The sequence below is a fragment of the Psychrobacter sp. Ps3 genome (assembly GCF_022129275.1).
GTDB lineage: Bacteria > Pseudomonadota > Gammaproteobacteria > Pseudomonadales > Moraxellaceae > Psychrobacter > Psychrobacter submarinus.
The window spans coordinates 57,672-115,342 of sequence record NZ_JADQAL010000005.1 but is presented as its reverse complement, the minus strand read 5'-3'; the positions used below and the strand labels follow the sequence as shown (position 1 = coordinate 115,342).

The 57,671-nt window shown below is 45.0% G+C and carries 43 protein-coding genes and 1 pseudogene (2 of these 44 cut by a window edge); 25 read left to right on the top strand and 19 right to left on the bottom strand.

What is annotated here, in order from left to right; genetic code table 11:
* A pseudogene (locus I3248_RS03055) lies at positions 1 to 255 on the top strand (DNA polymerase III subunit gamma/tau) (its annotated part extends 439 nt beyond the left edge of the window); the annotation flags it as partial.
* Positions 256 to 477: 222 nt separating this feature from the next.
* The gene (locus I3248_RS03050) at positions 478 to 1,377 is read left to right on the top strand and encodes a LysR family transcriptional regulator (protein ID WP_238062507.1); all 900 of its coding nucleotides are present in this window, start codon (positions 478 to 480) and stop codon (positions 1,375 to 1,377) included.
* A gap of 417 nt (positions 1,378 to 1,794) precedes the next feature.
* Here I3248_RS03050 and I3248_RS03045 read toward each other — a convergent pair whose 3' ends face one another.
* Entirely contained in the window at positions 1,795 to 2,976 is a 1,182-nt protein-coding gene (locus I3248_RS03045; RefSeq protein WP_201602678.1) for an aspartate aminotransferase family protein, read from the bottom strand.
* Between the two features lie 108 nt (positions 2,977 to 3,084).
* Entirely contained in the window at positions 3,085 to 3,276 is a 192-nt protein-coding gene (locus tag I3248_RS03040) for a DNA gyrase inhibitor YacG (protein ID WP_025644288.1), read from the bottom strand.
* A gap of 214 nt (positions 3,277 to 3,490) precedes the next feature.
* Between I3248_RS03040 and I3248_RS03035 the strand changes: the two genes are divergently transcribed.
* A complete protein-coding gene (locus I3248_RS03035; RefSeq protein ID WP_238062506.1) occupies positions 3,491 to 4,153 on the top strand; it encodes a DUF938 domain-containing protein in 663 nt (220 codons plus the stop codon).
* Between the two features lie 156 nt (positions 4,154 to 4,309).
* Here the strand turns inward: I3248_RS03035 and I3248_RS03030 are convergent, their stop codons facing one another.
* Both I3248_RS03030 and purD read right to left on the bottom strand, forming a co-directional pair.
* Positions 4,310 to 5,704 carry an AarF/ABC1/UbiB kinase family protein gene (locus I3248_RS03030; RefSeq protein ID WP_238062505.1) on the bottom strand — a complete coding sequence of 465 codons (1,395 nt, stop codon included), beginning with the start codon at positions 5,702 to 5,704 and terminating at the stop codon, positions 4,310 to 4,312.
* A gap of 166 nt (positions 5,705 to 5,870) precedes the next feature.
* On the bottom strand, positions 5,871 to 7,229 hold the full coding sequence (gene purD / locus I3248_RS03025) for a phosphoribosylamine--glycine ligase (protein WP_238062516.1): 1,359 nt from the start codon (positions 7,227 to 7,229) through the stop codon (positions 5,871 to 5,873).
* Between the two features lie 497 nt (positions 7,230 to 7,726).
* Here purD and I3248_RS03020 point away from each other — a divergent pair, with 497 nt between their 5' ends.
* A complete protein-coding gene (locus tag I3248_RS03020; protein ID WP_238062504.1) occupies positions 7,727 to 12,562 on the top strand; it encodes an NAD-glutamate dehydrogenase in 4,836 nt (1,611 codons plus the stop codon).
* A gap of 252 nt (positions 12,563 to 12,814) precedes the next feature.
* On the opposite strand, the gene I3248_RS03015 is transcribed toward I3248_RS03020, so the two are convergent.
* From I3248_RS03015 to cysG, 3 genes are all read right to left on the bottom strand, one after another.
* Complete coding sequence (locus I3248_RS03015) at positions 12,815 to 16,735, bottom strand: AAA family ATPase (RefSeq protein ID WP_238062503.1); 3,921 nt, start codon at positions 16,733 to 16,735, stop codon at positions 12,815 to 12,817.
* 70 nt (positions 16,736 to 16,805) lie between these two features.
* Positions 16,806 to 18,344 (bottom strand): exonuclease SbcCD subunit D C-terminal domain-containing protein, encoded by a 1,539-nt coding sequence (locus I3248_RS03010; protein WP_238062502.1) that lies wholly within the window; start codon positions 18,342 to 18,344, stop codon positions 16,806 to 16,808.
* A gap of 195 nt (positions 18,345 to 18,539) precedes the next feature.
* Positions 18,540 to 20,192 (bottom strand): siroheme synthase CysG, encoded by a 1,653-nt coding sequence (gene cysG, locus I3248_RS03005; RefSeq protein ID WP_238062501.1) that lies wholly within the window; start codon positions 20,190 to 20,192, stop codon positions 18,540 to 18,542.
* 244 nt (positions 20,193 to 20,436) lie between these two features.
* Here cysG and I3248_RS03000 point away from each other — a divergent pair, with 244 nt between their 5' ends.
* Complete coding sequence (locus I3248_RS03000; protein ID WP_238062500.1) at positions 20,437 to 20,634, top strand: SDR family oxidoreductase; 198 nt, start codon at positions 20,437 to 20,439, stop codon at positions 20,632 to 20,634.
* 110 nt (positions 20,635 to 20,744) lie between these two features.
* On the opposite strand, the gene I3248_RS02995 is transcribed toward I3248_RS03000, so the two are convergent.
* From I3248_RS02995 to I3248_RS02985, 3 genes are read right to left on the bottom strand one after another with little or no spacing between them, the layout of a single operon-like run.
* A complete protein-coding gene (locus I3248_RS02995) occupies positions 20,745 to 21,383 on the bottom strand; it encodes a phosphoadenosine phosphosulfate reductase family protein (protein WP_238062499.1) in 639 nt (212 codons plus the stop codon).
* Between the two features lie 54 nt (positions 21,384 to 21,437).
* Positions 21,438 to 22,040 (bottom strand): DUF934 domain-containing protein, encoded by a 603-nt coding sequence (locus I3248_RS02990; protein ID WP_238062498.1) that lies wholly within the window; start codon positions 22,038 to 22,040, stop codon positions 21,438 to 21,440.
* Positions 22,033 to 23,724 (bottom strand): nitrite/sulfite reductase, encoded by a 1,692-nt coding sequence (locus I3248_RS02985; RefSeq protein ID WP_238062497.1) that lies wholly within the window; start codon positions 23,722 to 23,724, stop codon positions 22,033 to 22,035. Before I3248_RS02985 ends, I3248_RS02990 begins: the two co-directional genes overlap by 8 nt.
* A 258-nt stretch (positions 23,725 to 23,982) precedes the next feature.
* Here I3248_RS02985 and sat point away from each other — a divergent pair, with 258 nt between their 5' ends.
* Positions 23,983 to 25,251 carry a sulfate adenylyltransferase gene (gene sat, locus I3248_RS02980; protein WP_238062496.1) on the top strand — a complete coding sequence of 423 codons (1,269 nt, stop codon included), beginning with the start codon at positions 23,983 to 23,985 and terminating at the stop codon, positions 25,249 to 25,251.
* Positions 25,252 to 25,351: 100 nt separating this feature from the next.
* On the opposite strand, the gene I3248_RS02975 is transcribed toward sat, so the two are convergent.
* Positions 25,352 to 25,888, bottom strand: coding sequence for a hypothetical protein (locus tag I3248_RS02975; protein ID WP_238062495.1), 537 nt, complete (start codon positions 25,886 to 25,888; stop codon positions 25,352 to 25,354).
* Between the two features lie 291 nt (positions 25,889 to 26,179).
* Between I3248_RS02975 and I3248_RS02970 the strand changes: the two genes are divergently transcribed.
* From I3248_RS02970 to cysA, 4 genes are all read left to right on the top strand, one after another.
* A complete protein-coding gene (locus I3248_RS02970; protein WP_238062494.1) occupies positions 26,180 to 27,289 on the top strand; it encodes a sulfate ABC transporter substrate-binding protein in 1,110 nt (369 codons plus the stop codon).
* Between the two features lie 237 nt (positions 27,290 to 27,526).
* Entirely contained in the window at positions 27,527 to 28,417 is an 891-nt protein-coding gene (cysT, locus tag I3248_RS02965) for a sulfate ABC transporter permease subunit CysT (RefSeq protein ID WP_238062493.1), read from the top strand.
* A 1-nt stretch (position 28,418) separates the two neighbouring features.
* The gene (gene cysW, locus I3248_RS02960) at positions 28,419 to 29,348 is read left to right on the top strand and encodes a sulfate ABC transporter permease subunit CysW (protein ID WP_201609859.1); all 930 of its coding nucleotides are present in this window, start codon (positions 28,419 to 28,421) and stop codon (positions 29,346 to 29,348) included.
* Between the two features lie 47 nt (positions 29,349 to 29,395).
* Positions 29,396 to 30,118 carry a sulfate ABC transporter ATP-binding protein gene (cysA, locus tag I3248_RS02955; RefSeq protein ID WP_238062492.1) on the top strand — a complete coding sequence of 241 codons (723 nt, stop codon included), beginning with the start codon at positions 29,396 to 29,398 and terminating at the stop codon, positions 30,116 to 30,118.
* A 125-nt stretch (positions 30,119 to 30,243) separates the two neighbouring features.
* Here the strand turns inward: cysA and I3248_RS02950 are convergent, their stop codons facing one another.
* Positions 30,244 to 30,588: a metalloregulator ArsR/SmtB family transcription factor gene (locus I3248_RS02950; RefSeq protein ID WP_238062491.1), complete on the bottom strand. Its 345-nt coding sequence runs from the start codon at positions 30,586 to 30,588 to the stop codon at positions 30,244 to 30,246.
* Between the two features lie 587 nt (positions 30,589 to 31,175).
* On the opposite strand from I3248_RS02950, the gene I3248_RS02945 reads away from it, so the two are divergent.
* The 3 genes from I3248_RS02945 (at position 31,176) to bfr (I3248_RS02935) (ending at position 32,781) form a co-directional block, all read left to right on the top strand.
* Complete coding sequence (locus tag I3248_RS02945; RefSeq protein ID WP_238062490.1) at positions 31,176 to 31,367, top strand: (2Fe-2S)-binding protein; 192 nt, start codon at positions 31,176 to 31,178, stop codon at positions 31,365 to 31,367.
* 369 nt (positions 31,368 to 31,736) lie between these two features.
* On the top strand, positions 31,737 to 32,231 hold the full coding sequence (gene bfr / locus I3248_RS02940) for a bacterioferritin (protein WP_201602709.1): 495 nt from the start codon (positions 31,737 to 31,739) through the stop codon (positions 32,229 to 32,231).
* Positions 32,232 to 32,298: 67 nt separating this feature from the next.
* Complete coding sequence (gene bfr / locus I3248_RS02935; protein WP_025645194.1) at positions 32,299 to 32,781, top strand: bacterioferritin; 483 nt, start codon at positions 32,299 to 32,301, stop codon at positions 32,779 to 32,781.
* Positions 32,782 to 33,096: 315 nt separating this feature from the next.
* Here bfr (I3248_RS02935) and I3248_RS02930 read toward each other — a convergent pair whose 3' ends face one another.
* On the bottom strand, positions 33,097 to 34,473 hold the full coding sequence (locus I3248_RS02930) for a DHA2 family efflux MFS transporter permease subunit (protein WP_238062489.1): 1,377 nt from the start codon (positions 34,471 to 34,473) through the stop codon (positions 33,097 to 33,099).
* Between the two features lie 467 nt (positions 34,474 to 34,940).
* Here I3248_RS02930 and yghU point away from each other — a divergent pair, with 467 nt between their 5' ends.
* The 4 genes from yghU (at position 34,941) to I3248_RS02910 (ending at position 41,000) form a co-directional block, all read left to right on the top strand.
* Complete coding sequence (yghU, locus tag I3248_RS02925) at positions 34,941 to 35,771, top strand: glutathione-dependent disulfide-bond oxidoreductase (RefSeq protein ID WP_025645187.1); 831 nt, start codon at positions 34,941 to 34,943, stop codon at positions 35,769 to 35,771.
* 339 nt (positions 35,772 to 36,110) lie between these two features.
* Positions 36,111 to 37,274: a DUF1176 domain-containing protein gene (locus I3248_RS02920; RefSeq protein ID WP_238062488.1), complete on the top strand. Its 1,164-nt coding sequence runs from the start codon at positions 36,111 to 36,113 to the stop codon at positions 37,272 to 37,274.
* A 615-nt stretch (positions 37,275 to 37,889) separates the two neighbouring features.
* Positions 37,890 to 39,542 carry a DEAD/DEAH box helicase gene (locus I3248_RS02915; protein ID WP_238062487.1) on the top strand — a complete coding sequence of 551 codons (1,653 nt, stop codon included), beginning with the start codon at positions 37,890 to 37,892 and terminating at the stop codon, positions 39,540 to 39,542.
* Positions 39,543 to 39,755: 213 nt separating this feature from the next.
* Complete coding sequence (locus I3248_RS02910; RefSeq protein ID WP_238062486.1) at positions 39,756 to 41,000, top strand: DUF819 family protein; 1,245 nt, start codon at positions 39,756 to 39,758, stop codon at positions 40,998 to 41,000.
* 116 nt (positions 41,001 to 41,116) lie between these two features.
* Here the strand turns inward: I3248_RS02910 and I3248_RS02905 are convergent, their stop codons facing one another.
* A complete protein-coding gene (locus I3248_RS02905) occupies positions 41,117 to 42,262 on the bottom strand; it encodes an S-(hydroxymethyl)glutathione dehydrogenase/class III alcohol dehydrogenase (RefSeq protein WP_238062485.1) in 1,146 nt (381 codons plus the stop codon).
* Between the two features lie 123 nt (positions 42,263 to 42,385).
* Between I3248_RS02905 and I3248_RS02900 the strand changes: the two genes are divergently transcribed.
* Entirely contained in the window at positions 42,386 to 43,255 is an 870-nt protein-coding gene (locus I3248_RS02900) for a LysR family transcriptional regulator (RefSeq protein ID WP_238062484.1), read from the top strand.
* On the opposite strand, the gene I3248_RS02895 is transcribed toward I3248_RS02900, so the two are convergent.
* Positions 43,228 to 44,640, bottom strand: coding sequence for a PLP-dependent aminotransferase family protein (locus I3248_RS02895; protein WP_238062483.1), 1,413 nt, complete (start codon positions 44,638 to 44,640; stop codon positions 43,228 to 43,230). The genes I3248_RS02900 and I3248_RS02895 overlap by 28 nt on opposite strands.
* A 206-nt stretch (positions 44,641 to 44,846) precedes the next feature.
* On the opposite strand from I3248_RS02895, the gene I3248_RS02890 reads away from it, so the two are divergent.
* The 4 genes from I3248_RS02890 (at position 44,847) to I3248_RS02875 (ending at position 50,201) form a co-directional block, all read left to right on the top strand.
* Positions 44,847 to 45,521, top strand: a complete 675-nt coding sequence (locus I3248_RS02890) for a LysE family translocator (protein WP_238062482.1) — start codon at positions 44,847 to 44,849, stop codon at positions 45,519 to 45,521.
* A gap of 75 nt (positions 45,522 to 45,596) precedes the next feature.
* Positions 45,597 to 46,565: an EamA family transporter gene (locus I3248_RS02885; protein ID WP_238062481.1), complete on the top strand. Its 969-nt coding sequence runs from the start codon at positions 45,597 to 45,599 to the stop codon at positions 46,563 to 46,565.
* Between the two features lie 171 nt (positions 46,566 to 46,736).
* Positions 46,737 to 49,292, top strand: a complete 2,556-nt coding sequence (uvrA, locus tag I3248_RS02880; protein ID WP_238062480.1) for an excinuclease ABC subunit UvrA — start codon at positions 46,737 to 46,739, stop codon at positions 49,290 to 49,292.
* Positions 49,293 to 49,457: 165 nt separating this feature from the next.
* Positions 49,458 to 50,201: a M90 family metallopeptidase gene (locus I3248_RS02875; RefSeq protein WP_238062479.1), complete on the top strand. Its 744-nt coding sequence runs from the start codon at positions 49,458 to 49,460 to the stop codon at positions 50,199 to 50,201.
* A 120-nt stretch (positions 50,202 to 50,321) separates the two neighbouring features.
* Here I3248_RS02875 and I3248_RS02870 read toward each other — a convergent pair whose 3' ends face one another.
* The 4 genes from I3248_RS02870 to I3248_RS02855 all read right to left on the bottom strand — a co-directional run bounded on the left by I3248_RS02870 (position 50,322) and on the right by I3248_RS02855 (position 54,152).
* Positions 50,322 to 50,990 carry a hypothetical protein gene (locus I3248_RS02870; protein WP_238062478.1) on the bottom strand — a complete coding sequence of 223 codons (669 nt, stop codon included), beginning with the start codon at positions 50,988 to 50,990 and terminating at the stop codon, positions 50,322 to 50,324.
* 478 nt (positions 50,991 to 51,468) lie between these two features.
* Positions 51,469 to 52,500 carry a virulence protein RhuM/Fic/DOC family protein gene (locus I3248_RS02865; protein ID WP_238062477.1) on the bottom strand — a complete coding sequence of 344 codons (1,032 nt, stop codon included), beginning with the start codon at positions 52,498 to 52,500 and terminating at the stop codon, positions 51,469 to 51,471.
* Between the two features lie 307 nt (positions 52,501 to 52,807).
* Complete coding sequence (locus tag I3248_RS02860) at positions 52,808 to 53,230, bottom strand: hypothetical protein (RefSeq protein WP_238062476.1); 423 nt, start codon at positions 53,228 to 53,230, stop codon at positions 52,808 to 52,810.
* A 232-nt stretch (positions 53,231 to 53,462) separates the two neighbouring features.
* Entirely contained in the window at positions 53,463 to 54,152 is a 690-nt protein-coding gene (locus tag I3248_RS02855; RefSeq protein ID WP_238062475.1) for a hypothetical protein, read from the bottom strand.
* Between the two features lie 244 nt (positions 54,153 to 54,396).
* Here I3248_RS02855 and I3248_RS02850 point away from each other — a divergent pair, with 244 nt between their 5' ends.
* The 3 genes from I3248_RS02850 to prpB all read left to right on the top strand — a co-directional run.
* Positions 54,397 to 55,413: a LysR family transcriptional regulator gene (locus I3248_RS02850; protein WP_238062474.1), complete on the top strand. Its 1,017-nt coding sequence runs from the start codon at positions 54,397 to 54,399 to the stop codon at positions 55,411 to 55,413.
* A 176-nt stretch (positions 55,414 to 55,589) separates the two neighbouring features.
* Positions 55,590 to 56,876 (top strand): divalent metal cation transporter, encoded by a 1,287-nt coding sequence (locus tag I3248_RS02845; RefSeq protein ID WP_238062473.1) that lies wholly within the window; start codon positions 55,590 to 55,592, stop codon positions 56,874 to 56,876.
* A 470-nt stretch (positions 56,877 to 57,346) separates the two neighbouring features.
* Positions 57,347 to 57,671, top strand: the start of a protein-coding gene (prpB, locus tag I3248_RS02840) for a methylisocitrate lyase (RefSeq protein ID WP_025646999.1). It continues 566 nt past the right edge of the window; only the first 325 of its 891 coding nucleotides appear in the window; its start codon is at positions 57,347 to 57,349; its stop codon lies beyond the right edge, outside the window.

The following is a 57,671-nucleotide window of genomic DNA, read 5'->3' as shown; positions in this document are numbered from 1 at the left end:
ATTGATAGTAAGCATTTGCAAGCTACTTTTCAGCAGCTGGCGGCGACGTTGAAACAACAGTTTACGCAAGCAGATATCAGTTTAGAGATAGACGATAGTGCCCAGAAAACTGCAGACAAGACGCCTGAAAGTCGCCAGAAGTTACGACTGGAGCAAGCAGCACAAAGCGCACAAGAGCTACTATTAGCGTCGCCAGTGATGCGCTATTTGACTGAGCGCGGCGAGGGCAAAATGGGTAAGGTGAAGCTCACCTAAGTTTGAAGATACACTGATATGATACTCATCAAGAGACAAGCTCAATAAATAAAGATAACTTAGTCAATGTGCTAAATGCTATTTTATCGATATATAGCATATTATCAAAATATGCGACTCATTAAGTGTACGCTTTAGATATATTAAAGATAGGTAAAGTTTTTTTAATTAGTTATAATGGTTAAGTTATATTAAAAATTAAAAAAGAGTTTAGGTGACAATATGTTAGATAATTTGCGCGGTATGGCTGTGTTCGCGAGTGTGGTCGAGCACGGCTCTTTTAGTGGTTCAGCTCGGGAGCTTGGGATTACCACTAGTGCCGTCAGCCAACAGATACGTTCTTTGGAAAATGATCTGGGCGTAGTGCTACTACATCGATCTACTCGTAAGCTGAGCTTAACGGAGGCGGGCGAGAGCTTTTACGAGTCAGCAAAAGATGTCGTGAGTGCCGCTGAGCAAGGCCGTATCAAGGTCAATCAATTACGTGATGAGCTGGCTGGTAGCTTGCGTATTGCGACCACGCCTGAGCTTGGCGTGCACCATATATTGCCGGCGTTATCGACTTGGATGGCAGCTCACGATGATTTGAGTATTACCTATCTAGCAGATAACCGCTATGTGGATATGATTGATGAGCGCATCGATATCGCTGTGCGTATGAGCCCAAGTATCGATAACTCTGCGCTGAGCAGTCACCCTTTATCAGATGTGCGTCAGCTACTAGTGGCCTCACCGCAATACTTGCGTCAGCACAAAAAAATAGAGAGCCCAAAAGATTTAGCCGATCATCAGCTCATCTGTATCGATATTATGCAAGATGCAAGCTATGTTGAGCTATCAAAAACGGAAACCAGTAAAAAAACGCGTATCAAAATGGACTCGCGTATTCATACCAATAACGTTTTTATGGCACTAACTTTGGCAAAAGAGGGTCATGGTATCATCAGAATTATGGAGATGGATGTTAAGCGTGAGCTTGAAAACGGTACCTTAGTAGAAGTATTAACTGGCTATCAATTACCAAGTTTTGTACTGTACGCGGTGACCTTGAATCGCGAACAGCAGCCTGCCAAAATTACTCGCTGCTTAGAGGTATTAAAAAAGTACTTTCATGCGAGTTAATAGGCTTTGAATGGCTTATCATTTTGACTATGCCATCTCGATTAATTAGGGCGTGTTGAACATTCACAAGAAGGCACTGCTGATAGCTAAAATCGTTCTAGTCTAAGGGAAAATTGCAGGTAATGCAGATGCCTTAGCTAAATTTTTACAACGACTAGGGCGATTTTAGCATCAGCCCTCACTCTAACAACAGGGACAGGACTCTTTTTTGCCGCTTTATTGATAAAAACTGACGTATAGAATGACTATACTTACAATTTTTATCTGCAAATCGTCTAAAAAATAGTCTCTGTCAGTGCCACGGTCGAATGTTCAACACGCCCTAGTACGCTTATAGAGTTAAAAAGCCTTTAGAGCTATGTCATCTAAAGGCTTTTTTTTAATTCTGTTTTTTGAGGTTTCAATAAAAGCTTAGCGTTAAAGTCGCGGTTTTAATAAATTATGCAGACGCTCAACCACTTGCGTGCTTTCATAACGGCTGATATTGAGTGGCGGCAGTAAACGAATGACATGACCGCCAGTGACGTTGATGATAAGCTGCTGCTCATCGCGAGCAAGATTAACCAGTTGACTACAATCCGTATCTTCTGGCAAAACGATACCGATCATCGTGCCGGCGCCGCGCGTGGTAACACCGTATTGCTGCAACTCACTAGCTAAGCTGTCGCGAATAAACTGACCTTCAAACACAGCGTTGTCCATTACGCCGCTATCAGATAACACCTCGTACACGCTATGGACGACGCGGCTTGCTAGCGGAGTACCGCCGTAAGTAGAGCCATGGCTGCCTGCACCGAATAAGTCTTTAGCTCGGCCACGTACCAAGCAAGCACCTACCGGAAAACCATTGCCTAAGCCTTTCGCTGTGGTTAATACGTCAGGACGCGCTTTACTGTGCTGATAAGCAAAATATTTGCCAGTACGGCCATTACCTGTTTGTACTTCGTCGAGCATAAAGAGCCAATCGTGAGCGTCACATACCGCTTGCAGCTCTTCTAGATAAGTAAAGCCGTTAGCCGCAGTATTAAGGCCGCCTTCACCTTGAATGGGCTCTACCAAGATAGCGCAAATCTCGTCATTGTCGCTAGCGGCTTGTCTGATAGCTTCGATATCACCAAACGGCAACCGGATGAAGTCCTCATCTAAAGTAAAGAAGCCTTCACGTGCCTTTGGATTAGCTGTGGCAGACAAAGATAGTAAGGTACGACCATGAAAGGAGTGTTCCATGACGATAACTTTAGGGCGTTTAAAGCCTTTATTATGTGCATAAAGTCGTGCCATTTTCAGCGCCGCTTCATTAGCCTCAGCGCCACTATTAGCAAAGAACACGCTATCCATCTGCGCCGCTGTACATAGCGCTTCACCCGCGCGCTCTTGCCAATCGATACCGAATAGGTTACTGGTATGCATCAAAGTGGCGGCTTGCTGCTGAATGGCTTCGGTGACTTTTGGGTGACAATGGCCTAAACCACAAACGGCAATACCGGTCAGCGCATCTAAATAAGGGGTATCGTCCTTTGTATAGAGCCAACTGCCTGAGCCGCGCATAAAGCTTATCGGTTGACGATTATAGGTAGGCATCAGATAAGTCGCTGACATACGGACATCCTTAAAATATAAATGTGAGAGGGTAGGTTCTGGGGTGATTTGTTATAATAATGGGCTCAATTGTTAGGTGCTACCATACTGACCACAAAAACGTTAGCGTTATAATTCATCAGAAAATGGAGTGGACTCAGCGGGTAAAGTGTATTCTTCACTGGCCCAAGCGCCTAAGTCAATGAGCTTACAGCGCTCACTACAAAAGGGCTTGGATTTATTATCTTGCCAAGCTGTGAGGGTGCCGCAGCGCGGGCAAGGATAGCTTTTTGGTGGGGTAGTGTCAGTCGTGTCAGTCATAAGCACAGGGCAACTTTTTATATTTTAATAAATAACAGCCGTTATAATAGCATGTGCTTTATAAAAGACAACGCAGACTAAGGCGCAAATGCCAAAAATAGAGGCAAAAAACCTAAAGAGAAATCAAGCAAGAAATAACATAATACAGCGAACTCAAATAGCTTAAGCAAAAAATAAATTATGAAAAATATACAACACGCACAAAGAGAAAATAATGACTAACGAAAGACATTTATCACATAAACAAAGCAGACCCTTCCAGCCTACAAAATTATCAAAACCGCGTAACTTTGTTATACCTGAGATACTAACCAACAAGCAAAAGAATAGCCCACCTATCGTTATCGAAATCGGGGCAGGGAAGGGTATGCACGCGCTAAGCTTTGCTAAGCAAAACCCTGATAAACATTTGATTGCCATTGAACGTACGCGTAATAAGTTTGAGGCTTTCTCTAAAATAGCTGAGACGCAGCAGTTAGCGAACCTTATTCCTGTCCACGCCGACGCAATCGCTTGGATAGTGCAAGCAATAGCCCCTAACAGTATCAGTCAAATATACTTACTCTATCCCAATCCTGAGCAGCATAACCCTAATCAGCAGTGGTTAAATATGCCGTTCTTTGAGTTCTTACTATCACGCTTACAAACCGATGGCAAGATCGTGTTAGCAACTAATATAGAGCAGTACATGGCCAATGCACGAGAGCAGGCCGGCACGCTATGGTGTCTACCCAACACAAGAGCAGAGGTTCCGGCAAACAGTCAGCGTACGCATTTTGAGATCAAATATCTAGCTCGTAAAGAGACGTGCTGGCAGTTGACTATGGTTAAGCCTAAGGGTTATCAAACTAGGTTCGATACTTGGCAAGTGAGCTAACTTTATTAGCACAAAGGGGGCGAAAAAAGCAGAGATAGCGTCAATGGAGAGGCTATCGCTTATAGTTTATAAATATAAAATAGCCTAAGCAAATAAAAATAAATATCAAAAAACCGCCCCAAAAAAGAGCGGTCAAAAATTTGGCTTATTTTTGTACTATAAAAATGGCTTAACCAGTTTATCAGAATCAGTATGAGCATCCAAAACCGTTAAAAAAGTATAAGCACCAATAAACTTACGGCTAATAAACATAAACTCTTTGGGTGGCAAATTAAACTCAAAAGACTGCATAGCAGTAGTAGCGGCGGCAGAGATACGCGAGTGTAGCTTACTGTTGGACCAAATATAGCGCTGATTATCATCTAAGACTTCAGTAGGGATGTCTGGATTACTTGCCGTATCGCTAAAGGGCTCGGTAGCTAATAAAAATATATTAGCAATATCAGAGCTGACTTTTTGGCTCATGGTATCAAAGAACTCATAGCCTGTCATAGCGTTCATCATCGCTTGGTGATCATGATAATAACCCGCCTTTAGTAAGCCATGAGCAATCGTTAATAGCTCATAATCGAACTGGCGAATGGCTCCAAAGTCGAGCAGTACCAACTTATCAGGCTCATCCATGCTATCGCTAATGCGTACTAGATAATTGCCAAAGTTGGGGTCGGTTTGCATCTCGCCCCATACAAATATCTCTTGCATCATAATCTCGATAGCTGCTTGGCCTATAGCATTACGCCGCTCAGCAGATAACTCTTTTAGTCGTGCAGAAGTCACTGGAACGCCGGATTCATAAGACATACATAATAAGCGCTGACTTGAGAAGTCGCGGTATATCTTAGGCACAGCATAACGCGGGTCATCTTGTAGACGCCCATAAAAACGCTCAGTGGTCGCCGCTTCGATATTATAATCAACCTCAACGTGCAGTAGATCTCGAATCTCTTCAAACCAAGTATCTAAAGCACGAGTTTGCGGTACGGCATTACTCACTTTTAGCAAGCGTTTGAATAGCGCTAAGTCTGAGTCGATAGCATCGGCAACGCCTGGATACTGAATCTTTAATACCACCTCTTCGCCAGTCGCTTTTATGGTAGCGCGATGTACTTGGGCGAGGGAAGCGGTACCAATAGGTACTTGATCGATATCAAGCTCATTGAACTTTTCGCCTAAAGTACGGCGTAACGTCTGCTCAATTCCTGGCCATGCTAAGGTTGCCGTATCGTCATTTAAGGTTTGTAGCGCGCGAGTAATCTCAGGAGGTAAGATATGCTCACCATACAAAGCTAGCATCTGTCCGATCTTGACTACTGAACCCTTAAGCTTACCAAGCTCTTCTGCCACATAGTTAGCTTGTGCCTCCATAAACACTTGGTTGCGCGCCGAGCGAGCTTCTTTACCCAAAAACATGCCAGACACACTATTACCTGCCCAGCGGCGGCCAATATTCAAAGAAGTCTTAGCAATAGACATCCGACGCTCAAACCCAGAGGTTTTTAGGTTATCAATTGACTGCTTATTATTAGTAGGTTTATACACATCATTTGCCATAAATATAATCATTCACTAGGTTAATAATGATTTGTGGGTGCGCCGCTATGAATGCAAGTCAAAAACCTTACGAGTGCACAAAATTGTATCACAGCAGCACAACCTTACCGACAATAAGGGTGTGGCCACTTCCCAGCAAGCATTTATTGTTTATTTTGAGCTAGCTTTAGTCTTCGCGAGCAATCGCTTGATAACCAATATCGCGGCGATAATGTGCACCCTCAAAGCTGATAGCGCCTGCAACGCTTAATGCTGCTTGTTGTGCATTTAAGATGCTATCAGCGAGCGCAGTCACACAAACAACACGACCGCCATTCGTGACAATTTCTTTATCGCTATCGTTTTGAGCATTGGCACTTTGAGTATTGATATTGATATCTAAATTTTCTACTTCTTTAGTAAAACCCGTACCCGCATGAAATACTTTTACAGACTGCTGATCGTCAAGCTCAGGTAGGCCTGATATTACATCGCCTTTGGATGACGTTTCTGGATAGCCTTTTGAGGCGATAACGATACCTAGAGCAGGGCGCTCATCCCAATTCGCCTCTTTTGGTAGCTGACCTGCTAGCCCTGCTGTCACTAAATCTACTATTGATGATTGCAAGCGCATCAGGATAGGCTGCGTCTCTGGATCGCCAAAACGGCAGTTGAATTCAATGACGTAAGGGTCGCCTGCATCATCAATCATTAAACCTGCATATAAAAAACCAGTATAAGGGTGGCCAGCGGCATTCATCGCATCAACGACCGGCTGAATGACCTGCGTCATAACTTTGTTATGGACCTCATTGGTGACGACCGGTGCAGGAGAGTAAGCGCCCATACCACCAGTGTTCGGGCCGGTATCACCTTCAAAGGCACGTTTATGATCTTGGCTAGTGGCCATCGGCAAAATGTTGTCGCCATCAATCATACAAATAAAGCTGGCTTCTTCGCCTTGCAAAAATTGCTCAATAACCACGCGGCTACCGGCATCGCCAAACTTATTATCAGCTAGCATATCATCAATAGCTACATGGGCCTGCTCAGTAGTCTCAGCGACGATAACGCCTTTACCTGCGGCAAGGCCATCGGCTTTGATAACGATAGGCGCGCCTTGTTCGTCGACATAAGCTTTGGCACTGGCTGTATCCGTGAAGCCTTGGTAAGCTGCCGTCGGGATATTGTTGTTTTGCATAAACTCTTTGGCAAAGGTCTTTGAGCCCTCTAGCTGCGCGCAATAAGCAGTCGGCCCCCAAGCTTGCACGCCTGCCTTGCGGCAAGCATCGATTATACCAGTCACTAAAGGCGCCTCAGGGCCAACGATGACGATATCGATATCATTATATTGACAAAACTCTATAACGGCGCTGTGCTCATTATCAGTGTCTTTATTATCCAAAACGATATTTTGGCATTTAGGCTCCAGCGCCGTGCCTGCATTACCTGGTGCGACATAAACGGTCTCAACATTGTTATCTTTGGCACACTGCCAAGCCAATGCATGCTCACGTCCACCGGCACCTATTACCAAAACCTTCATCATACGTTTCACCTTTGTATCGATTTAATCGACTATGTTGTTTATTGAATGCATTTATTGAGTGTTGTTATTGTCAGTTCTTAATGACGATCAAGCATCATGGCTTATGTATAACTCTGCAAGCCCGCCTCATTTACTATGGCGTATTCTAACAAATAATTTGTATGAATTGTTATGAGTATAAAACCCACCGCGCACGCAAAAATAAACTCTGCTGAGCGCTAATAGTAAGTAGTGACTGGCTCATCTTTCGGTCTTGACTTTAAGCTCAGTGGTCTCATTAGCAAAGGTTATTAACGACTGCTTAATGCATGAAATAATGTTGAACGCTACAGCTGAGCGCATAGGTGCGTTACACTTCACTAAATAAGCGCTTTAATAAAGACAGTAACGTCATTACTCATTCTGAGTCGTTAGCCGTATTCAACCATACTGGCTCAAAATACATAAAACCGAAAAACATCGTGATAAACAAAATCTATAATAAGGAAAACGCTATGCCAAACTCTTTGAGTATCAGTAAAGAGGATATTAGCCAAATCAGTGACATTGCCACAAGTTATGTGCAAAAGGATAAGTCACTGGTAGAGCCGTTTATGCAAAGCTACTATCGCACTTTGCATCACGAAATCGCTGATCAGATTGACAATGTCGATCTAGCCGGCATGGCACTACACCACTTTATCTTGTTGAAGGCTTATAAAGGTGACAAACCGCAATTAAAAATACTAAACCCTATTGCCGAAGAGCAGCATTTTCATAGCTCCCATACCATCATTCAGATGGTTGCCTATGATCGCCCCTTTCTGGTGGATACTATCTTGATGAGTCTTGAGGCTCAAGGCATAAACGTACACCGTACCTACAATACGATCATAAGTGTAGAGCGCGATGACGACGGTCATATTACTCAAATCGATAGCGCCACTGAGAGCGCAACCTCGCATCTATCACTGATCCAATGCGAAATTGCTTATCAAGACGATAGCGAATTGGCGGATCTACAACAAATGCTGCTAGAGAAGGTGGATACACTAGATACGGTAGTTGGCGACTGGCAGCAAATGCATGAGCGCCTAACGCAGATAAAAAACGAGCTATCAAAACAGACTTTGCCTGAGGTGTTTTACTCGCAGCAAGAGATTCAAGCCTTTTTGGATTGGATATTAGATGATAATTTTATATTTTTAGGCTACCGAGAGTATCGCTTAGAAAAAGAGGGGATGAATGAGGTTAATAATGAGGATTTGAATCTATACTCTATTGGTAACAGCGGCCTTGGCTTATTACGCGGCAGTAGTGAAGATAGCTTGTCGGAGAGTTTTAGCCAATTGCCAACAGAGCTCAAAAAGCTGCTAACAGGCCCGCGGGTACTAATGCTATCAAAATCAAGCCACGTCTCACCTGTTCATCGTCCGGTCTATATGGATTTTTTGGGTATTCATAAGTTCGATAGTCAAGGCAAACTCATTGGTGAGTACCGCTTCATCGGCCTATTGACCTCACAAGCGTATCAACTAACAGTCAGCAACATTCCACTACTGCGCGAAAAAGCCAATAAAATCATGGCAATGACCTCCATTCCTAAAGACGGTCACGCCTATCATAAGATGACTCATATCATCAACACCTTACCGCGCGACGACTTGTTTCAAGCCAGCGTCGAAGAGCTGTATCCGATGGTGACAGGCATCTCACAACTGCAAGATAAAAAGAGCCTACGTCTATTTAGCCGCGTCGATCACTATCAGCGCTTTGTCTCTTGCCTAGTCTATATTCCAAGAGACAAGTTCAATACTGAGCTACGGATTAAAGTACAAAATGTGCTAAAAGAAGCTTATGGTGGCACCTCATCTGGGTTTACCACTGAGTTTAATGAATCCGATCATGCCCGCGTTCATGTGCATGTTCGCACAATCCCAGGACAAGTTAATGAGGTTAATACTAGCGATTTAGAAGCAGAGCTCACCGGATTGATGCAGTCATGGAGCGATCATTATCAAAAAATGCTACTCGATAACGTCGGTGAGCAACAAGCCAATGCGCTCATGCGCCAATTTCTAGCGTTTATACCAGCTGCTTATCAAGAGCGTTTTGATGCGCGTACCGCGGTTGAGGACACCAAACGCTTGCAGCGTCTGATCAGCATGACAGATGATGAGCCAATGATTTGGCATTTATATCAGTCTACTGGCGATGCCAGCAATCAGCTGCATCTAAAACTTTATGGCCATCAGCAGCCTGTTATTTTATCAAAGGTATTACCCGTACTAGAGAATTTTGGTGTATCGGTAGTCTCCGCTCAAACTTATGAGTTTGATCTACCTGAGCAGCCAATCTGGATGCAAGAGTATGAGCTGACGCTCGAGCATGTCGATACCGTCGATATGCGCGTAGTCCGCGATCAGTTTGAAGATAGCCTGCAGCAAATATGGACGGGGAGAGTGGAGAGCGATCCCTTTAATGAGCTCGTGCTCATTACCGAGTTAGATACCTATGATGTCGTTGTTTTACGGGCGCTTTCAAGTTACATGCGTCAGGCGAAAGCGCCATTCTCGAGCAGCTATATTCAGCAGACCGTCGTCAAATATAACGCTATCAGTGTCGCTTTAGTTAAGCTCTTTGATGCGCGTATGAATCCTAGGTACAGTGAGGACAGCCGCAAGGAAAAAACCGCGCAAATTCAGCAAAACATCCTTGAAGACTTGGCTGCAGTTGATAGATTGGATGAAGATCGCATCCTGCGTTGGTACTTAGACTTAATCAACGCTATGGTTCGTACGAACTTTTATCAGGTCGATAGCGAGGGCGGACGCAAAGATAGAGTGTCGTTCAAGTTTTTCGCGGCAGATATCCCTAATCTGCCGAAGCCGAAGCCGATGTATGAGATATTCGTCTATTCACCAAGAGTCGAGGCGGTACATCTACGCGGCGGCAAAGTTGCCCGCGGCGGTCTACGTTGGTCGGATCGCATGGAGGATTTTCGTACTGAAGTGCTTGGACTGGTCAAAGCCCAAATGGTCAAAAACGCAGTTATCGTACCAGTAGGCTCGAAAGGCGGCTTTATCGTTAAGACCAAAACGATGGCAGATGGCCGCGAAGCTTTTCAAGCTGAGGGTATCGCTTGCTACCAGACCTTTTTGCGCGGGATGTTAGACGTCACTGATAACATCGTTGATGGGCAAATTGTCCCGCCAGCCAACACCGTGCGTCATGATGACGATGATCCGTATTTAGTAGTGGCAGCTGATAAAGGTACCGCCAGCTTCTCTGATATCGCCAACGCGCTATCTAGCGAATATAACTTTTGGCTTGATGATGCTTTTGCTTCAGGCGGCTCAGTCGGTTACGATCACAAGGCAATGGGCATTACGGCACGCGGCGGCTGGGAGTCGGTCAAACGCCACTTCCGTATGCTAGGTCAAGACATCCAAAACCGCGACGACTTTACGGTAGTTGGTATCGGTGATATGAGTGGTGACGTCTTCGGTAACGGTATGCTGCAATCAAAACATACTAAGCTTGTCGCCGCCTTTAACCACTTGCATATCTTTGTTGATCCAAGCCCTGATCCCCAAAGCTCTTATGCCGAGCGAGAGCGTTTATTTAATACGCCGCGCTCGACTTGGGATGACTACGACAAGTCGCTCATAAGTGCCGGCGGCGGGGTGTTTGCGCGTACCGATAAAACCATAGCCATCACCCCTGAGATGAAAGCGATATTCGCTATTGAAGACGATAGCTTAGCGCCTAATGACTTTATCAGTGCCTTACTACGAGCACCAGTTGATCTCATTTGGAACGGCGGTATCGGCACTTATGTCAAAAGCGCTAATGAGAGTCATGCCGATGTCGGCGACCGCGCTAATGATGCCGTGCGAGTCGATGGCGGAGAGCTGCGCGCTGCAGTAGTCGGTGAAGGCGGTAACTTAGGCTTCACTCAGCAAGGACGTATCGAATACGCGCAGACGGGCGGGCGCATCTATACTGACGCTATCGACAACTCAGGCGGCGTCAACTGCTCGGATCATGAAGTCAATATCAAGATCTTGCTCGGTAAAGTGGTTGAGCAAGGCGATATGACCTTAAAGCAGCGCAACGAGCTGTTAGAGTCGATGACTGATACCGTAGCGCAGTTGGTATTGCGTCAAAACTATCTTCAGCCACAAGCGCTTGAGCTCAGTCAAATACGCGCCGCTGATAATCTGAGTGATCACCAACGCTTCATTCAGCTGCTAGAGTCTGAAGGTCGCCTTGATAGAGCGATTGAATATCTACCCTCCGATGAAGAGATTGCCAAACGGCAAAAAGCCAATACCGGTCTGACCAATCCTGAACTAGCAGTGGTTATGGCTTATGGCAAAATGTGGGTCTATGATCATCTGCTATTATCGGACTTGCCTGATGCGCCATATTTCGTCAATGAGCTGCGTAAGTACTTCCCTGATGAGCTGGTCGGACGTTTCTTTGATGAGATGACAGAGCATCGTCTAAACCGCGAGATTATCAGCACTTATCTGACCAACAGCGTGGTCAATCGTTTGGGTATCGAGGCACTGTTCCGTCTCTTCGAAGAAACAGGGCAGACGCTCGCCACTATCATTCGTGCTTATGCGATTACTCGTGAAGTGTTCGAGGTAAAAGCAGTATGGCAACTGCTTGAATCGCTTGATAATAAAGTCGATGCCAAGCTATTATTAAAGCTTGAGCTGCGCTTACGTGATGCCTTAGAGGGCGGCGTAGTGTGGTTTATCAATGCCTTTGGACAAGATCTGCAAGTGGCTGATATGATCGAGCGTTTTGGCAATAGCGTCGCACAGCTCACCAAATCAAACGGCTTTATTGAGCAGCAGTTTGCTCAGTATCTACAAGACGATACGGAAAGCCTCACCGCTGATGGCCTTGAGGACAATGATGCGGCGTTATTTGCTATCTTGCCTTATCATGTTGATGCCTTAGATACTGCCTTACTCGCTGAAAAATATGAGCGTTCAGTAGAAGATATCGCATCCTTGTACTTTGAAGCTTATCAAGTGCTACAGTTTGATTGGATGATGGATCATATCGCCACTCTGCCGCAGCAAGACTACTGGGATCGCCGTGCCCGCCACGCGCTCGTCAATGAGCTGACACGTAGTTTGCGTCTGCTTATGAATGCGCTGCTGTCAGAGCCTGATGCCAAAGGCGCTTTTGACGAGTGGATGTCACGTCATGAGAATGCACTCAGCGCTGTCACAACTGAGATGCAAAAGCTAGATAACAATGATAGCGTTATTAGTCTGTCCACGCTGTCAGTGCTGATGAGCGAGCTGAGCAGTCTAGTCAGTAAATAAACAATCAAATCATCAATGGTATAGAAAAAAGCCACCGCTTATGAGCGGTGGCTTTTTAATAAATAGTGTTTGGTTATTTAACGAGAACTACAACCAGATGCTTATAAAGAGATAAAAATCAGCATCGTTGCTATCGCAGCTATTACAAAAACTGTGACCGGTAGCAAATGGCGAGGTTTCGTTATTGGCGATATTGGTCTAGACACCTGAGCAATTTTGTTAATAACCATAGCCATTTTATTCTCTTTTTTATTAGGAGCTTGCAATATGATAACAGCCTTGGCCAGTAATTTGGCTAAAACCGCCGGATAGTTTTTTGACTTGAATCTGCGTCAAAATCCTTTCTTTTAGCGCTTGTACATGAGAGATGACGCCGATCAACTTGCCTTCTTGTTGCAAGCTTGTTAGCGTATCTAGCGCAATGTCAAGCGACTCTTCATCTAGCGTACCAAAACCTTCATCCAAAAACAATGAATCGACGCGGATATTCTGACTGGCCATCTTCGATAGACCTAAGGCTAGAGCAAGACTGATAATAAAGCCTTCTCCGCCTGAGAGATTCTTGGTACTGCGAATCTCGCCACCTTGATAGTTGTCTATTACATTGAGCTCAAGCGGACTGTTATCATCACGCGCCAGCAAATAACGATCACTCATCTTGTGTAGTTGGGTGTTGGCGTGATTGACCATAATATCAAAGGTCAGGCCCTGCGCGAACGCCCGGAACTTTTTACCGCTACTCGAGCCTATCAGTTCATTTAACTGACGCCAAACTTGTAGATTCTGTTTTTGCTCAGCGATGGCTTTGAGCTGGGATTGCTGACTGCCTTTTTTATCTTCGTTATCTTTGAGCTTTTGCGTCATCGCGCCGATCGACTCTATTAGTCGATTAGACTCGCTTTGTGCTTGCTGCTGCTCATCTAACAGACTGTCTTTTCTCTTTAAGGTGAGCGGATTAGCTTGTTTGTCTGCAAGTGCTTGTTCGGTCTGCTGCAGTAGGGATTTTGCTTGCTTTAACTGATAGTCGATTTGCTGCTGCTGCTCGCTTAAGTGGCTGCGCTCATGCTGCGATAGGCGCGCGCTGACAAAGTCCGTCTCAATAGCAAAGTCAGAGCTCGCTAGCGCCTCTTGAAAGATGTCTTCTTGATCCTCTAAGGTGTTTTTTGCAGCCAACAACTCACTTGAAAGTCGTGTCTGCTGCTGCTTGGCTATTTGCAATAGCTGCTGAGCACTATCGATGTGCCTTTGTACCGAGGACTGCGCGGTTTTGGCTTGTTCAAAGTCTAAACGTAACCGATCTTCCTCTGCATCGACATTTTTATCAGCAAATAGGGTTTGTCTGTCTTGCTGTAATTCGGCGATAGCTTTGGTCTGCTCGGCAATAGACTGGCTTAAATCGTCAAGCTCAGTGCTCTCTTTATCTAACTGTGATTGTTTGGTCTCAATCTGAGTAGTTAAGCGACTCAGCTCAGTCGTTAGGGTTTGCTGCCGCTGCTTTTCTTGATTGTATTTCTGTTTTAACTCCAGCATATGAGTGCGATGCTGACGCAGAACCGTTAACTGCTGCTCGATCTGTGCGCTATTTAATACGGTTTGCTCATCGATACTCGATCGTAACAGCTGAATCTCAAGGCCTGTTTGCTGAGTTTGCTCAGACGCCCAGTGGCTAGCAATGTATTTATTAATAATACTGATCACATCCGCGATAAGTGTTTGTAGCTCAGTAAAATGAGCTTTAGTATTGTCTTGCAAGCCATCGAGCCTTTGCTGATTGAGCTTATTATCATTATCGAGCAAGCTGATTTCGCTTGCCAGCTGATACTGCTGTTTCTCAAAAAGCGCTAATTCTTTTTCAACCTTCGCTATGGAGTCGTTCAGAAACTCGTAATCGGTTACAGACTTTTTTACTCTCTCTTTATATTCAAGCAATTGCTGTTTGGCTTGATGGCATAGCTCAGTGATCGTATTAATGAGTTCAGCGTTTACCGTTTTAGAATGTAGACTCTGTTTCAGCGTTTCAATAAGCGGACTAATCTCATTAAGCGCTTCGATGTTAGTTAACGTGGCATGACTATAGTTTTCATTGTCAGTCGTTATGCTATTGCTCATCTCTTGAATATCGCCGCTAAGCTTAGTGGCTTGAGCAATCAAGGCTACTATATGCCGTTGCTCCTCCTTCGACTGATTGACCGTAGTCGCGAAGGCAATTTTATACTGTGACAGCTCACTCTCTAAATCTTCTATTACTGAGTTACTGTCAGTGAGCTGCTGCTCAGTGATTGAAATTTGCGAAGGCCCATCTGTCGTTGTACGATTCGCATTCGGATGTTCTAAAGCGCCACAAAGCGGGCAGGGCTGACCGTTTTCTAACTCATCAATGTAGTGCTCAAGGCTCGCAACTTTTTGGAGTAGCGTCAACTGCGTCTGCTTTTCTAGGCGCTTATCCTTGGCTACTTTAATCGCTTCTTCAGTATCAGCGATGGATGCTTTGAGAGTCGCTAAGGTGTCACTGATACTAGGCTGCGATGATTGCAGGTTTTTGATTTGAGAGGTGAGCGTGATTAGCTGCTGATTGCTATATAGCAGTGGCTCAATTTGACTGATGATATGTTCAATCTGCTGCTGTTCAGCTCGCTGATCCGCCAATGATGTGGTCGCAAGCACTTGCTGCTGTTGCTGTTGTAACTCATTAAATTGTTTTTGAGTCGCTGCAATTGAGGTCTCTTGCGCCTCTTGCTGTGATATAAGCTTGGCTTTGTCTAGCTGGTACTGCTGGGTTTGCTCCGCTAGAGCCTTTTTTTGCTCCGCTAGAGTCATATTATCTTGCAGTAACGTCTTAAGCCTGCGACCGCTATTCTCAAAAGTGGCTATGTCAGTATCGATATCATTAAGCTCGCTATGCGTCTCTAGATACTCTACCGTACTCGCCAGCTGCGACTCACTTTGCGCAGCTAGGGTTTGATGCGATATTATGTCTTGCGTTAAGCGCTGCACATTAGCGGATAGCGACTCTTGACGTTGGCGGCTATCATTTAGACTATAGCTTTGCTGCTTGATACTTGCATCCAGCTCGCGGGTTTTAGCGATTTTAGGCAAGCCCTCTTGTAGTGCTTGTTGGGCCTGCTTATAGTTTTGATCAATGCTTTCAAGCTGAATTTGTAGTTGCTGTAAGTCAGACTGTTGCGTAGGTAGTTTTGCTGCTACTGTTTGCTGCTCGTCGGACAAGCGCTGCACAGTGTCACGACTGCGACTGAGTTGACCGAACTGACTCTCTAACTCCAGCGCTTTTATCGCAGCCTCTAAGCGCTTCGCATCAGAGGTGAAGTCTTGTTTTGCTTGTTCAGCTTGAGTTAAGTCGCTTTGGTAAGCGGCAAGCCTACCTTGCAGCTCGTCAACCGCCTCTAACCACTGAATCTGCTCACTTATTTGCTGATACTGTTGTTGCTGTTTGGCTTGTGCTGCTTGAGACGTTGTTAACTCCTCATAAATGTGCGCTTCTTCTTCAGTAGTCAATAAAATCAAGCCATCCAAGCCATACTGTAGTTTGCTTAAAACCTCTTCCTCAGAGCGCTTCTTTTCAAAGACATGAGTCGATATCGTCGCGTAAATATCCGTGCCTGTAATCTTTTCTAAAATATCGGCGCGCGCGTCCGCTTTGGCCTTTAAGAAAGCGGAAAAACTGCCTTGCGCGAGCAAAATGGAGCGCGTGAACTGCTCAAAATCCATGCGCGTAAGCGCTACGATCTTCTCTTTAGTACGTGATAGCTTACTCTCTAAAATCTCATCGTCACTATTCTCATTGTCAGTTTGAGTATTAACCAAGGCTATCTCGTGAGTTGCGTCCTGCAAATTACCATCAGGCTTACCATAAGCGCGGCGCTGACCCCAGCGGCAGCGGTATTGGACACCATTGAGATCAATGACTACCTCGGCAAAGCACTCTGCTGTTTGCCGAGTCATCACCTCATTACTGCTTTTACTAATGCTATTAATCCTTGGCGTTTCGCCATAAAGCGCTAAACAAATCGCATCTAAAATCGTGGTTTTGCCCGCACCGGTCTGTCCGGTGATGGCAAAGATGCCTTCGTTAATAAAAGCAGAATCAGCGAAATCGATGTGCCATTCGCCTTTGAGTGAGTTGAGGTTTTTGAGTCGCAGTTCGATGAGGCGCATGAGCAAGTCTTATGATTTGGATGGTTCAAAATTTTAAAATATGGATGATGTTTTTTAGAAATTTAGCTATTTATTCAGCCCGACTATCATCATGATAAATCGTATGCAAAATTTGCTGATAAGCGTCTAATAATGATTCTTTTTGCTCCTCTGGCACGTCATTAACCGTAAGGCAGCGCTCAAATACATCTTGCTCATTTAGGTCTTGCAGCGTCTCAGTGCTTTGTTCTTGGTTCAGTACTTTATTATAAGTGCGTGTATTTCTTATCTTTAATACTTCACAAGATAACCCTTCTATCATAGCAGCGACTTCTTCACGCAGCTCAGTGACAATGTCCTCACCATCATAAATAATCTCAAGCCATATCGACTCCGTTGGGTTTAAGTCTTTGATGGTATTAGCAATAGTGGCCAAATCGCCTGATATTTGCGCGAGTTTTTGAAAGCAAGGAATAGCTAGCGAGACGACTTGCATATGACTGTTGTCATCTGAATATAGGACTTTATAATCATTAGGTGGGGATTGGTTTGCATTTATTTCATTATTTTCTGATGAAATAGGAGCATCTTTTTTATTGTCCGTAATGTCTGTATCCTCAAAACCAAAAAGATCATCGGCAAACAAATCATGGTTAAGTGTGGACGCTTTTTTAGTGACTTTTTGAACCGGTTCTACTGTGACCTCTGCTAACAAATGAGTTGGTTCTTGTGTTTGCGGCTCTATAATAGATCTATCCAACCCTGCGCCAAACTGTACGAGTAGCACTTGCTTTTGCTGACGGGCTTCACCAAAGCCCATGGCGATAGGCGAGCCTGAATAGCGAATATGCTCTTGTCCGCCAACGCGCTGCGGCACATGCAAATGCCCAAGCGCGACATAATCGAAGCTCTCATCGAACATCTCAGCTGATATTTGACCGAGGTTACCGACATAAAGATCGCGGACGCCATCATCTTCAGTGGTTTTGCTACCAGCTGCGAACAGATGACCGGTTGCGATGATAGGAATATGGCGCTGATGTCTCTCGCACAATGATTGTTGTGCGGCATTGGCTAAGCTTGCGACTTCATCGTAGTGCGCGCGGATACCTTTAATAACATTAGTATCTTTGCTATCAGCTGACTCGCCAGCACTGCTGCTACGCACATCACGATCGCGCAGATAAGGCACGGCGGCGATAATGCAATGCGGATTACCGTCGTTATCATCTAATATTAACACCTCATCGTTTAAGTCTTCACAAGCAGTGCCGATGACATGCACGTTTAAGAATTTGAGCACTTGGCTTGGCGCATCGAGAAAGGTTGGGGAATCGTGATTGCCGGCGACGATGACAATATGCTCACAGCATAAAGTTGAGACTTTGCCCAAAAATTCATAATACAGGGCTTGCGCCCGATTGCTTGGCGTCATGGTGTCAAAGATATCACCGGCAACGATAAGCACATCGACATTTTGCGCGTTGATGGTCGTCTCAAGCCAAGCTAGAAAAGCTTCAAACTCTTCATAACGCATACGACCATACAGTCTGCGCCCCAAATGCCAGTCTGAGGTATGCAGGATTGTGAGCGGCTTAACGGGGTTTTTAACAATATCAGCTGCGGACATAGGTAGGCTTAATAGCAATAAATAAAAAGGGTTTTATTCTAGCAAGAATTGCTGAGGTTTGCTGTGCTTGAATGATTAGAAGGGTCTAATATGAACTAAAATAACCGTCTATTAAGACTAAGAGAATTAGGAAAACGAAAAAGCCACCTTAATAAATGATTAAAGTGGCTCCGTTCAATAATGACAATAAAGTGTTTATCCAATAATCAACTGCTCTAAACTATCCTCTTTTGATTCAGAAAGAGTAGCAATCATCGATAACGCATGAGCTTGTTGGTCAACAGCTTGACCCTTTGGTGTTGTTGCTGTCCCGCCACGCAGCCAATTACTTTCAGTATTAGCTAGACTTTGCTCATGCTGCTGCAGATGTAGATTGTACCAAGCTAAATCATGATGCAGCGCCACTACATCACCCATAATGAGTAAGGCAGGCGTTGGCAACTGCGCTTGTTCTTGTCGCTCTACGATACTAGCCAGTGTACCGGTCAGCACTTGCTGATTAGGCATACTAGCGTTGGAGACGATAGCGATAGGCGTCTCACTGCTACGGCCTGCCTCGATTAAACCTTCAGTCAAACGCTCTAGCGAATGCAAGCCCATATAGAAGACCACCGTCTCATTGGTATCGAGCAGATTCTCAAACTTTTCATTAGGCACACCAGCCTTTAAAAACCCTGTGACAAAACGCACCGACTGAGAATGATCGCGGTGGGTGAGTGGAATACCAGCGTAGCTCGCGGCAGCATTAGCAGCAGTGATACCTGGTACTACTTGATAAGGCACACCGTGCGCGCGCAGGCTCTCAATCTCTTCACCGCCGCGTCCAAATATAAACGGATCGCCGCCTTTGAGACGCACGACTCGGCGACCTTCTTTAGCCTCGTTGATTAACAACTCATTGATACCCAATTGCGCGACCGCGTGATTGCTACGTTTTTTGCCAACATAGACTTTGTCCGCATCACGGCGGCACAAATCTAATACTTGCGGGGAGACGAGCGCATCATAAAAGACGATATCGGCTTGCTGCATGAGACGTAGCGCTTTAAAGGTTAATAATTCCGGATCGCCTGGGCCTGCGCCTACGATATAGACTTCGCCAACAGGATTTTTGCCTTTATTGCTGATATCTGAATCTGTATCTTGATTGTCTAAGTTTGCTGCAGAGTTTGTGACCACTTCTGTATCATCGCTATGTTGATTGGCAATCTTTTTAGCAGTCTCAGCTAAGTCTTTTTGCAATTGCGCAGTCGCCTCAGTCTCGTTGCCGGCAAAGATGAGCTCACTGACCTTACCTTCAAAGGCGCGCTCCCAAAACTGACGACGACCCGTAAGCGTTGGGATTTTACTTTTAACCTCTGCGCGAAACTCGCCTGCCAGTTTTGCCAATTTACCATAACCTTGCGGGATCAGCGTCTCAAGTCGTGCCCGAAGCAAACGCGCCAGCACGGGCGCTTTACCATTCGATGAGATACCAATAACAATCGGATTGCGATCAACGATCGCGGGAAAAATAAAGTCACATAAATGCGGTGTGTCAACGACGTTGACCGGAATATTGAGCGCGGTTGCATCGGCATGAATTTGATGGTTCAACGCCTCATCATCAGTGCCAGCGATGATAACGCGCGCGCCTTGCATGTACTTTTTATTATAATTTTCATAAATAAGAGTATGCTTCTCATCACTTAATAACGCGTGCAGCTCATCACAGATACTAGGGGCAACAATAGTAATAGCAGCACCGGCACGGCTAAGCAAATCCGCCTTTCGCAGTGCCACATCGCCGCCACCCACGATCAATACTTTGCGGTTATCGAGTTTAAAGAATAAGGGAAAGGTATTCATAGGAGCACCAAAGATTATGCAAATTTATGTATGGCGTCATTATGAAGTATCGCGCGCGCTATCTCACCTAATGGATTGGCATTAGTATAGTTATATTTTTCATAAGAAAAGCGATTTTTGTTTAATATAGGAATGAGTGAGGCGAGTTCTTTACGTATTCAAAGTTAAGCAAACATACCCTAACATCGATATTCGTTTAACTGTGTTAGCATATTTTCAATAAATCAATAATCAAAGCGCAAACATGCTCTCGCCAGGCTTTATCGAAACGCCAATGACTGACGGTATCGATGATGAGCGTTTAGATCGTATCCCTGCTCAGCGTGCTGACAAGCCAGAAGAGATCGCTGCATTGGTAGTATTCTTAGCATCTGATGACTCAAGCTATATGCATGGCGCTAATATCTTTATGGATGGCGGCTGGGTGCTTGGCCGTAAATAGCAATTCCTCTTTTTAGCAGTCATAGATACAATCAAATAGATACAATCAAAAAGCCCTCTCACCTTGAGAGGGCTTTTTGATTTTTACAAATTATAGATGAGTACTAAAACCTACAGCTGGGTGTGTAGTCCGCACTCGCGGTGCTCTTCAACCTTAGTCGGATCAAAATAATCAAACTCGTTAGGCAAGTTGTGCTCATCTAAGTACTTATCTAAATCACTATCGGTTTTTTCAAACAGCGGCGCAACTTTTAGCACACCGTCTTTTGAGAGGCTTAGAACATCGAGACCTTGGCGGAATTCGGTTTGATCTTTTCGGATAGCGTTGAACCAAACGTCAGGCTTTAGCTCATCAAGGGCGCGGCGAAACGGCTCAAGTTTGACTTGCTCAGTAAATTTGTCGTGTAGCTCGTCATTGACGCCTGGGATACCACCCAGAGTGACGTCACGGTGGGCCGCCGTCTGCTTAGGAATATAAGTAATGACGTTTAGGTCTAAGTCGTTGATCACTTTATTAGCGAAACGATAAGTGGCATCGGTGTTGTAGCCTGAATCTACCCATAATACGGTGATGTCAGGGCGCAGTGAAGCGACTAAGTGCAAAATGGCAGACTCATAAGGGCGAAAGTTAGTGGTGATAATAGGGTTTTTGGCTTGCGATAGCGCCCACTCAACGATCTCTTCAGGCGATTTGCCTTGCAAGTCTTTATTAGCTTGGTCGATGTCTAGGCTTGGATGTAGTTGGCTCATGGTTATGTCCTTAAATTAGAAAATTAATGTAATTGTTAAATAGAAAAGTAAAAACTAAGTGCCTGCAAACATAGGTAGTGCGGAGGCATCACGGCCCCCATAACTACTTGCAAGCGCGGTAAAGGCCTGTTCGATATGAAACTTGGAGTCCGGATGTACATCATGTTCGCTCAGTACAAAGCTATCGACGCCGACGCGCAAAAGATAAGCGATTTGGTCACGGCCAAACTCGCCTGCGACTCGAATCTCTTTTTTGTAGCCCAATTGACGTAAGGTTTGTACAAAGCTAAAGGCGCGACCATCAGCAAACTTGGGCACATGAATGACAATCAGCGTTTGCTTCAATAACAGCTCGCTAAGTTTGCTTAGGACATCGGCATCAGTATCGGCAGTAATCCACACGCCAAGATGACTGCTGTGCTGAACGATAAGCTCATACACCTCGTTCATCAGCCCGCCTGCAAGCGCGCCTTCAGTATTCAGCAGATCGGCTAGCGGCACGATAACCTCAGGCTTTTCTTGACGGTGTAGCAGCTCAAGCAAAGTGATCTCACTCAAAGCAATACCGCCGGGTAGAGTATCAGTGCTTAGTGCCAGCCAGTTATCTTGCGCGCTAATATCACCGCCTTGACTATCTAAGATATGATGATTAGCCATAGACCTTCTCCTTAAACGGATCAATACCGACGCGCTCTACCAATTCGCCAAAGCTTTCGACATCGTTATCCGTAGTTGCGCGTAGATCGACATAGACATCAACGATCTGTTGAATGGTATCCGCCACCGCTTCGGTTGGGACAGAGCGGCCAAGTATTTTGCCAAGTTTGGCGTCGTTACTTGAGTTACCGCCAAGGCTGATCTGATACCAGTTCTCGCCCTTTTTATCGACGCCGAGAATGCCGATATCGCCAGTATGATGATGCGCACAGGCATTGATACAGCCCGACATATTGAGTCGAATATCACCCAAGTCATACAAGTAGTCCAGATCGCTAAACTGCTTCTCGATTTGCTCGGCGATGTTATGCGTCGTGGCATTAGCGAGCGAGCAGTAATCCCAACCGGGACAGACGATCATGTCGGTTAAGGTATTAATATTAGGACGCGCTAAGTGCAGATCTGATAATTGCTGCCACAGCTCGTATAGCTTATTGGCTTCCACATCAGCAAAAACCAGGTTCTGCTGATAGGTACCACGCAGCTCGCCAAAACTGTACTCATCTGCAAGATCGGCTAGCGCATCCATTTGTGAGTCGGTAACGTCGCCTGAAGGCACGTATTTACCGTCAACCAGTCCTGCTTTTAAGGAGATGACCACCGCGCGGTAACCTGCAATTTTATGCGCGACGGTGTTTTGCTGATACCAATTGGCAAAGTCTTTATTATCCGCAAGCTGCTGCTGCAGCTCAGACTGCACTTGTAGCCCATCAAATGTCTTGTAATCAGGTACGCTAAAATAACTGGTAGCCGTCGCAAAATTGTCATCAGTTAAGGTGAGCGGACCATCTTTGGTATTCGCCTCCCACTCGGCATCAACGAGCTTAGCAAACTCGCGCCCGCCTAAAGTATCGACCAAGATTTTGATGCGAGATCTATACTTGCTACCTTTGTCACGGCGACCATGCAAGTTATAGACCCGTAAAATAGCATCTAAATAGCTGAGCAGATGTTGGCGCGGCAGAAACTCATTAATGACTTTACCCAGTACAGGGATACGACCAAGACCGCCGCCCACTAGCACCTCAAAGCCAAGCTCGCCGGCGTCATTTTTCTTAACATGAAGGCCAACATCGTGGACTTGCGTGGCTGCGCGATCGGTCTCTGTACCGATAACCGCAATCTTAAATTTACGCGGCAAAAAAGCAAATTCGGGATGAAAGGTTGACCACTGACGAATAATCTCACAGTAAGGACGCGGATCGGCGATCTCAGCCTGATGAATACCAGCATAAGGGTCAGTGGTGGTATTACGAATACAGTTGCCAGAGGTTTGGATGGCGTGCATCTGCACGGAGGCCAGCTCCGCTAAGATATCAGGAACCTCTTCTAATTTTGGCCAGTTGAGCTGAATATTGGTACGCGTGGTAAAGTGCCCGTAGCCTTTATCGTATTTACGGGTAATCTCGGCAAGTTTACGCAGCTGATAGCTGGCAAGTAGGCCATAAGGGATAGCAATCCGTAGCATCGGCGCATAGCGCTGAATGTAGAGACCGTTTTGCAGTCGTAGCGGTAGATACTGATCCTCTGGCAGCTCGCCTGCCAAAAAGCGTTCGGTCTGATCGCGGAACTGCGCGACGCGTTCTTCTACCAGCGTTTGATCGGCGTAGTTATATTTATACATGACGTAATCTCAATAGTGATTTGCGTGTGTAATAATTCTAGAGCGTGCTTCGGCGCTAATCTAGGGTGTGCTTCGACACTGAGCTGTTCAAAAATGGGCTTAAAGCAATATAGGCTGACATCATATAACTGTGCGCGGATAAATATAAATTCCTATAAGTTATATCCATATCCAAAGTCAGCATAAATTTTCATAACCAAAATTGGGTAGCCTAGGCGTCATCCATTAATTGCTCACAACCTAAGGGTATAAAACACTATGACTTCTATTCCTGCCCAATCAACATCAGATGATCAATCACAGTCCAAGCTAGTACCGCCGCATGGTAGCGAGACTCTAAAGCCGCTGCTATTAAAAGATAGCGCGCGCGAAGAGGCGCTGAAGCTTGCCAGCACCCTGCCGACCATTACCTTAAGCTCACGCGAGCGCGGTGATTTAATTATGCTAGGTATTGGCGGTTTTACACCACTAAATGGCTTTATGAATCAGGCGGACTGGCAAGGGGTGGTCGATGAGATGCGCCTAAAGTCAGGTGATAATGCTGGTCTGTTTTGGCCGATTCCGATTACCTTATCTGCGCCTAAAGCATTAACCGACACTCTTAATCAAGGCGATAAAGTTGCGCTTGTAAGCGAAGACGGCGAGGTGATGGGTATTATCACTGTCGAAGAGACTTACGATATCGATAAAGATCACGAGTGCCAGCAAGTCTTTACTACCACTGATCCTGAGCATCCAGGCGTGCAACAAGTGCTCAATCAAGGCGAGGTCAATGTCGCAGGCCGCGTCGAGGTGCTTAGTGAAGGCGAATTTCCTGAGCTATATCCGGAGATTTACAAAACCCCAAGTGAGACCCGTGAGATATTGAGTAATAAAGGCTGGAAAACGGTTGCTGCTTTTCAGACGCGTAACCCGATGCACCGTTCGCATGAGTATTTGGCGAAGATTGCTATTGAGATTTGCGATGGCGTACTCATTCACTCCTTGCTTGGGGCGCTAAAGCCAGGTGATATTCCCGCTGAAGTACGTCAAGAGGCCATTAAGACACTGATAGATAATTACTTCAGAGCCGATACCGTGATTCAAGCGGGCTATCCGCTAGATATGCGTTATGCAGGCCCTCGTGAAGCATTATTACATGCCGTATTCCGTCAAAACTACGGCTGTAGCCATCTCATCGTTGGCCGTGATCATGCCGGTGTTGGTGATTACTACGGTGCGTTTGACGCACAAACTATCTTTGATTATGTTGGAAAAGACGATTTGATCACTCAGCCGCTTAAAATTGGCTGGACCTTTTGGTGTAATGCGTGTCAAGCGATGGCCTCTGATAAGACTTGCCCGCACGATGCAAGCGAGCACGTCAAAGTATCCGGCACCAAACTGCGTAAAGCGCTATCAGAGGATCTTGAGGTACCTGATAACTTTAGCCGCCCTGAGGTGCTTGAGATCTTGCGTGAATACTATGCCGGTATTGCTAAAGAAGAACGCGCTGAGGTTAAGCTGACTGGCGCTTCTGCAGTTTAAGATAGTTTTAAAATATTCAAGCATAAAAAAGGTGTCAGACCATGAGTTTGACACCTTTTTTATCATTAAAACCTAACCAAACCATTATAACGCTTGAGCGTTAATTCAATTCGACTTCTCCTGCTAGCTTTTGATAATCGCCAACGATTGAGCCGCCACCAGAGCAATAATAATTAAGCGCGTACTTATCATCGCTATCTATCGTCAGCTGATCACTTTGAAATTGTAAAAATACTTTACTGTCATTAGCTGTGGTCTCAAAGATAATCCCGTGTGCTTGATCTTGACCCATGAGTTTTGCTTGGCCATCAAAGGTGCAAGTTGGCTTTTTTATATCATCACGAGAGCGCACTGTTATATGAACGCTATTCTGATCATTCTCATCTGCTTGCACCTTCACGGCAATCCAATCATAGCCTTGATGACGCTGACTATAGCTATCTGACACATAATCACCGACTACCGCTTGTACGGCAGGAGATACGGCGGCTACAGTTGCTAAGCTAGCTGTTGCCATAGTACTAGTGCTAGTAGCGGATGAGGTGTTATTGCAGCCTACTAGCGATGCGCTACTGATGAATATTGCAGTTAACATAGCGAGTGAGGGATAAGGTTTTTGAGAGGCGCGCAAGATCATATATAAGCCTTAATACTTAGAAAGTTAGTAAATAAGAAGATAAAGGTAATAACCGTTAGATTAAAGCAGCATAGCTAATAACGTGGCTAATGCCAAGATATTCCTTTAATTAGCTTTTTTGATATTTTCATACTCATATATTCCATTTTGGCAGAAACATACACATATTCATCATTAAAGATAATATGCAGACGCTGTTAGCATACTTGCATGATTATTCAGCCGCAGGGCAAGACCTATTCCCTTTTTTTATTGAACATTTATCAATGATCTATTCGAGTCGAGGCACTTATGACCAAAAGCTACTCTGTAAATAAAACCCACTTATTTAAAAACAAAACACTAAGCGCCCTCAGTATCGCAGGCGTAGCAGTCACGCTTGGCCTAGCAGGCTGTAGTAATAATGAGACCGCAGACACGGCAACCAGCGCCGACTCTGCGGCAAGCGGGGAGGCGCAAAACATTGAGCTGTTAAATGTCTCATATGATGTAGCGCGTGATTTTTATAAAGATTACAACCCGATGTTCGTTGAGCATTACCAAGCCGAAAACCCTAACGCTACTATCAATATCAAGCAGTCGCACGGTGGCTCAAGTAAGCAAGCATTGTCTGTCGCAAATGGTCTACAAGCGGATGTCGCGACGATGAATCAAGGCTCAGATATTGAGCTATTACAAAAAGAGGGCTTGGTCGCGAACGATTGGGAGCAGCAGTTCCCAGATAACGCGGTACCTTTTACCAGTACGATCGTCTTTTTAGTGCGTAAAGATAACCCTAAAAACATCAACGATTGGGAAGATTTGACCAACGACGGTATTGAGATTGTCATGGCCAATCCAAAGGTGACGGGTAACGGTCGTTATGCCTTCTTGGGCGCTTATGGTTATGGCTTACACGCTTTTGATAATAACGAAAATGACGCGCAAAACTACGTCAGAGACATGCTCAAAAACGTCAAAGTCTACGAGAATGGCGGACGCGCGGCAACCACAACCTTCGTACAGCGTGGTATCGGTGATGTGCTTGTGACCTTTGAGAATGAAGCGAACCTAGCTGCGACTAAGTTTGGACAAGGACTAGTCGATATCGTGTACCCTGATTATTCTATTAAATCAGAGAGCCCTGTCGCTGTCGTTACTACCGTTACTGATAAAAAAGGCACGACAGACGCCGCCAAAGCGTATCTAGATTACTTATGGAGCGAGCCGGCTCAGCAGCTAGCGGCTGATCTATACCTGCGCCCAAGTGTGCAAAGCGTCCTTGAGAAAAACGGCGACAAATTACCACCGGTTGAGACTTTCCGTCCAAATGATACTTTTGGCTCTTGGGATGAGATTATGGGTAACTTCTTTAGTGATAACGGTGTCTTTGATCAGCTGGCAGTGAATGCTCCGCAGTAGCGCTTACCATAACGACTAGCCATTATTATTGTCTTTATGAGCTGTCTTAACAGACAGACAAATCCAAAATGTTCATCATAAATAAGTAAGGACATGGCCACCTGCGCTATGTCCTTTATACCGTAAGCTGCCTAGATGCTCACCACAAATTCAAGAGCACTAAAAGACAAAGCACTCATAATCATCAATAAGTGCTGATAACAATACAGACAGCGACGTAATAATTAGGATATCACTATGAGCGCCACGACACCTCCGGTCAGCCCCTCGCCCAAACCTGCAAAAAAAAGCTGGCTGACCCGTATGCGCCAGCGTAATGTGTTACCGGGTTTCGGGCTTAGCATGGGTATTACCGTTTTTAGCTTGTCCTTGCTGGTGGTGTTGCCGTTTGCGATGATGGCATATACAACGACGCAGATGGGCTGGAGCGGGTTTTGGGAGACCATCTCACAGCCGCAAGTGACTGCTGCTATAAAGCTAAGCTTGTGGGTGTCGTTTCTTGCGATGCTGACCAATATGGTGTTTGGTACGCTTGTCGCTTGGGTGCTGGTGCGCTACGAGTTTTGGGGCAAATCTTTAATCAATGCCTTAGTTGATCTACCATTTGCCTTACCAACGGCGGTAACCGGTATCTCGCTTGCCACGCTTTATGCGCCTAATGGTCTGATAGGGCAGTGGTTTGCCAAATTTGATATTCAAGTGGCGTTTACACCGATAGGTATTTGGCTGGCTTTAGTCGTCGTTAGTTTCCCCTTTATCGTGCGCGCTGTACAGCCGGTACTTGCCGAGCTATCGGTTGAATTTGAAGAGGCCTCAGCGGTATTGGGCGCTAATCGATTAACGACATTTGGTAAGGTTATCTTGCCTGAGCTACTACCAGCGTTATTTATGGGCGTGGGCATGATGTTTGCTCGCGCAACCGGCGAGTACGGTTCGGTTATTTTTATCGCCGGTAATATCCCAATGCAGTCTGAGATTTTGCCCATCATTATCATCAGTAAGCTTGAGCAATTTGATATTCAAGGGGCATCGGCTGTCGCTTTATTTATGCTGATGATCTCGTTTGTTATTTTGCTCAGTATCAACATCGTACAGTGGAAGCTGTCGCGCCGCGTAGGAGCACGCTAAGATGCAAATCGCCAATAGTTATGATTATCAAAGCAATCCTGCCACCAAAGACGCGCCGTGGATCAGACGCTTATTTATCGGTATCGCCGTATTATTTATGATTTTGATGCTGGTTATACCCTTGCTTGCGGTGTTCTATGAAGCGCTAAAGGGCGGCTGGGATCTATACATCGCCTCGCTTGTGGAGGATGAGGCCCTACAAGCGATTAAGCTGACGCTACTAACTGCCGCTATCGTCTTACCGATCAATATGGTGATGGGTATCGCTATTGCGTGGTTGGTGACGCGTTATCAGTTCAAAGGTAAGCAGCTAGTGACCACCTTGCTTGATCTGCCGTTTTCGGTGTCGCCTGTGGTTGCAGGTCTGATGTTTATCTTGCTGTTTGGTCTGAACTCTCCTGTTGGCGGCTGGCTTGAGAGTCTTGGCTTTCAGGTTATCTTTGCAGTACCGGGTATTGTGCTGGCAACGTTATTTGTCACTTTTCCCTTTGTTGCGCGCGAGCTAATACCTTTGATGCAGACCCAAGGCGACTCGGAGGAGCAAGCGGCACTAACATTAGGAGCTAGCGGTTGGCAGACATTTTGGCATATTACTATGCCTAATATTAAATGGGCGCTGCTGTATGGTCTGATTTTGACTAATGCGCGAGCCATGGGCGAGTTTGGCGCGGTGAGTGTGGTATCTGGACACATAAGAGGCGAAACCAACACTATGCCGCTACTGGTCGAGATTGCTTATAACGAGTATAACTTTACCGCCGCCTTTGCTTTATCTAGTATATTGGCAGCGCTAGCACTAGTGACGTTATTGCTACAACAGGTGATGACGAAGATGCAAGAGCGCAAATTCGCTAAGTCTGCGCGTCTGGTTGCTGCTCCTGAGCTACCTGTCAGCGCCAATGACACACCTACACGGCATAAGCCTGAATAACAAATAGCGTAAGCCATTTATATTATAAGCAAATAAGAGATACACGTATGAGTATTGAAATTAGAGATGTTAATAAAACCTTTGGTGATTTCACCGCTTTGAATAATATCAATATCACCGTACCTACAGGTAAATTGACGACACTGCTTGGCCCCTCAGGCTGCGGTAAAACCACGTTATTACGCATTATTGCCGGCTTAGAATATGCAGACTCTGGTCAGATACTATTCGATGATTTGGACGTGACTAATGTTCCGGTACAAAAACGCCATATCGGCTTTATGTTTCAGCATTATGCGCTGTTTCGTCATAAAAACATCGCCGATAACATTGCCTTTGGCCTAACATTACTACCTAAGTCTGAAAGGCCTAGTAAAACCGATATTAAAAAGCGGGTAGCAGAGCTATTAGAGCTCGTACAATTACCACAGCTTGCCAATGCTTATCCGCATCAGCTCTCAGGCGGGCAGCGTCAGCGTATTGCACTAGCAAGAGCCTTAGCGGTCAAGCCAAAACTACTGCTATTAGATGAGCCATTTGGGGCGCTTGATGCCAAAGTGCGTAAAGAGCTGCGGACATGGCTAAAAGACATTCACCATGAACTAGGGATTACTAGTATTATGGTAACCCATGATCAAGAAGAGGCGCGGGCAATATCTGATGAGATTGTGGTGATGAATCATGGCCGTGTCGAGCAAGTTGGCACCTCAGAGCAGCTTCTTAACCAGCCCGCCAATAGCTTTGTCAGAGACTTTTTAGACTTGGCATAGTGTTATGGTCTATAAAAAAAGACCTATAGCTCATTATTAGCTATAGGTCTTTTTTTGCTTTTTTATAAGATGACATAAGCTCTTATATTACGTGGCTCTACCTGATAAATAAACTATCAGCGCAGTTACGCATCAGCACTTTGAGCGGTACTTAACTCTTTTATAGGTGCGTTTTGTTCTTTTAGTGTCTGATAAGTGGTCTCAAGGATAGTGGCACACCAGTCAGGCATGTCATTCGACACTTTATACCACATCCACGTCCCATCACGCACACAGCTAAGGATACCTAGCTTTTTGAGATGGTTTAGATGCCGCGATATCGTCGGCTGCGGCTGATCTAGCATATCGACTAATTCGCCTACGCAGCGCGCTTCTTTTTTGTATAAAATCTGGAACAACTTCAAGCGCGTAGGGTCTGACAAGACTTTGAACAGCTCAATGGGCTGTATAGCATTATTGGGGTTAGACATATAAAGGTCTCTTGGATGATAGCTTATCTGCTCACAAATCTGTTCACAAAAAAGTCAATGATGGGTGAATAAACCCGTCTAAAAAGAAACAATAGGATATCGACAAATACAGGGTATTAAATCAGTAAATACTCATAAATGATAGCTCAGAAATAAATTATGACATTCGTTTATAGTACTGACATAACTTATATACTAAAAATAATATTAATCACTATTTGTAATAGCGACGATATTCTAGCTTTCATGGTATTTGAGTGTCAATCTATAAAAATAACCGTTCATCGGCAATTTGCTACACTTCATACTGCTTATTCTACCAAATTAAGTAACGAATTTATATGCGATTAAGTAAATATTGCTAAGTAGAGCTACAAATTTCTTTAGTTATCGTCTTTTATGAGTTTCATTGCTGATTATTGTTATAGAGGCGATCCGTTATCCTAACCACAGCAACATTAGCAAGAGAAAAGTGATGGTTATAAAAGTTATTGTAAATGCTAATAATTATCATTATAATGGTTTTAAGCCAGTTTATAGTGATTGGCATACCAATAGCATTAAGAGCTTAAAGTAGGGGTAGTTATATGTACGTTTGCATCTGTAACGACGTCAAAGAAAAACAAATTCAAGCCGCCATAGCTTCAGGTATTGATACGCTTGATGACCTAAAAGACACCCTTGATGTCGCTACTTGCTGCGGCTGCTGTGAGCCTATGGTCAATGACTATCTTGATGAGCATCACGCCAAACTTGATGTATTAGCGTATGCCGTATAGCGCTAGGTATCGCCGACTTGATTCGCGCTCTTGTCCATAAACAACCTATAAATAGCTAGTCAGATATGAGTCAGCCGTCCATTGCTTATCACAGCAGGGCGGCTTTTTAATGTGTGCAGCTAGGTGCATAAAGCCTCAATCAAAAGTAAGGCTGAAACGTAAGAGCGCACTAAAAGTAGCGGCGGCTTATGCTCATAATAATTTAGTCTGATAACAATTATCAGTTAGCATCTTATTCTTAGTTCTTAATATTACAAGCCCCGCGCTGTCTTTATGTTAGACTCAACAGTTGATTCATTACGTTTTAGCTTGCGGTGTTATTGACAGCGCTAATAATGATAAAAGCGAATAAACAAAGGAGTAGCGATTATGAAAGGCAGCCAAAAAGTTATCGATTATTTAAACTTTTTATTAGGCGGTGAGCTGGCGGCGCGGGATCAGTATTTTATTCATTCTGAGATGTATGCTGAATGGCATTATGGCAAGCTTTATGATCGTATCCACCATGAGATGGAGGATGAAACCCTGCATGCGCAAGCGATTATTCGCCGTATCTTAATGCTCAGCGGTACGCCTAAAATGACGGTGAATGAGATCCGTATCGGCAGCACTGTACCTGAGATGCTACAGTTTGATCTTGATCTTGAATATAAAGTGCAGCAGCACCTAAAAGACGGCATTGCCTTATGCGAAGAGGAGCACGATTACGTCACTCGTGATATCTTGGTGGAGCAGCTGCAAGACACCGAAGAAGATCATGCGCATTGGTTAGAGCAGCAGCTTCGCCTGATTGATATGGTGACTTTGCCTAATTATCTACAAAGCCAGATAGCAGAAGTACCGCCAGAATTAACCCAAGGCTAGCAGTCGGGTGATAGGCTAATATCAGTTATGTAAATGCTTACGTTTTTTAGATGCTTAGGAGAGAGAGATGAGAGGCGATAAAGAAGTAATTAGAGCCCTAAACAAGGTACTTGGACAGTCGCTAATAGCGATTAATCAGTATTTTTTGCATGCGCGTATTGCGCGTCATTGGGGTCTTGAGGCTTTAAATGAAAATCAGTACAAACAGTCTATCTATGAGATGAAATGGTCGGATGATCTGATTGCGCGCATTTTGCTATTAGGGGGTCTGCCAAACTTGCAGGACTACGGCAAGATGTTTATCGCAGAAGACGTGCCTGAGATGATTGAGTGCAATCTACGCTTAGAGCGCCAAAAGTTCGACATCATCACCGATGCGATTACCCTGTGTGAGCAGCACAAAGACTATGTCTCACGTAAGCTACTTGTCGAGCTAAAAGACGGTAATGAAGAGTACGACGATTGGCTAGACACCCAGCAAGATCTTATCCGCGATGTCGGCGTGCATAACTATATTCAATCGCAGATTAATGACGATCATACGCCATAAGTATGCAAGCTTTACTAACTATAGTTCTTTAATAACTATAATTGAAGTTTATTCCTAGAAGCTCTTGTAATACGGTTAATAAAAAAACCAGCCTAAGCCTTGTGAGCTTAAGCTGGTTTTTTTGAGTTTATATCTTTAGACAACTAGGGCGTGTCCCTATTTTAAAAATGGTGATAAAAATGAGATAAATCGCAGGCAAACAAGGAAAATAGCGCAGGTAATATCAAGATATTGACCAGCTATTTGACACCGTTTGCCAAAGATTTAGCAATTTTTAGCCCATTTAGTCATAAACGCTTGAATTAGGGACACGCCCTAATACAAGCCGTCGCCATCATTAGGCTTAAGGCGTAAAAAATGCAGCCCTGATAAAATAGTCAAGATGCCAAGTACCCAGTAAGTCGTCTGAAATGCCATCAGCATATCGAGATCCATGCGCTCACGCAATAAGTTGAGTACCGCCGCGCCAAAGGCAATCCCAAAACCGATCGCAAGCTGCTGATTAACCGCCATTAAACTATTGCCGCTACTGGTCTGTGTGCCTTCCAAGTCACCTATCGTAAGAGTGTTCATAGCGCTAAACTGCATGGAGTTACAAGCACCCATAATGATCAAAATAGGGATATACCATATCCAATAAGACGGATCGTTGAACTGCGCTAGAATAATAATCAAAATACCCAATAAAATCGTGTTCACCACTAATACCTTACGGTAGCTGTAGCGCTGGATGATTTTACTGACCCAAGGCTTGATACCCATAGCGCCAATGGCTATAGGCGCAAGCAACCATCCCGCCTGAGAAGGTGAGTATTTAAACACCACTTGCAGCAGCAGCGGCAACAAAAAAGGCACCGCACTAATTCCTAAGCGAGTAAATAAATTACCAACAATGCCGATTCGAAAGGTGCGAATACGAAACAAACTCAAGGGAAATAGCGGTGCTTGCCGGCGCTTAGCATGCCAAACATAAGCGCCTATCAATATTGAAGCAATCAGCGCGAGTATCAGTCCATATAAGCCGCGACCAGTTTGTGAGCCAAACTCAACGGCTAAGGTAAAGCCGCAAGCCGCGGCGGCAAATAAAGCAAAGCCTGCCCAATCTAAATGCTTGGCATCTTCAAACAAGTCAGGCACCAGTTTTTTGCCCATAACGTAGCCTAGGATACCCATAGGAATATTGATTAAAAATATCCAATGCCAACTGAAGTATTGTACGATATAGCCGCCGAGCACTGGGCCTACTAATGGGGCAATCAGCGCCGGAATCACCGCAAAGTTCATCACCGTTAAAAGCTTATTGCGCGGATAAGACTTGACTAAGATCAGCCGTGCAACTGGCGTCATCATCGCCCCGCCAATCCCTTGTATCACACGCGAGCCAATCAAAATATCGAGCGTCGGCGAAGCGGCGCACATCAGCGACCCGACAGAGAAGATAATAATAGCGGATAAAAATACCTTACGCGTGCCGTACTTATCCGCCAAAAAACCACTAATCGGAATAAAGATCGCTAAGGTTAGCGCATAACTGATCACCGCCCACTGCATTTTGAGTGGCGACTCTCCTAGAGCCTCAGCCATCTGCGGCAGCGACGTGTTAAGAATCGTCGCATCAAGGATCTGCATAAACAGCGCTACGGCTAACACATAAGGTAGGAATTTATCTTGCGCTGGGGTTAGCGTTACCATGTAGACATCACCATCGCTTACTTTATAAAGTGTTAAATTTATGAAGTATTAAATTATAGTTTGAGGTTTGCGCGTAGTATAGGGACAATCAGGCAGTAGTTAAAGAAGGGTAAAGTAACGGTTAGCGGCCAAAGCTCAGTCTCAAAGTGTAGTTACAGTCACGCTGATAACGATACGTACGGATATTCATCAGGTTAAATGACATAACTTGCTTAATAATCGCTACATTAGAGCTCTTTTCTAACTAGAGAGCTATCCGCTATAGTGAACTCTCAAAACTGAAATGAATGTTAAAATTTAAAGCTGGTAGCAGCTTTGATATAGTCGAACCACTATTAAAGTGTTACAGCGTTAGACTCGTTTAGCCTACTACTGTAGTACTTGCACTCGTCTGCCTTGTACCACTTTTAATATTGATTGACTATAATTTTATGAAGCAAAGTTTATAATAAAACAGGATAACCCTTATGAGTGATAATAATGATAACCCCTACAAACCAGCAAAAGTTTGGACGAATGATAAAGAAAACGGCGGTAAGTTTGCCAACACCAATCGTCCCACTGCAGGCGCGCGCCACGAGCAAACATTACCAGTAGGGGATGCGCCGCTACAACTCTACTCATTGAACACGCCAAATGGTGTCAAGGTCAATATCTTACTAGAGGAGCTGCGCGAGCTTGGGGTAAAAGGCGCAGAATATGACGCCTATAAGATCGATATCTCTGAAAATGATCAATTCGGCTCAGGCTTTGTCGATATTAATCCCAATTCTAAAATTCCAGCCTTAGTAGATTATTCAGCAGTAGAAGATGATGAGCCTATTCATATCTTTGAGTCAGGCGCGATTTTACTATATTTGGCAGAGAAGTTCGGTAAGTTTGTACCACTAGAGCAGGGCCGAGCGCGGACTGAGTGTCTGTCCTGGGTGATGTGGCAGATGGGCAGCGCACCGTATGTAGGCGGCGGCTTCGGTCATTTTTATGCGTATGCCCCTGAACCGATGGAATATCCGATTAATCGCTTTACAATGGAGACCAAACGTCAGCTTGATGTGTTAGATATTCACTTACAAGACCGTGATTATATGTGCGGTAATGGTGAACAAAGTTACAATATTGCTGATATGATTATTTGGGCTTGGTACGGCCAACTTGTGCTCGGCGATCTCTATGAAGGCTCGGCTGAATTTTTACAGGTTGATAGCTATCAGCATTTGCAGCGCTGGGCTAGAACCATAGCGCAGCGCCCAGCAGTAAAAAGAGCGGTTGATCTTCCGCTACAATCTATTCATTCCTAACCATCTAATCTGCGATAAAGCCTTAAAATTAAACCATTTATTAAAATAAAGAGCCGATAGCTTAAGTTATCGGCTTTTTTATGGGCTTAGCCAATAAGCCAGAACAAACACACAAGGAGTGAGCAAGACTAGCCATCGTTAGGCATCAATAGCCTACGGTAATGAGTGGTTATAGAGATTAAATAATGATTTTAGGACGATTTAATAGAATTTATATCCCTTTTATCTATTACACAATGATATATTGGAATAACAAACGGTAACATTAAGCGTTTAAGATAGTAGCTTGCCCATGTTAAAAATTTGCACTGATGTCTTATAAGTTTAAGAGTATCCCTTATGAAATATACTAATAATAAAAAAAATTGCCTAGATAATAAGCAGCGGCGCGTTCATCCTACGAGCGTAGCTCTGGCTATTGCGTCTTATACTCCCAAGGAGTACCTCAAAAAGTATTTGTCATTAGGCTTATTCGCCATTAGTGCTATGGCTGCTAGCACTATGGGTAATACGGCCACGCCGGTAGCGCTTGACTCAGAAGATTGGCAAGTCGCTTGTGACAATACTCGAACCTGCCGGCTAGCAGGATATCAAAGTCAGAATAACATTAAGATGCCAGTCTCTGTGTTATTGGTTCGCCGCGCTGGCGAGGCGGCAAAGGTTGATGGCAGAGTAAAGCTTGGCGGGGCTAAAGAGGGCTCAGCCAAATCCTTGCTGCAACTAGGTAACCGTCACCGTATCTCGCTTATTATAGATGGTAAAGACTATGGTGAGGCGCAGCCATACTCTAGCACTACTAATGACGCCGTCTTAACCCCTGGGCAAGTGAGCGCCCTGCTAGAGGCCCTGACCAAAGAGAGCAAGATCGAATTTGTGCTTCGTAATACACGCTGGGAGCTGTCCGGTGATGGTGCAATGGCAGTCATGCTAAAGGCAGATGAAGCGCAAGGGCGAGTTGGAACGAGTGGGGCGTTAGTGAAGAAAGGGGGTAAGTCTGACAGTCAAGTGTTAGCTGCCAGACCTGCCCCGCAATTACGCTTAGTGCCACCAACAACAAGAATGGCCAAAAAAAAGAGCTTTAGAATAGACGCCTCAGACCTTACAGCTATGATGAAAAATACCCTAGCAGATGCAAAGCGCGATTGTCCAAGCTTAAGCGATGATTCCGGCTGGCATGTGAAGCGCCTAAATGGCAATCAGCTACTCGCTCAGCATAAATGCTGGGTCGATGCTTATAATGTTGGCCATGGTATGTGGGTGATGAATGACAGCGCGCCTTATAACCCAAAATTGGTCACTAATAGTGCTACTAGCTATGACAGTGGCAAAATAAGCGCTATCCAAAAAGGCCGCAGCCTTGGAGATTGCTTAGAAAAGACAGACTGGGTCTGGACGGGTCGTCGTTTTGAGAAAAGCTACGAGAGCACCACAGGTCTTTGCCGTATGGTAGAGTCTGGCGGCGCTTGGGATTTGCCAACTTATGTCTCGGATGTTAAACGTTAAGCTTGGTAGTATTTTTATACTATGAGCGCTTATCATCCATATTCAGCTTAGCACTTATAATCAGTACTGCTACTGCTTAGTACTGTTACTTATTACTGATTAGTACCGACTTGGCCTCTAGCGCTTAGCATTTTGTTTGCTAACCCTTAGTATTACTGGTGAATGCACTATGGTTATGAACATAAAAAAATAGATAGGGATAATAAATAAGCTGTGATATACTACGTCGCCACGTTAGCTTCGACTACGTGTATTATGAGATTGATAACATCGCCTGCGATTTTGAGCCTAGGATGGCTATGAGTAATTGTTGCCGATGATTTTGTGTACTTAAATAGCTTTTATTGATAGCGCTATTTTTGACTCATATCTTATCTACTAGCCTATAGATTGGCTTAAATTGGGTGTTACTTGCCTTTATCTACTTTGGACAAAGTAATGATGAAGTTAGAGTAACAAACGAAGATAAGACACTCGGCACTACCACCAAAATACGTCAGACATCATGCAGATACTTTACCATTTTGCTTGGTAAATAGGCTGTTTGATGAACGGTTATCAGTGGTAGGCATCAAGCACGCTGAATTTGCAGCGGCTCAACTACCAAGGATACTCATGACTGACATCTTATCTACTATCGCCGCCCAAAACGGCATCATCGAAAACAACGACACTCAAACAACCAACACAGCAGCAGAACAAGCTCAAGCCGCTACTACTGACGCGTCTGAGACTACTGAAGAAAACCAAATCACCTTTGCTGATCTTAACATTGCCAAGCCTATCTTAACCTCGCTTGATCGCAGTGGCTATACAAACCCGACACCTATCCAAGCGCAGGCTATTCCTTTTGCTCTACAAGGTCGTGACTTATTACTATCAGCGCAGACTGGTAGTGGTAAAACAGCAGCTTTCGTTATTCCACTGCTAGATCGCTTAAGCCGTGCCACAAGCTTTGACAAACACACTAAAGCCCTTATCCTAACGCCTACGCGCGAGCTTGCTCAGCAGGTTCATGATAGCGTGCGTACGTATTCGCACGATATGCGCGGTCTATTTTGTGTACCGCTAGTCGGCGGCGCGCCGTATAACGGTCAGATTCGCGCGCTTAAAAAAGGCGTACAAGTGATTGTCGCAACCCCAGGTCGTCTGCTCGATCATATTAAAGCAGGCCGTGTTGATTTATCACACTTAGAAGTGCTCGTGCTAGATGAAGCCGACCGTATGCTTGATATGGGTTTTGCTGATGATATCAACGATATCCTAAAAGCGGCACCAACCGACCGTCAGACGGTGATGTGTTCAGCCACTTGGGATGGCCCAGTTGGTAAGATCGCTGCAAGCTTCACGAAAAACCCAGAGCGCGTGTCTATTAAAGTAGAATCGGCTCATATCGATGAAAAAGTCTATTACTGTGACGATTTTAACCATAAGAATAAAATCTTAGACAAAGTCGTTTGTCAGCCAGAGATGGACCAGATCATTATCTTTGCGGCAACCAAGCGTAGTACTGAAAAGCTTGCCAGCCAGCTTAAAGAAGATGGTCACAAAGCCAGCTTCTTACACGGCGATCTGCCGCAAAGCAAGCGTAACCGTATCGTACAAGATTTGCGTAATGGCAAATGCAAAATACTAGTCGCAACTGACGTCGCTGCTCGTGGTCTCGACGTACCTGCAATCTCGCATGTCATCAATTACGATCTACCGCGTCAGACAGAAGACTATGTCCACCGTATTGGCCGTTGTGGCCGTGCTGGTCGTACCGGTGTTGCAATCAGCTTATGTAGCATGGATGATCGTCCACAGCTAGCAGCTATTAATCGCTATCTTGATCGTAAGATGGAAGTAGAAGTTATTGAAGGGCTTGAGCCGAAGAAAACCTACGTACCAAGTGCGAATAAACCTAAAGGCCGCGGCCGCGGGCGTGGTCGCTCAAATGGTGGTGGTCAAGGACGCGGACGTTCAGGTGGCTATGCTGGTAAGTCTAATGGCGGTGGTCAACGCGCTAGCAACGACAGCGGTTATCAAGGCCAAGGCGCAGGCAAGTCACGTGACTCATCTGGTAAGCCAAAAGACCGTTTCGGCGGCAAGCCTTATCAAGGCAAGCGCAGTGGCCCTAATCGCGGCGATGGCACGAGTGCCCCGCGTGGTGATCGCGCAGCAACCGGACGTGGTCGCCCAAGCGGTAGCCAAGGCCGTCCAGCCAATCGCGCAAGCGGTAATGGTCGTCCAAGTGGCAATCGCGGCAACCGTGGTGGCAACTCGTAACAAACCATCATTTGGTCTGTTGAGCTAAACCTCTATTGAGGTTTACGAATAGTGTAAAAAGCCAGATATCTAGTGAATAGCTAGTATCTGGCTTTTTTGTAGGTCAATAAAAATAGGGCGCTCTTATGAGACGACCTTGCGCTCATTTTCGTGCTTCTCTATACTGCAATGCTTATTCACTTCCTCTCAATTGATCCCGCTTGGAGCTATTAGATGCTCGCTATTTCTGACTTAAAGATAGACAGCCTACCGTTAGCTTTTGGCATTATCATGGCAATTATTGGTTTGGTATTTTATACCCAAGGGCTGCCGGGCAAATTTTGGCGGCGCTTTTATGCCGTGCTGCCAGGTATTGTGCTGTGCTGCTTTATACCGGCGACGCTCAATAGCTTAGGCGTGTTTGCTGATGGTATCGGCTCGCAGATTTATGGTTTTACCGCTACTTATCTGTTGCCAGCAAGTTTACTCCTGATGACGCTGTCGATGGATGTGCCCAAGATATTGGGACTAGGCTGGAAGGCGATTGCCATGTTTTTTGCTACAAGCTTAGCTATTATTGTTAGCGGGCCTGTCAGTTTAGGGTTGGCAAAATGGGTGTCACCTGAGATGTTCACAGATGACACCTTGTGGCGCGGGTTTTCTGCGGTCGCAGGTAGCTGGATCGGCGGCGCGGCCAATCAGGCAGCGATGAAAGAGCTGTTCGGGGTTAGCGATGATTTATTCGGTATGATGATCTTAGTGGATACTACTAATGCATCATTATGGCTGTTAGCGATTTTAGTGTTAGCCAAGCATAGCGATAAGGTAGATCGCCTGTTAAGAGCAGATAACAGCAGCATAGAAAAAGTCATCAAAGCTGTCGAGAGCTACGAGCGCGATCATGCGCGTCCGGCCACTTTAAATGATTTAATGGTGATGTTTGGACTGTGTTTTGCCATGGTTGGGGTAGCGCATTTTGTCGGAGAACAGATTGCAGGTTTTTTTGCGCCCTATAGCTGGGCGGTGCAGTATAGCTTTGCCAGTAGCTTTTTTTGGATGGTGGTGATTATTACCTTAATCGGGGTTGTCTTCTCCTTTACCAAAATCCGTCGTCTGGATCATGTCGGCGCCTCCAAAATCGGTACGGTATTTATCTTTGTACTTATTGCCGCTATCGGTATGCAGATCAATCTTGCCGGCATCGTCTCGCAGTGGCGCTTACTCTTGATTGGCCTGATGTGGATGAGTATTCATGTGGCTATCATCTTTATTGTCGCAAGACTCATTCGCGCGCCGTTTTTCTTTTTAGCGGTTGGCTCAAATGCCAATACCGGCGGCGCGTCATCAGCGCCTATTGTCGCCACCGCTTTTCATCCGTCACTGGCGCCGGTTGGTGTGTTCTTGGGTATTTTAGGGTATGCGGTTGGTACCTTTGGCGGTTATATCAGTACACAGATGATGCGTTTGGTAGTGGGGTAGTAGCGGTTAAGAATAGCTTGTTTGGTACTAAAAAAGCAGCATAAACTCGTTTTATGCTGCTTTTTTTAAGCGAATAAATTATCAGCTTTGAGAATAACGATAACCGTCAGCTATTATTATTCAAAATGAACCACTGAGCGAATGCTTTCTCCTTTATGCATAAGGTCAAACGCTTCATTAATGTCCTCGATAGGCATCGTATGGGTAATGAAGTCCTCTAAAGGAATATCGCCTTGTAAGTAACTCTCAACGTAGCCGGGTAGTTCACTGCGGCCTTTGACACCGCCAAATGCCGAACCTTTCCAAACGCGGCCTGTGACAAGCTGGAATGGACGGGTGGAGATCTCTTGTCCTGCGCCAGCGACACCGATAATCACCGATTCGCCCCAACCTTTATGACAGCACTCAAGCGCTGAGCGCATGACATCGACGTTACCGATACATTCAAACGAATAATCGACGCCGCCATCGGTCATCTCGACGATAACGTCTTGGATAGGCTTGTCGTAGTCTTTGGAGTTAATACAATCGGTTGCGCCGAGTTTTTTGGCCAACTCGAATTTATCTTCGTTGATATCGATAGCGATGATGCGGCTGGCTTTGGCCATTTTTGCGCCGATGATAGCAGCAAGGCCGATACCACCGAGACCAAAAATAGCAACAGTAGAGCCTTCTTCTACTTTAGCAGTATTCATAACTGCGCCCATGCCGGTAGTCACGCCGCAGCCCAGTAAGCAGACCTTTTCTAGAGGTGCCTCTTCATCGACTTTGGCTAAAGAGATCTCAGGTAGAACGGTGTACTCAGAGAAAGTGGAGCAGCCCATATAGTGATAAATAGGCTCGCCATCTTTATAAAAGCGCGTGGTGCCATCTGGCATTAAGCCTTTACCTTGAGTTTCACGTACTGCCGAGCACAGGTTGGTTTTTCCCGAGCGGCACATTTTACAGACGCCGCATTCAGCAGTGTATAGAGGTATCACGTGGTCGCCAACGGCAACGCTAGTCACACCTTCGCCGATTTGCTCAACGATACCGCCGCCTTCATGGCCTAAGATAGCGGGAAATACGCCCTCTGGGTCTTCACCGGATAAAGTAAAGGCATCAGTATGACAAACGCCGCTGGCTAGAATCTTTACTAGCACCTCACCTTTACGCGGCAGCATTACATCTACTTCTTCAATAGAAAGTGGCTGTTTTGGGCCCCAAGCGACAGCGGCTTTGGATTTGATAAATTCATCGGTAGTATTGGCTTGTTTTGACATAGCTTCGCTTCCTTATTTTTAATTTTAACGAGTGTTTAGAATGATGGTGACTATTTTATATTATTTCTAGAGTAATGATAATATAGTAAAATTGAAAAAATCTTTTACAAGGTGGTAATAATCATGCAGTGGGAAGGCGTTAATGAGTTTGTTTATGTTGCCGAGTACGAAAGCTTTACTAAAGCGGCCAAAAGGCTAGGAATTTCCACCGCGCAAGTCAGCCGGCAAGTGAGTGCTTTGGAGGCGCGTTTGAACACCAAGCTTCTCTATCGTACCACTCGTAGGGTATCAATGACAGAGGAGGGCCGGGTATTTTATGAGCGCTGCCGAGTGGTGCTAGATGAGTTGAATGCCGCGGAACAGGCAGTCAGTAACTTGCAGTCTAAACCTCAGGGTAAGATAAAACTAACTGCTCCTGTCACTTATGGCGAGCAACAACTCTTACCGCTTGTGAATGATTTTATGCTGCGATATCGGGATATTGAGGTCACGGCTTTTTTGAGCAATCAAACCATCGATTTAATCGAAGGCAGTTATGACTTAGCGATACGCATTGGACACTTGCATGACTCAACTTTGATGGCCAAGAAACTAAGCAGCCGCACTAGTTTTGTCTGCGCGTCGCCTGCTTATTTAGATAAGTATGGCGCGCCGCAGCAACTAGCCGACCTTAGTCAGCATCACTGTCTACTTGGAACGCTAGATTATTGGCGTTTTAAGAGCGCTGGGAAAGAAGAAAAGGTGGAGGTCAGTGGTCCGGTGCGCTATAACAGTGGCTACAGCTTGGTAGATGCGGCATTAAAAGGCCTAGGTATGGTCCAGCTTCCTGATTATTATGTGCAAAAATACCTAGCAAGTGGCGCGCTAGTCAGTCTGCTCGATAAATACCGAGAACCTAAAGAAGATATCTGGGCCGTCTATCCGCACAACCGCCATTTATCATCGAAAATCAGGCTATTAGTCGATTATTTAGCAGAGCATTTGAGCAAATAATCTTCTAACCATACCAAAAACTCATCACTAGTCGTTGATACATTAAGTCGCAGATGCGTCGAAGCACGTGCATCTGGGTAAAATAGTTGCCCCGGCGCAACCAGCCATCCATCCTTATAAGCATCTAGTGCCAGCTGGCTAGTATCTAGCCCGGTATCTACCCAAACGAACAGTCCTGCCTGCGTATGCTCAGGATATGTGATGCCAATCTTGGGCAGCGCGCTACGTAGTCTTTGATGCGCAGCATACAGCTGCTGTTGTTCTTTTTTAATTTGTCGACGGTATTCGCCGTGCGTCCATAGACGGTGAATAACGCGCTCACCAAACTCTGGGGTATTTAGAGTACTCAAAGTTTTTATTCGCAGTACGTCATCGATAAATTTATTAGGATACACTAGCATACCGACTCGCCAGCCTGACGCCATGGACTTTGAAAACCCCGTGGCATAAAGCACGCGCTCAAACTGATCGAGACTGGCATAACGCAGCACTTGTCCACCCGGTACAAAAGTGGCGTACAAATCATCCTCAAAGATATAGGCATCGTATTTGTGAATCAGATTAAGGACTTGATGGGCGCGGGCAGGATGCAGATTATAAGAGGTCGGATTGTGCAGTACACTATTGGTCAAATAAAGCTTGGGACGATGCGCGGCAAATAGCTTTTGCATGTGCTCAATATTTGGACCTTGATGATCACGATCTACAGCAACGACATTTAGCCCTTGTTGTTGCAGGCTGCTCGATAGCCAATACCAACCCGGACCATCGACGATAACAGTATCACCTGCTTGAGTCAGTAATTGCGCTACCATCGTCACCGCCTGCGATACCCCTGCTGTAGTGATGACATTATCGACATGGGTATGCATCCCTTGCGTATTTAGCTGCTGCACGAGCTGCTGGCGTAGCGGCAAATAGCCTTGAATATCTCCGTAATTATAAACAAAACTGTCCGCTTGCTGCGTCACCTGCCGGATCGCCCATTCCATCTTTTCATTACGCACCCACTCACTAGGCAAAGTGCCAACGCCCGGTGAGCAGTGGTGCGGAATATTACTAAAGACTTGTTGCACTAGCCATCGCGTATCAATGGCTGGGTACTTAACCGCTTGTTTTTTGGCGTTATTTGACGGTGCTGGATTTATTTGAGTACGGACGTAATAGCCAGAGCTGGGTTTAGCGATTAATACATTGGTAGCGACCAGTTGCTCATAAGCTTGTACCACCGTAAAGCTCGATATATTCAAGAGCTTGGCCAGTTTGCGTACTGATGGCACGCGCTGATTAGGCAGGTAGATTTGCCAATCAATACGCTGCTGGAGCCATTCAGCGACAGCTGCAGTCTTGGTTAAATTGGGATTGAGCTTATAGGTTTCGACCATGATGCGCCACTCTTGTTTTGTTTAAGTGTTGACTTCAGCTTGCTCACTCCGAGACAAAGTTAAAAGAGCAAACCAGTCAATTGTTATGTCCATGGTAACTATACACTTTGTTCACCAATCGTGAAACTGTATCGGGTCCGTTATGGGTATTTAAATTAAAGTTGGTCTTATCAATAACGTTCAGCACTATTAGGGTGGAACAGCAGATGGACTTAACAGCGAGCTTTGAAGGCAGTATCACGGCACTGGCACTTTTTATGCTAGTCAATTCCATCACGCCTGGGCCCAATAATTTAATGTTATTACATGGAAGTATCAAGCGCGGATTTTGGGCATGTCGCTGGCATATGCTTGGTATTACGGCGGGCGTCACAGTTATGCTGTGGCTCAGCTATTGGGGTATGGCGGCGTTGGTTGTCAGCTTCCCTGCTGTTATGTTGGTTATAAAAGTGTTGGGAACGCTGTATCTATTATGGCTCACTTACCAGATGGCAAAAACCGATTTCACCGCTGTTGTCAATGATGCTCTAAAGCATGAGCAACACAAGCAAGCGAATGCAACCGTTATTGAGGCTAAAAAACGTTTTGGTGAATTACCTTTGAGTTTTGGACAAGCACTACTGTTTCAATGGCTTAACCCTAAAGCATGGACAATGACAGTAGTCGCACCGAGTCTAGCGATGTTCCATGCCGGTAGACCGTGGCTGGATAATTATCTGCTGCTTGCTATGTGTGCGCTTATCAACATTTTATCCATCAGCTGCTGGGCGGCAGGGGGGCATTGGCTACGAAAGCTGGTGCATCTGCCGCGAGTGATGAAGATGATTCATGCAGTAATTGTACTCATGACACTGTATTGCGCAGTAACGCTTTGGCTGTAGATGAAAGCTATAAAGCTATATAGAAAGCTCAAGCATGAATAACGACAACTAAAAACTATTATTTAGGACAACCCTATGACCTCAGTCCACATTGCCTTAGCTGTATTGGTTGCCTTTATATGGGGCGTGAACTTTACCTTTATTGCATGGTCACTTGAGAGCTTTCCACCCTTGATGCTGACTGCCATGCGCTTCTTCTTTACAGCCATTCCACTGGTTTTATTCTTGAAGCCACCTAAGTTCAACCGTACGTTATTTATCTATGCGATTGGTACTTTTGTACTGCAATATGCCTTTGTATTTACCGCTATGCATTTAGGAGCATCGGCAGGATTAACAGCGCTATTATTGCAAATGCAGATTTTTATTACCGTATTGCTAGCCTATTTTATATTAGGCGAGGCGGTAAGTCGCAAGCAAATCGTTGGAATGATAATTGGTTTGTTAGGGTTAGGAGTAATTGCATTAAACCTTGGCGGCGATATGCCGTTGCTTGGCTTTATTTGTATTTTAATTGCGGCGATAGGCTGGAGCTTTGGTAATATTGCGTCCAAGCAGGCCTCAAAACAGGTTTCAAAGCCATTCAACTTAAAAAACACGCAGCAGGATACTAGTGCGACTCCTATTTCGTCTGCTCATGGCAAGAATAAAACAGCAGCACTGTCAGCGCTAGCACTAGTAGTCTGGGGCGGGCTAATAGCTTGTGTGATTTTGACGCTATCTTCTCTCATATTTGAGATGGATACATGGACGCTGACAACGGTTACGCAAGCCTCCCTCAAGTCTTGGCTGTCACTTGGGTTTATCGTCTATATCTCAACGTTGATTGGCTTTGGACTCTGGGCGCACTTACTGGCGCAAAATACCGCTTCTAAGGTGATGCCATTTGCTTTACTAGTGCCTATATTCGGTATGGCGACCTCTATGCTACTCACAGGGGAGTCGCTGACGTGGTGGAAGCTGCTGGCGATGGTGCTTATCTTATCGGGACTGATATTAGCAAATGTGAGGATAGGACTTAGAAGAAAAATTGTTAGTACTTAGATCTATGTGCTACTAAACACTTTTGGGTAGAACCATATGATTATCAAAGTTATCGATTTGTCTTTCTATGCTATGAATACGTAAGCCTAGCCATAGCCGACAATCAAGGTGTGTTAACCTATAGCCAATCAAATATTATAATAATAACGATTTAAGAGGAAAGACTGCGGTATGGCCAAACACAATAACACAATCTCGCGCGACCTTTATAGCGCTCCTAATCAACAAACAAGCCAATCAAACCATCACGTGCAAGTCCGAGGCGCGCGCGTTCATAACCTCAAAAACGTCGACGTTGATCTGCCACGTGATGCGCTAGTGGTTTTTACCGGGATATCAGGCTCAGGGAAGTCGTCACTGGCGTTTGGTACTTTGTTTGCTGAGTCGCAGCGGCGCTATTTAGATTCGGTAGCGCCTTATGCTCGCCGTCTGATTGACCAAGTGGAGGAGCCTGATGTTGATGCGATAGAAGGCTTGCCACCAGCGGTCGCTTTGCAGCAGCAGCGCGGAACGCCTTCAGTGCGCTCATCGGTGGCAAGCGTCACCACCATCTCTAACGCGCTACGGATGCTGTATTCGCGGGCAGGGGACTATCCGGCCGATCAAGAGATGCTCTATGCCGATGCGTTCTCGCCCAATACGCCAGAGGGTGCTTGTCCAACGTGTTCAGGTATTGGCCGAGTGTTTGATGTGACTGAGGATATGATGGTGCCCGATTCGACCAAGTCCATTCGTGAGCGCGCCATTGCTTCATGGCCAGGCGCTTGGCAAGGCCAAAACCTGAGCCGTATATTGACCACGCTTGGCTATGATATTGACACCCCTTGGAACCAGCTGCCCAAAGAGTCTCGTGACTGGATCTTATATACTGATGAGACGCCAACGGTGCCAGTCTATCCTGAATATAGCCTTGAACAAACGCGTGCTGCGATTGAAAAAGGAGAAAAACCCAACTATATGGGCACCTATATCAGCGCCAGAAACTTTATTTTGCAATCATTTACCACCACTCAAAGCCCGCGAGTCAAAAAACGCGTCTCGCAGTTTATGCAAATCTCTGTATGCCCAGAATGCCACGGAAAAAAGCTCAAAAAGGAGTCGCTAGCAGTCAAATTCGCAGGTCTTGATATTGGCGAGCTGTCACAGCTTACCTTAACCGATCTGGCGCTCGCGCTGCAAAAAACAGCGCATACAAAAATCAAAGATGATACTCCCAACCGCGAAAAAGCCATCGTCGCACAGCGTATTACTAGCGATATCCTCGCGCGCGTTGAGGCGTTAACCCGGCTAGGCTTGGGTTACTTGTCGCTTGAACGTACCACGCCGACCTTGTCTCCAGGGGAGTTGCAGCGTCTTAGATTAGCCACGCAAATACGCTCGCAACTGTTTGGCGTCGTCTATGTGCTTGATGAGCCCTCCGCTGGCTTGCATCCTGCTGACACACAAGCCCTGCTCGGTGCTCTGGATGAGCTGATAGCCGCTGGCAATTCAGTGTTTGTGGTTGAGCATGATGTGAGCGTTATTCGGCATGCCGATTGGGTGGTTGATGTCGGGCCTAAGGCTGGCGTGCATGGCGGCGAAATTGTTTACAGTGGGTCTGTGGAAGGTCTGGAGGATATTAAAGAATCGTCGACAGCGCGCTATCTATTTACTAATAAAGACGGCGCAAACAAACAAGTCCTTAGAGAGCCGAGCGCTTGGCTTAAGCTTACTGATATAGAACGCAATAATATACAAGGATTAAGCGCCGAGTTTCCGCTCGGGGTCCTCACTAGTGTTACTGGCGTATCTGGATCAGGCAAGTCAAGTTTGGTCAGTCAAGCGCTCGTTGAGCTAGTCAATGAAGCATTAGGGAAAGAAATGGTGACTGAGGCACCAACTGATGAGGCAGGTTTGCTGGAGCAAGAGTTTGAAGCGCCAACCGGCGGGCATATTGTATCTGGCATGGATAAAGTGAGCCGGCTTGTGAATATTAACCAAAAAGCCATTGGCCGGACACCGCGCTCAAACCTTGCCACTTATACCGGACTCTTTGATTATGTGCGTAAATTATTTGCCGCGACCAAGACTGCTAAAGCGCGCGGTTATGATGCAGGCCGCTTCTCATTTAATACGTCAAAGGGTCGTTGCCCAAATTGTGAAGGACTGGGGTTTGTCAGCGTTGAGTTGCTATTTTTGCCGAGTGTCTATGCGCCCTGTCAAGTTTGTCATGGACAGCGCTATAATGATGAGACGCTGGAGATCACTTATCGCGATAAAAACATCGCGGAGGTGCTAAATCTAACGGTTGAAGCAGCTTATGAGTTTTTTGCCGAGGAAGCGCCTATCCTGCGCGCTCTAGATGCTCTACTGCAAGTTGGCCTGGGCTATCTGCGTTTGGGTCAGCCCGCCACCGAGCTATCAGGCGGGGAGGCGCAGCGTATTAAGCTTGCCACTGAGCTGCAACGTACTCAGCGCGGCGATACGCTTTATATCCTTGATGAGCCGACCACAGGCCTTCATCCTGCTGACGTCTCTATGCTCATGGCGCAGTTAAATGGGCTGGTTGACGCAGGCAATACGGTCATTATGGTGGAGCACGATATGCAAGTGGCAAGTAATAGCGACTGGATTATCGATATGGGTCCAGGAGCTGGAGATGCAGGCGGGCAGATTGTCGTTCAAGGGACGCCAAAAAAAGTGGCTGAGTCGAAGGTGAGTCGAACCGCGCCTTTTTTAATGGTTTAAGTTATCGAAGGCTATAGGCAGCATTAATGGATATTAGTGTTTGGCTATCCTCATTAGTTCTAGCCCAGCATTTCTCTAACTGTATTGAACGAAAAGAAGCAGAAATGTCATCAGGAGCACACTCTTAAACTTCTCTATTAGCGATGAGGTAAGGATATAACAACCATGTTTGAGATGATAAAAGAATGGCGTGATCAGCGTATTTTAGATAATAGTGAGTTTACAGTCGCTGACTGGCAGCAAGCGGCCGGACGTATCCCCATACTAGAGCGTCTTACCGATGATGAGATGAACGAGTTGTTTGAGTTAGCAACGCTGTTTTTGGCGGATAAATCTATTACCGGCGCACAAGGGTTCGAGGTTACCGATAAAGTCAGACAGTCTATTGCGCTACAAGCCTGCCTGCCGATCTTATATCTTGGTCTTGAGTGGTATAAAGGCTGGTCGTCAATTATCATTTATTCAGGGTCTTACAAAAGCGAAGCTAAAAGCGTTGACGAATACGGCATCGTCCACGAAGGTCAACAGCACCGTAGCGGTGAAGCGTGGCAGCGCGGGCCCGTTATTCTGTCATGGAAAGATGCTAAGCACTCAGGCGAGCGTGACGGTCATAACGTCGTTATTCACGAGTTTGTGCACAAGCTAGATATGCTAAATGGCCGTGCTAATGGCTTTCCGCCGATGCAGCCAGACATGGATCCTGAGCGCTGGACCAAGATTATGAGCCGTGATTTTGAGGATTTTCAAACCCATCGCAAATCAGGACTCGATCGTTATGGCGCAACCAATCCGGCGGAATTCTTAGCTGTACTCAGTGAAGTGTTTTTTGAGACGCCACAAAAGCTCGTAGACGCTTATCCTGATATTTACGACATTATGGTGAAGTTTTTTCGGCAGACGCCACTATAGTATATAATAAAATATGAATATATAATATTAGCTAGAAGCTGTTACAGACATAAAGGGCAGGATATTGCCCTTTTATTGACGGTTTCCAGTCGACTTGGACTAGGGCGTGTCCCTAATACATTAAACCGTCCACTGATCAGAGATAATAGCAACTAAATAGCGCCTGCCTTTATACTCATCAAAAACTAAGCGCATAGCACGCCAGTCTATGCCGCTGTATTGTTCGCTGCCATCATGATAAAACTCAACATAATCGTTGTTTTGATATATTTTTCTCAAGTTATCGATGCTATTGCCACTAGCTTGGCTATCGTTGATAGTTAGGGTTGACTCGTCACCGAATTCATCTGCATGAACCCAAGTCTGCAAATAGTCAGGTAATGGCGTGATTAAAGGCTTTCCTGAGCCATCTTTTTTGCCCCAAGTGAAGCGAATATCAGACTCTTGCAGATATTGAGCGAATTGAGCACGGCTAAAGGTCTTATCAGATTCTGGGCGCACATAAGCATACATTGAGAAGCGTACGCCGTGTATCGGATGAATATCATTAGTAATGCTAGCGTAGTCGCCATTAGCCAAAGCTTGTTGAATACGTAGAGCCTGTTGTTCAAGTGTCTGCGCCGAAGCTGACGTAGATCTTTGGTCTTCAATCACAGGAGTGCTAATAGCTGAGTTACGTTGCGCGGCGCTGTTTTGCGAATGAATGGCAGGCTGACAACCAACAAGGATCAAGGGCACAGCTGCAGCGATGCATTGTAAAGATTGCAAAGTATGAGAGCGTTTGGTCATAAAAATATCCTTAACGAAGTAAAAATTACCGCAAGCAATAATTATTTATAATAATGGCGATTTTATAAAGACTTAACTATAAATTCAGCATACATAAGCTAATTATAATTATAAAGGCTAAGTATAAAAGCTAAAGAAGCATAGCAAATACTATGTAAACAGCTTCTACTGTAATAAGCAAAAGCCGTTGGTTTGTTTTCGCATAATGTATATTATGTTAAATACACTGTATTAGAGTGCGGCTCAGTCTAGTATTTAACTTATTATTCTTGAATAGCTCTTAGAGCTCATCAATTTACCATAGTTCCTATTATCACTAAACGATATGACTCTACCCTTGAGGGATAAATGGTTCGGTTAGATTTTCAAAGATAACTTTGTGGCGTTTTGACAGCAGCGTCACCGCTTGATTTGATAATGCTACTCTAGTATTTAAGGCAGTGCTTATTTTGCTTGAAGCTTAAGCTTAATCGGGTTATTAACCCTCAAGCGATAGCATATTCATAATCAGCTTAATCAGTATCTCTTTTTGATCGGGATCCGACTCTGCTACCAGTAAGGTTAAAGCCGCAAGCCCGGTATTATTGATGACCATATCACCTTCATCGTTGAGCAACCTACCATTACGATGCAAAAAATCAACGAACAAAAAAGCGCCGCTGCGCTTATTACCATCGGTGAAAGGATGGTTTTTAACCATAAAATACAATAAGTGCGCCGCTTTACTTTCAATCGTTGGATACGCAGGTTCGCCAAATACCGTTTGCTGTAAGTTACCCAGCACACTATCTAAACCGTCACCACGAGGTCTAGCAAATAATTCAGTGGCTTCACCACGAGATATCAGCTGAGCCTTTAGATCATTCAATGCTGTCATGGCCTCGTGAGTGGTTGGCAAGACGCCACCCGCCTGCCCTGCTGGATCGTCCAATAAGCCCTCATCATAGCGTTGTAGCCATAAAAAGGTCTGAGTATAACGGCTGATGATTTCGATCAGTCCGCGCCCTTCATCCGTCTTTAATTCAGGACTTTGGGCGGTTTTTTTAATTAAAGCCAATGCTTGTTGTAATTCACTAGAGTTTTTATCAAACCTTTGTTTGTTTAGCGTGTAACCTTGAACTAAATATTCACGCAGACGCTGAGTGGCCCAAATACGAAACTGAGTGCCTTTTTTCGAGTTGACACGATAACCTACAGAGATAATCGCATCTAGATTATAAAAGCGAATTTTTCGACGTACTTGACGCTTACCTTCTTGTCGAACTACCGAGGATTCCTCGGTAGTTGCTTCTTGGTTAAGCTCGCCTTCGTTATAGATGTTTTTTAGGTGCAGACTGATAGTATCCGTATCTTTTCCAAACAACGCTGCTAATTGAGCTTGTGAAAGCCATAAAGTATCATTCTCTAAACGAATCTCTATTGCAGATTGTCCATCAGCTGCTTGGTAGATCTCTATCTTTGCTTGGTTATTATCTATATTACTGTTATCTATGCGATCGTTGGTTGTCATTGTTATCCCTTTCAAGATAAGGCTCTATGAATTAGGCAGGCTTTAAGCTATTAATATGCATTCTAACCACACAGTATCAGTTTTAAATTGAGTCAGCACTATGACATATAAAAAAAAGACCACAACGCTAAGCTGTAGTCTTTTTTTATATCAACACAAACTATTAAAAATATGATGGCTTAGACGGTATCTGTCGCCCTTGACGACGATCTGCCAACATGGCACGCTCTATAATAAACTCAATGATCGCCACGCCTAAAAGTCGCCGCTAAGTTATCACCGCTCGACTCAACCAATACTAGCTCTATTAGTAATCACTCTCCCGATACAAGGTAGTTTGTGCTTCCTTGGTAAAGTCTTCATAGCTGACGCTAGCGGACTCTTCATTCTGCAAAACTTGCCCTTCAGCTACCTCTTGGTTGGATGTTAATGGCGGCTTAGTAACTGACGGATCTTTGTCCTCTTCACTATCAATACTAGCAGTAGCGTTTTGGACAGCAGTAGCGTTCAAGATCTCACTTTCATCAGCATCACTAGCCAGCTCAGTCTTTTGCTCTGGCAAGATTACTTGGTTATCTTCGTCTGAGCTGCTAGAAGGTGTCACAGTAGCATGGTTATCGGCAACGCTCTGTTTAATAGAGGGTTTATCCTCAGCGGCCGCTACATTTTCGCTAGTCGATGAGCTATTGCTGGTCATTAAACTAAAAATACCGGCAATTATGACCAACAAAATTAAAACGACCCCAGCAGCAATAACTATTACCTTAGCGCCCTTTTTAGTCGTGTCGTTAGGGTGGTTTTGGGTTTGCTGCAATAATAGGGTGTCAGCTTCAGCAGGCTAATGATCGCTATCAGAAAGCTTTAAGACGGTTCAAGAAGATATCGTTACTCTGTATGTCACCTCATAAACTATCGTTAAGACAAATGGTCATCTATAAAGCAGGTGTTTGTAATATTAAAATCTAATAAGCGCTGTCACGGTATACTACCGTCTGTGATTCTGCTTTAAAGCTATCGTAACTGATAGTAGGCTCTACGTCGGTCTCTCCAAGCTGCATTGAGCGTACTCTAGTTGTCATTCTAGCTTCAGGGGCAGTTTTTGCTAATTCAGCGTTTAGGGCAAGGCTATTTAGACTGTGTTTCACTCGCGCTAATTCTCTAGCATTGGCGGCATTTGTTGCTCTTTCTTGTGCCATAGCGATAGTATTCGCTAATGAGTTTTCTTTACCTATGACTGATATATTATTACTGACCTCAGACAGCTGACTGTCAACCGCTGTGATGCGATCGATCAAGGTGTCAGTAGTACTAAATAAAATAATCACTAACGCTAGCAGTAATAAAGTGCAAGACACACCAATAATAGTCAGCAGCCTAGCACTGTTGTTTGAGCTCTCCTCAGTGGCTACGACCATTCTATTGGTCGCAATCATCCGGTGACCATTATCTTGGGTATGATCTTCTAAGGAGCTGTTCGGGTAGTGAGCAGCGTTGTCTGTACCTTTATTTAGATCTTGATTGATACTTGCCATCGTTTTTTTGAGATACTGCTCGTACACGCTCAGACTACGGCTATTGATACTAGGTTTAATACCGTTCTCCTCAGATGACATCTGACTGTGGTTATGACGATTATTATCTTTATAATTCATAAGGCAATATCCAATCAGCTCCTGATTCAAGCTATAAATATTATTGCAACAGTGCCTATTGCTGTTTCATACAAAAGCGCTCTAACATAGGTATCAGCGCCATAGGCAATCATTCGCTTAAACCAATAATTACCTCATTATTGACCAAACAATATCGATAGACCAGCAGAAATAGTACTGAAGGTAGCAAAAACCTGACTAGCAGCATTTGTATTTACGAATATAGAGTTTTAAAGGAGTTTTCATGGATTTAAAACAGCTTAAGGCGTTTATTGCCATTGCTGAGTTACGAAGCTTTAGTGCGGCTGCAAAAGTCACCGGTATATCGCAACCAAGTCTTAGCCGGTTACTTAAGCAGCTAGAGACAGATATGAATGTCGCCTTAGTTGATCGCTACCACAGACCGCTGCAGCTAACGACTGCAGGTTTATTTTTCTATGACAAGATAGATGCTTTGTTGACAGAGCTTGATGCCATTACGCATATGACCCAGCGCCTGTCTGCTCCTAGTAAAGGCTTGAATATAGGCTTTGTACCTTCTGTGCTTTATGGCCTATTGCCTGAGGTCATTGCAACCTTTAAGCAGCAAAACACTGATACTGAGGTTAATCTCAAGGACATTAGCTCTTATCAGCAGATAGAGGCACTGAAGTCTGGTGAGATTGATGTAGGTTTTGGGCGCTTTGCTCATCAAGATCCGTGGATACAGCAAATACTACTGCGCCATGAGCGCTACCTTGTCGCACTGCCAAAAGCGCATCCGCTAGCTGAGGTCAAAGAACAGCGCTTACTGGATTTGGCCAATAGTCGCTTGATTCTTTATCATCAAACTCACCTGCCTGGCCTTATTAATACTGACTCTATTGCTGCTGATATGAGTACGAGCGCTCGAGATAAACGTACAAAACAGACCCCCAAACCCGAGGTAGCCTCGGTTACGGATTCAGTTACTGAGCCTTTACTATACTTATTTGCCCAGCACGGAATTACCCCGCTTAGAACCAGTAAAGTGAGTGATCTACAAGTGGCACTTGGCCTTGTCGCTGCAGGAGAAGGTATCACCTTAGTGCCTGCAAGCCTACAAGTGATGCGCACTAAACAGATCAGCTATCAGCGCTTGATCCATGAAAACGTCACCTCCCCTATTTACTTACATACGCTAAAAGACTTTATTCATCCAAAAGTAAATGACCTACTCACTGCTATCTATGAGATCTACGAGCAGCGCGGTATCACTTATCGGCGTCAGCAGTTTGTCTAAGGTAAGCTAATAGTTATTATTCGCAAACCTACTAGGTGTGCTAAAGTCACCAAAAAATTTTCGCACCATTAAGAGCGCTATATTCTCTTCCGCTATTTTTAATAATGATCATTTTAACTTTGTGGGCGAGCTATCACAGGTCAGTGATAGCTCGCCTGATGTAAACTGAGGTATCTATGACCACACAACGAATAAATAACCCGGATATAAATAGCCAAAATGATGGCCACGCGCCTGCAGGTTTTAGTTGGCGCATTTTTGGTCCAGGTATATTGATGGCGACAGCGGCTATCGGCGGCTCGCATCTGATCTCATCGACGCAGGCAGGCGCGCTATATGGCTGGCAGTTGGCGATCATGATTGTCTTAGCTAATGTCTTTAAGTATCCGTTTTTTCGCTTCGGTACTGACTATGTCTACGATACCGGCGAGAGTCTGATAGCAGGCTATGCCAAGCGCTCAAAAGCCTATCTTTGGATCTACTTTATCCTCTCAATCTTATCCGCCATCATTAGTACCGGTGCGGTGTCTTTGATAGCCGCGGTGATTTTAGGATTTATGCTGCCTGCCTCAATTGGGCTCTCAACAATTAGCTTGTCGCTCATTATCGTCGCAGTCTCGTGGTTATTTTTGATTGCCGGTCATTACAAGTTGCTCGATGGCGTGACCAAGTGGATTATGATTGCGCTGACCGCAGCTACAGTCGTTGCCGTACTTATCGCTGCTGGTAAGCCTACAGTGATGACTGCTGACTTCGTTGCCGCTTCGCCTTGGAATCTAGCGACTCTAGGTTTTATCGTCGCGCTTATGGGCTGGATGCCAGCGCCATTAGAGTTTGCCGCTATCACCTCAATGTGGACCTCAGCGAAAAGAATGACGGAACACACCACCCATCGTCAAGGCCTATTGGACTTCAATGTGGGCTATGCGGTTTCGGCGATTTTGGCTTTATTCTTTTTATCGTTAGGTGTCTTTGTACAATATGGCTCTGGTCAAGAGATTGAGCTGGTTGGCGGCGCTTATATCGGTCAGCTGATCAGTATGTATACCAACACTATTGGTGAGTGGTCGCGTTTATTGGTCGCCTTTGTCGCCTTCATGTGTATGTTTGGCACGACGATTACTTGCGCTGATGGCTATGGCCGTGCCAATGCTGAATGTTGGCGACTGCTTAAAGGTCAAAGCGAGATCAGTAAAAAACAAGTCGCCTTTTGGACCACTTATGCTATCGGCGGCGGCTTGGTGATTATTACCTTTTTTACGGGTCAGCTTGGCGCTATGCTTAAGTTCGCTATGATATCGGCGTTTGTCTCCGCTCCTATCTTTGGTTGGCTGAACTACTCTTTAGTAAGTAAACATCAAAAGCTCTCCGCTGGCATGAATGCTTTATCAATTGCCGGTTTACTGTTCCTAGGCGGCTTTGCGCTCCTATTCTTGGCTAATCTGTTTGGTCTGCTCGGTTAGTCTCTTCTCACTATGAGATAAAGTGCTAATTATTGTTTACGACTCTACGTTACTCTCTAAAGCCCTACTACTTAAAGCCCTTTTAGCTTCGCTATGAGGGCTTTTTTGCTGACTATGGAAAGTACTAGCGATAGCTTATTCTCTACATTATAAAAACCACATTGACAGTATCGATATAATTGTAACTAAATGTAACATTGGAGCGTTCGATTAATCTATCTCGCAAAGTAACTTGAATACTATAATGAGGTAATTGGTAATAATATGAATATAATTATTCAAAAAATAAATAGTTTTAATTATTATGAATTATTATTTAATTATAATTTAAATAAGTACTGTATTTCTCACTTTGCAATATCAGTGATTGAGTGTACTCTTAAGCAATAAATCATATCGCACACTTATATTTAACCCTTAATATTCAGACTTCCTACGTTAAGTCATCTTTTTTATGCAAGGATTCTCACATGAGCTCATCAGCTGGCGCACGCTTTCGTAGTGCAATGCAACAACAAAACGCCAATGACCTGCCTTTACAAATCGCTGGTACTATCAATGCTTACACTGCCATGATGGCCACCCAAGTCGGTCATAAGGCTATTTATCTCTCTGGGGCTGGCGTGGCGAACGCCTCTTTTGGCCTGCCTGATTTGGGCATGACCAGCCTTGATAATGTACTAGAAGACGCGCGCCGTATCACTGATGCTGTTGACACGCCGCTCTTAGTAGACATCGATACCGGTTTTGGCGGGGCCTTTAATATCTCGCAAACCATCAAAAAGATGGAAAAAG

Bases quoted from the DNA above. Each gene is read 5' to 3' on its own strand.
- I3248_RS02895 (WP_238062483.1), bottom strand. From the start codon at position 44,640: ATGGTCGAAACCTATAAGCTCAATCCCAATTTAACCAAGACTGCAGCT.
- I3248_RS03020 (WP_238062504.1), top strand. From the start codon at position 7,727: ATGCCAAACTCTTTGAGTATCAGTAAAGAGGATATTAGCCAAATCAGT.
- I3248_RS02845 (WP_238062473.1), top strand. From the start codon at position 55,590: ATGACCACACAACGAATAAATAACCCGGATATAAATAGCCAAAATGAT.
- I3248_RS03015 (WP_238062503.1), bottom strand. From the start codon at position 16,735: ATGCGCCTCATCGAACTGCGACTCAAAAACCTCAACTCACTCAAAGGC.
- I3248_RS02855 (WP_238062475.1), bottom strand. From the start codon at position 54,152: ATGAATTATAAAGATAATAATCGTCATAACCACAGTCAGATGTCATCT.
- I3248_RS02990 (WP_238062498.1), bottom strand. From the start codon at position 22,040: ATGGCTAATCATCATATCTTAGATAGTCAAGGCGGTGATATTAGCGCG.
- I3248_RS02875 (WP_238062479.1), top strand. From the start codon at position 49,458: ATGTTTGAGATGATAAAAGAATGGCGTGATCAGCGTATTTTAGATAAT.
- I3248_RS02970 (WP_238062494.1), top strand. From the start codon at position 26,180: ATGACCAAAAGCTACTCTGTAAATAAAACCCACTTATTTAAAAACAAA.
- I3248_RS02910 (WP_238062486.1), top strand. From the start codon at position 39,756: ATGCTCGCTATTTCTGACTTAAAGATAGACAGCCTACCGTTAGCTTTT.
- I3248_RS02905 (WP_238062485.1), bottom strand. From the start codon at position 42,262: ATGTCAAAACAAGCCAATACTACCGATGAATTTATCAAATCCAAAGCC.
- cysA (WP_238062492.1), top strand. From the start codon at position 29,396: ATGAGTATTGAAATTAGAGATGTTAATAAAACCTTTGGTGATTTCACC.
- I3248_RS02850 (WP_238062474.1), top strand. From the start codon at position 54,397: ATGGATTTAAAACAGCTTAAGGCGTTTATTGCCATTGCTGAGTTACGA.
- I3248_RS03030 (WP_238062505.1), bottom strand. From the start codon at position 5,704: ATGGCAAATGATGTGTATAAACCTACTAATAATAAGCAGTCAATTGAT.
- uvrA (WP_238062480.1), top strand. From the start codon at position 46,737: ATGGCCAAACACAATAACACAATCTCGCGCGACCTTTATAGCGCTCCT.
- I3248_RS03010 (WP_238062502.1), bottom strand. From the start codon at position 18,344: ATGTCCGCAGCTGATATTGTTAAAAACCCCGTTAAGCCGCTCACAATC.
- I3248_RS03050 (WP_238062507.1), top strand. From the start codon at position 478: ATGTTAGATAATTTGCGCGGTATGGCTGTGTTCGCGAGTGTGGTCGAG.
- I3248_RS02920 (WP_238062488.1), top strand. From the start codon at position 36,111: ATGAAATATACTAATAATAAAAAAAATTGCCTAGATAATAAGCAGCGG.
- I3248_RS03035 (WP_238062506.1), top strand. From the start codon at position 3,491: ATGACTAACGAAAGACATTTATCACATAAACAAAGCAGACCCTTCCAG.
- bfr (WP_201602709.1), top strand. From the start codon at position 31,737: ATGAAAGGCAGCCAAAAAGTTATCGATTATTTAAACTTTTTATTAGGC.
- I3248_RS02945 (WP_238062490.1), top strand. From the start codon at position 31,176: ATGTACGTTTGCATCTGTAACGACGTCAAAGAAAAACAAATTCAAGCC.
- I3248_RS02870 (WP_238062478.1), bottom strand. From the start codon at position 50,990: ATGACCAAACGCTCTCATACTTTGCAATCTTTACAATGCATCGCTGCA.
- I3248_RS02995 (WP_238062499.1), bottom strand. From the start codon at position 21,383: ATGAGCCAACTACATCCAAGCCTAGACATCGACCAAGCTAATAAAGAC.
- I3248_RS02900 (WP_238062484.1), top strand. From the start codon at position 42,386: ATGCAGTGGGAAGGCGTTAATGAGTTTGTTTATGTTGCCGAGTACGAA.
- cysG (WP_238062501.1), bottom strand. From the start codon at position 20,192: ATGAATACCTTTCCCTTATTCTTTAAACTCGATAACCGCAAAGTATTG.
- I3248_RS02885 (WP_238062481.1), top strand. From the start codon at position 45,597: ATGACCTCAGTCCACATTGCCTTAGCTGTATTGGTTGCCTTTATATGG.
- purD (WP_238062516.1), bottom strand. From the start codon at position 7,229: ATGAAGGTTTTGGTAATAGGTGCCGGTGGACGTGAGCATGCATTGGCT.
- bfr (WP_025645194.1), top strand. From the start codon at position 32,299: ATGAGAGGCGATAAAGAAGTAATTAGAGCCCTAAACAAGGTACTTGGA.
- cysW (WP_201609859.1), top strand. From the start codon at position 28,419: ATGCAAATCGCCAATAGTTATGATTATCAAAGCAATCCTGCCACCAAA.
- sat (WP_238062496.1), top strand. From the start codon at position 23,983: ATGACTTCTATTCCTGCCCAATCAACATCAGATGATCAATCACAGTCC.
- yghU (WP_025645187.1), top strand. From the start codon at position 34,941: ATGAGTGATAATAATGATAACCCCTACAAACCAGCAAAAGTTTGGACG.
- cysT (WP_238062493.1), top strand. From the start codon at position 27,527: ATGAGCGCCACGACACCTCCGGTCAGCCCCTCGCCCAAACCTGCAAAA.
- I3248_RS02915 (WP_238062487.1), top strand. From the start codon at position 37,890: ATGACTGACATCTTATCTACTATCGCCGCCCAAAACGGCATCATCGAA.
- I3248_RS02985 (WP_238062497.1), bottom strand. From the start codon at position 23,724: ATGTATAAATATAACTACGCCGATCAAACGCTGGTAGAAGAACGCGTC.
- I3248_RS02890 (WP_238062482.1), top strand. From the start codon at position 44,847: ATGGACTTAACAGCGAGCTTTGAAGGCAGTATCACGGCACTGGCACTT.
- I3248_RS02950 (WP_238062491.1), bottom strand. From the start codon at position 30,588: ATGTCTAACCCCAATAATGCTATACAGCCCATTGAGCTGTTCAAAGTC.
- I3248_RS03045 (WP_201602678.1), bottom strand. From the start codon at position 2,976: ATGTCAGCGACTTATCTGATGCCTACCTATAATCGTCAACCGATAAGC.
- I3248_RS02930 (WP_238062489.1), bottom strand. From the start codon at position 34,473: ATGGTAACGCTAACCCCAGCGCAAGATAAATTCCTACCTTATGTGTTA.
- I3248_RS03040 (WP_025644288.1), bottom strand. From the start codon at position 3,276: ATGACTGACACGACTGACACTACCCCACCAAAAAGCTATCCTTGCCCG.
- I3248_RS02975 (WP_238062495.1), bottom strand. From the start codon at position 25,888: ATGATCTTGCGCGCCTCTCAAAAACCTTATCCCTCACTCGCTATGTTA.
- I3248_RS03000 (WP_238062500.1), top strand. From the start codon at position 20,437: ATGCTCTCGCCAGGCTTTATCGAAACGCCAATGACTGACGGTATCGAT.
- I3248_RS02865 (WP_238062477.1), bottom strand. From the start codon at position 52,500: ATGACAACCAACGATCGCATAGATAACAGTAATATAGATAATAACCAA.